Here is a 57,446-nt window from a genome sequence, read left to right as displayed (position 1 = left end):
TGCTTTCAGGTGGTGAGCGGCAGCGGGCGGCCGTGGCCCGGGCTCTGATTACGGAGCCCCGCGTCCTCCTCGCCGATGAGCCGACCGGGGCGCTGGATCCCAGAGCGCGTGAGGCCGTGGCTGATCTCCTGTTTGCGGTTTCCCAGCAGCGCGGCTGTGCTCTCCTCGTTGTCACACATGATCCCGCGGTGGCCGCTCGCGCCGGCTCCACCCAGCAGCTTGAGGCTGGCGTGCTGTCGAGTGCTTGGGACGGGGTTGGCCCGTGAGCACAGTCGCTGAAGCGGAGCAGCAGGCCAAGCCTCCCTCCCGTCAACTTGGCCAAGGCGGCCGCCTGTGGGCGCAACTGTTGCGTATCGGCTTCGCCGCCGGGCGTGGCCGTCCCACTGACAGATTGCGGTTCTGTGCTCTGGTCGCCGCTTCGGCGACGATCGCTCTGGTCACTTTGGCGATGGTTGTTGCCTCAGCTACCTACGACGGTCGAGCGACCCGAAACCAGGCGCGAGGCCCAGTGATCACCGACCGGCAACAGGACGCAGTGGCGCTGTGGCGGGAGACGTTCGACGCAGTCGGCGAATTCCAGCACACTGTGATCTACGTGGAACCGTTGAAGCCCGGTGCTGAACCGCCGCCTGGGCTTACTCGCTGGCCCGACCCCGGTGAGGTCATGCTCTCTCCGGAGTTGGTGCGCCAAGGGCAGCGTGAGCAGATCACCAGCCGGTACGGAAGCTATGCGGGCTCAATTGATAAGTCTGGCCTCGCATCTCCTTCGGAACGCATCGCGTATGTCAGGCCGTCGCGGACTCCCGCCGAGAGCGAGAGGGAATCTTGGTTCTCCATCACGGGATTCGGGCAGTCCTACCCGATGGGGGAGATTCTGTACGGCCGGCCCCTCTCACAGCTGTTGCTCGTTCTGGGGGCGATGACCGGTGTGCCGGCTGTAGCGCTTCTGGTCGTTGCTTCACGTATCGGTTCGAGCACTCGGGATCGACGCAGCAGTCTGCTTCAAGCGTTGGGCGGGGCCTGGTGGCATCGGGCGGTCGTCAATACGGGAGAGGCGGCCCTTCCCGTCGCGATCGGAACAGCCCTGTCAGTCCTGCCGCTGGCCACAGTGTTGTTCATCGACATCAGGGTCCCGTTTACCGGCCATCTGCTGGACAGCTCAGATGCTCGCTCCGCGATGCCGCTGATGGCCGTCGCGCTGGTGGTGTCCTTCACGGTCTCAGTGGCCGTCATGGTTCTTCTTCACAGAGTCGATCGTGGCGGGGCCACTACGAGGCCCCGATCATTTTCCTCGCGAGTACCACGTTGGCGGCTGGTCGGTTGTGCCTGGGGCATCGCCACTGTCGTCTTGAGCCAGTACCTCACAGGCCCGCCCGGTCTCGCCGTCTTCACCGTCGGCACGATCGCCATGTGGGCGCTGTTGCCCTCTGTCGCCGTTACGGCCTGCCGCGGGCTGGGCAGCGTGATCGCCGAACGCGGCTCACGAACCGGTCGTGCAGGGGCATTGATCGGCGGACGATGGACCGTCGCGCACCCCGGTGTCATTGTCCGGTTGGCCCTCGCCATGGTCATCGGTGTCGGCCTCGTCTGCCAGATGCAGGTGTGGAACAGCCGACTCGGAGAGAAGGCTGCCGTGGCACGTGCCGCTGATGCCCAACTCGGAGACAGGGTTTTCAGTATCCAAAGCAGTGCTATTACGCCTTCAATCATCGACGAACTCTCACGTTCGCTTCCGGAAGGCTCCCAAGTTCTTGCTTTGCAATCGTCTCCTGAGCAAGGGGCTGTGTTCCTTCAGGGCAGCTGCCCAGCGTTGCAGTCCCTGAGTCTGCCGTGTCCCGCAGAGCCAGAAGAAGTCTCGAGCAACGACATCCGGGGCAGAGCAATTGCCAATTGGTACGGTCCTAGCATGCGGGTTCAGGTCACCCTTGCTTCGTTGGCTCACGATCCGATCAACGGCTCACTGATCGTAGTCACCACGGAGCCTGGGCATCGGGCGCAGATCGAAAAGGCGGCCTATGCGCTAATCCCTGCCGTTAATGTGGAGCCTCCCGGCGAGACCTGGCTGGTCGGCGCAGCGAGCAAAGACCGCCTCAACAACTGGACCCTGCTATTCGGATCCCTTGGACTCACCATCCTGCTGTTGACCGCAGCCCTGAGTAGCGCTGCCGAGTTTGCCAGAATCCGTCATGTCCTGGCACCTCTGACTGTTCTGACCGGCAGTCACAATATTTACCGCACGGTAGTCTTTTGGCACCTTACCCTCCCACTACTCATCTCCACCGTCATTGCTGCCGTCGTCACCGCTTGGCATTCCCTCTTCTTCATCGCCATGGTGCAGGAGGGAAGGTTCTCCTGGGGGGTTCTCGGCACTGCCACTCTTGGATGCACACTACTTTCGGTATCGGTCGGAGTGCTAGGTGCCAGAACCGCAATCCGCGCCGCTCAACGGTGGCGGCCCACTGCTGACTGAGTTGTTGCCAACCTGAGGGAAAGTCGGACGGGGCGCCCTCGGTAGCAGGGCTGAATCGTTCTCAGCTGGTGGGCGTGATGAGGTCGAGTGCGTGGTCGGGATGTGACCGGTAGTGATCCACGGCTTGGGCGTGGTTGGTCCAGCCGACAAGGTGTGCCAGGGCTATCGCGAGGTTGCGGAAGGTGGCCAGGGCTCGTGGAGCGTCTCCGGTACGCACCCGGCAGGCGTCTTCGTGGAGGGTGGTGTCGCGGATGTGGTGCAGGGCCTCGATCTGCCAGTGCCCGCGGACGGCGGCGGCGAGTTGGGCGGGGGTGGCCTGCTCAGCTCGCAGGCTGGTGACCGCGTAGACGCGTTCGAGTGTCACCTTGCCGGTGCGGACATCACGGCGTCGGCGCACGATCTGCGGCGCCTGGACGGCGTGCGGGAACGCGAGTCCACTGACGGTGGCGGCCTTGAGCCAGCGGATCTCGTCCCGGCCGTGGCCGGCGTTGCGGTTCTTGTCCAGCAGGGGAACGTCCCGCCAGGGCAGCTTCTTCAGCGTGGCCTGCAGGGTGGGGTTGTTGCCCTTGACCACGGCGATGTAGTGGGCTCCCTTCTCTTGAACGAGGAAGCGGGCGTGACCGGTCTGGGTCAGCAGGGCGTCGAACGTGACGACGGTGCGGGTGAGTTCCAGCGGGGAGAGCCGGGGCTGGAATGCGGTGGTCTTGTTGCTTTTGGAGTCGACCTGTTGCTGGGCGATCACCGTCTTCTCGCCGTGCAGGACTGCGGCGAGCAGGTGGACAGTGGTGTGATCGTGGGTCCGCGAGCCGCGCAGGGACTTGCCGTCCAGGGCCAGGGCGCGCAGTCCGCCGGCGGGCTCCAGCTGACCGGCGAGCCAGTCGCCGACGGCCCGGTCCAGAGCGTCGGCGTCGATCCGGGCCAGCAGCCGGCCCGGTGCGCAAGCCCGAGGGACACTCGTTTCCAGACCGAGGCGGACCTTCAGCTCGGGCGGGGCACCGGCTGTGAACCGGGCGATGGACACCAAGGTGGCAGTATCGCCGAGGACAGCGGCGGTGCGCAGAGCCAACAGCGCGGCGAGACGGTAGCGATGCCCTTGCCGCCGACGTGGATCGGGAAGGGCCTCCAACACCTCGGCGAGATGGACCAGTGTCTCGGGCTCGGCGGTCGCCAAGTCCGCTCTGCGGGCACGGTGGCAGGACAGGACTTCGGCTGGACCAACCACGCCGAAGCCGTGATCCGACGCGCCGATGCTGTTCACTACCGCCATGGGGTCTGCAATAGGACCATGCACTCAGGGGTGGAGGAGTCTTGGCCACGTTGGTGGGGCAGCAGTCGCTTGACGCCGAGGTTTCGTTCAGGTCGTTCGGCTTCCAGGAGTCAGACGACAGCGTTGTGCCTGTTCCGTTTCCCGACTGTTTTGAGTGGGGGGTGTTCCTGCAACCCCACGTGCGTAGGTTTGATCTGTTCAGTGCGGGGCACACGCACACCGCCGCAGTGCTCGCGCGGGTGTGGGACGGCCAACCTGACGTTCAGGAAACGGACTGGGATGAACGGGGAGAGATCGACTACGAGTCGGTCACCGGCGAGGTGGCCCTATGGGGCGACGGGCGTTCGGATCAGCTGATCCGGCTCGGGCGCCCTGGACAGTGGCGGGTGCGTGTTACGTGCACGGGCCGGGCCGAGGTCGAGAGGTTGACGCAGGAAGAGGGAACGGCCCACGGGGTGGAGAAGTACACGATCGACTTCTGGCCGAAGTCGGCGTGAATGGAGGGCCTGCCGCCACGCTACTTTCGCGGCAGCAGGCCCAGAGACTCCGGGTGTCAGCTGATCTTCACGATGAAGCCGTCTTCCAGGCCGTCGATGATGCGGTTTGCGTTGTAGAAGCCCTTGAGGAGAATTCCGGCAGCGTTGTTCTGCGTTGCAGGTACCGGCATGGCGGAGTAGTTGTAGGGGGCCGCGTCGGGGTCGAACTCCGTTACTGCCGAACCTTCATGGGTCGAGGCGAAGGGGAACTCGTCGCACTCCTTGCCGCCGGCTGCGTAGTTGGGTCCCCAGCCGGCTTTGCACGCCGCAACGGCGACAGCCCGATTGCGCTGCTGCCGCTTCGTGTCAAGGGCCAAGCGGTGGAGAGGATCCTGAAGGGTGTCACCAGGTACGTTCTTCGCAGCGTTGCGGGGCTTGGTCGTACTCGGGCTGGTGAATGCCTTCTTGATGTGCTGCGCGACGGCCTGCTCCGGAGCTCCGGGCTGAGAGCTGTAGTTGAGGGTGGCAATCAGGCTGAAGGCGGCTCCGCCCCTGTTGGCCGGGACAGCGCCTCCGGTGGAGTTGCGCAGGTACTTGGCAGAGTCCCAGCGTGGGGCGAACATGAACGGCTTGCCAGTTTTGGACTTCTCGCCCACCCATCCCGCCGGAAGGGTTGAGGTCACCTCGGGCTGGTAGACGGCGAAGACGGCATCGGCCGCGCCGGTACCGCTGCCCTGGCCGGGGGCGTAGCGGACCGTATGGGTGTAGTGCGGCTGCGACCTCATCTCCAGCCATGTCTTCGTGACAGGCAGCGTCTTGCTGACCACGGGGGTAGCCGAGGCCGGCCAGTCCTGCGGGATCACTCCCTTGAGGCCGATCTTGAGCCCCGAGGCACCTGTACTGCCGACTGCTTTGAAGTCGGTGACGTCATAGTCGAAGTACATGGTGCGGTCGACTTCCCGCGGGACAGTGCCGCGGACGTAGACGGTAAACGTGCTGGTTCCGACCGCCCCGCTCTGCTTCTCCCACACAGTGGTGACCTTGAGTCCCGAGCACACGGCGAACCTGGACTTCATGTAGAAGCGCTCTGCGCCGACCAGCTTCGCCTTGCACTCGGCCAGCGTCAACGTACGGGCAGGCTCCGGGTAGGACACCGCCAGAGGTGAGGCGCCAGACCCTGATCCTGCGGGCCCACTGGCATCGAGAGCTGCCGGCGTACTCGACTTGATGCCGTACGCGGCTGCGGGGCCGACGACTTCGAGGGGCGTCGTGGCGGCATCGCCGTTTGCTTCGCCGCTCGCTATCGTCGAGGCCCCGTCGCCCCTCTTGAGGTCTGCCAGCGATGGGACGGGGGCGCCAGGGGCACTCATGAACGTACGGGCATGAAGCTGCGGAACCGTACCAGCGGCTGCCGCAGGTCCAGCCAGTGGCAGAACAAGAGCTGCCGCCAACACTGCTAGAAGATATGTACGGGATTTGAAGCGGCGTTCTTCGGTCATGAACGTTCCCCACCTGTAGGACCGTGGAGCGGATCTTGCTCCAACCCACAGGCTTTCGAATGAACGCTCGATTCAGTAGGTCGCGGTTCCTTCTTGTCTGAATGCAGGGGATCTCTGGCCGATGCCCACTCAGGGTTCGAGCGTTCTCAGGTGGTGGGCGCGATGAGGTCGAGTGCGTGGTCGGGGTGGGACCGGTGGTGATCTGCGGCTTCGGCGTGGTTGGTCCAGCCGAAGAGGTGGGCCAGGGCGCTCTAAGGGTTGCGGAAGGTGGCCAGAGCCCGGGGCGCGTTGCCGGTACGCACTCGGCAGGCGTCCTCGCGGAGGGTGGTGTCACGAATGTGGTGCAGGGCCTCGATCTGCCAGTGTCCGCGGACCGCGGCGGCGAGCTGGACGGCGTCAGCTTGCTCGGTGGCGACGCACGATCTGCAAAGCCTGGACGGCGTGCGGGAAGGAGAGTTGGGCGACGGTGGCGGCCTTGAGCCGGCGGATCTCATCGCGGCCGTGACCGGTCTGGGGCAGCAGCGCGTCGAACGTGGCGACGGTGCCGGTGAGTTCCAGCGGGGCGAGCAGGGGCTGGAACGCGGTGATCTCGTTGCTCTTGGAGTCGACCTGACCCTGGGCGATAACCGTCTTCTCGCCGTGCAGGACCGCGGCGAGCAGGTGGATCGCGGTGCGAGAGCGGGTGCGTGAGCCGCGCAGGGACTTGCCGTCCACGGCCAGGGCGCGCAGTCCGTCGGCGGGCTCCAGCTGACCGGCGCGCCAGCCGCCGACGGCAGCGACGGTGCACAGAGCCAACAGTGCGCCGAAACGGTAGCGACGCCATTGCCGCCGACGTGGACCGGGAAGGGCCTCCAACGTCGCGGCACGATGGACTAGTTCCTCGGTCACGACGGTCGGCAAGTACGCTATGCGGGCACGGGGGCAGGACAGGACTTCGATCGTGGAAACTGGCACACGGACGCGACCCCTGGACGAACAACGGCTTCGACACCTTGATCATCAGAGGCCATGGCCGCCGCCCTGACCTGCTGTCAAGAAGCGCGCGGAAATTGTAGAGGGTGCCGTGGCTGACCCCGGCACGGCGGGCGCTCTCTTTCAGGGGCACGGTGAGGCCGCGCTCCTGGAAGCAACCCACCAGACCGTTTGCGTTTCCATCGCGTTCGGCCAGGTCACACGCAGATTCCGTACTGCTGAGCGAAGTTCGCTCGCAACACTCCGAGCGGTCGCCTTCGACGGGTGCCTGTGATGCCTGAGCGTCCGGTGCAGCGGCTCTGACCTGCGAAAACCCGCGAGGCGGCCACCCCGGGTCCAGCGTCCGGCGCGCCAAGACGGCCAAAGGGAGCAACGGTCGAAAGACCGTTTACGTTTTGACATGAACAAGAAAGGCTCTGACCTGCGTTTCCGCTGGTCAGAGCCTTGTTCCGGAGTGCCCCCGGCAGGATTCGAACCTGCGCACACGGCTCCGGAGGCCGTTGCTCTATCCCCTGAGCTACGGGGGCGCTGTCGCTGGTGTTGCGGCGACGGGTTGAACACTACCAGCTTCCGGACGGTGATCAGGAACGGATTCCGGGGGAGGGAAGCGTGGGTCGCTCGGACGGGGTGGAAGTGGCAAAAAGCCGGACGCGGGGGCCGGGGTCGACCTACTCTCGAGTTGTGTCGGGCGCCTCGGGCCGGGTGCTTGTTGTCGACGACAACAAAGTCATCCGGCAGCTGATCAAGGTCAATCTCGAGCTGGAGGGCTTCGAGGTCGTGACCGCGAACGATGGTGCCGAGTGCCTGGATGTCGTCCATCGTGTGATGCCCGATGTGATCACTCTTGATGTGGTCATGCCCCGGCTGGACGGGTTCGGGGCAGCCGCGCAGTTGCGGGCCGACCCGCGGACGCGGCATCTGCCCGTCGCGATCGTGAGCGCCTGTACGCAGAACGAGGTCGAGGCCGGGATCGCCGCCGGCGTGGACGCCTTCCTCGCCAAGCCCTTCGAGCCCGCGGAGCTGGTGCGCGTCGTGCACCAGCTCATCGAGCGCCGCGACAGGAGAGAGAGGAAGGGTGCTCCCGCCGGGAGAGGGAGGGGATGAGTTCCGTCCCCCGGCTGAATGCCGCCGAGGGTGCCGAGCTTGCCAGGTATACCTACCGACTTCGTGTGCCGTCGACTGCGCGTACCGCCTTGGAAGCGGAGTGGGTGCGGTGCCGGTGGGTCTGGAACGAGTGCGTGGCCCGGTCGAGGAAGGCCCACGCCGAGGATGAGAAGTGTGGTCCGGCTCGGCTGGACAAGATGCTGACCGGGGCCCGTACCGTGAACGTTTGGCTGCGTGAGGGCAGCAGTGTTCCGCAGCAGCAGCTCATTCGGGATTTCGGGAGATCCCGTGCCAAGGCGCTCAAGGACGTCAAGGCCCGGCTGCCGATGCGGCAGCGGGCGGGGATGCCGAAGTACAAGAAGAAGCACCAAGCCGACCCGAGCCTGAACTACACCCAGCGCGGATTCCGGCTCAAGGACGGCCGACTGCATCTGGCGGGCGGGATCGTCCTCACTGTGGTGTGGTCGCGGGACCTCCCCAAGGCCCCGTCCAGTGTGCGGATCTACCGGGACAGTGTCGGGCATTGGTACGCCAGTTTCGTCGTCCCCGGCGTCGCGGAAGCCCTGCCCGCCACCGGTCGCGACATCGGCATCGACTGGGGTGTGCGTGAGACGGCGACCACCACCAGCGATGCCCACGACCTGCCGCACGCGCAGCACGGGAAGAACGCTGCCCAGCGCCTGGCCCGCTACCAGCGGATGATGGCCCGCCGGAAACCGAAGCGGGGGAAGGCCGGATCGAAGGGTTATTGGCAGGCGAAGCGACAGGCCGCGAAACTCCACAAAAAGGTTGCCAGGCAGCGTGAGGACACGGGCCGCAAATGGGCCAAGTCGGTGGTCCGGGATCATGACAGGCTCGCCGTCGAGGACTTCCGGCCGAAGTTCCTCGCCAAGTCCACCATGGCGAAGAAGGCCGCCGACGCGGCGATCGGCGCGACCAAGCACGCACTGATCCACATGGCTCGCAAGCACGGCCGTGAGCTGCACCTTGTCCACCCCGCGCACACCACCATGGAGTGCGCACAGTGCGGAGCGAGAACCAAGCACGCGCTGCCCCTCTCTATGTGCACGTATACGTGCACCGCGTGCGGAGCCGTCTCTCCAAGAGACAAGAACTCCGCCCGCGTGATGCTCGTCCGGGCTGGTCTCAACCCGGCTGGTGCCGATCGTGTAAGAGCTGATGGTCCGCCGGTCCACAGCCGACGTGAGCCAGGAATCCCCGCCCTCCAGGGAGGGGAGGTTTCAAATGGCGAAACCCTTCGCGTGACGTGGGGGCTTCTCCCCTAGGCTGGTCACGTGACCCCCGTCGACCTCTCCCGTTCCGTCGTGCGCGCCCTGCGCCGCGCCGTCGAGGACGGTGAGCTGCCCGGCGGTGTGGTCGTACCCGAGCGTGTCGTCGTCGAGCGGACCCGGCCCGGGGGAGTGGGGGACTACGCCTCGCCCGTCGCGTTCGGGGTGGCCAAGGGGGCCGGAGCCGGAGTCGCGCCCCGTGGGGTGGCCGAAGTGCTGGCCCGGCGGCTGGCGGGCCTGCCCGGGATCGAGCGCGTGGAGATCACCGGCGCCGGGTTCCTGAACTTCGTACTCTCCGAGAGTTCGGTGGGGGAGTACGTACGGAGCGTTCGAGCCGGTGGGGCGGCCCTCTACGGCCTGGCCCCCGGGGTGCGTGAGACCCCCGGTGCCACCGAGTTCGCCGGCGTGCCCGTCGCTGCCCTGCGTGAGCGTGTCGTCCACGCGGCCGTGCAGCGGATCGTGAGCAGCCAGGGGTTGGCGGGAGAAGAGGGAGAGTCGGGAGAAGCGGGAGAGGGCGCCCGCGTCGCCCCCGACGCCGGCATCGCCCCCGTCGCCCCCGTCGCCAAGCGCGACGGGGATGTCCGTGTCCGCTTCGGGGCCGACGCCGCCGTCTGGGCGATGCTGTCCGTTCCGGGGCCCGAGACCCCCGTGTTTCCCGCGTGGCTGCTCGTCCAGGACGAGTCGAGCGAGTTCTTCCGGGTGCGGTACGCCCGCTCCCGGGCGCGGGCGCTGACCCGTAACGCCGGGCAGTTGGGGTTCCGTGCGGAACCGGGCGAGGTGGATGGCGCCGGCGCCCTGCTCGCGGCCCTGCGCGACCAGACCCTCGTGCTCGAAGCCGCCGCGCACCACCGGGCGCCCGAGCGGCTCGTCCGGCAGCTCGTCGTGATCGCCGACGCCCTGCTCGACTTCCAGTACGGCGTCCTGCCCAAGGGCGACGAGAAACCCTCGGCCGCCCACCGCGCCCGGCTGGCCCTTGCCGAAGCCGCCGGGACGGTGCTGGCCGGCGGCCTGGCCCTGCTCGGTATCGATGCACCCGACGACCACCACCTGTGAAGCCGCGACACCGGACGTGATCCGATGTGATCCGCCCGCGTTCCGGATGATTTGCGAAGAGAGAATGACGAGATGAGCCGTTCCGCACACCCCGCCGGGCCCCGCCACGCCGACGTCATGCCCGAGGGCCACTACGCCCCGCCGGCCGCCGACCTCAACGTCCTCGACGAGAAGGTCTGGGCGCGGACGGTCGGCCGGAACGAGCACGGGGTCGCCACCGTCGGCGGGATCGAAGTGACCCGGCTCGCCGAGGAGTTCGGGACGCCCGCGTACTTCCTCGACGAGGAGGACTTCCGGGCGCGCTGCCGCGCCTGGGCGCACGCCTTCGGGCCGGACGCCGACGTGTTCTACGCAGGCAAGGCGTTCCTCTCCAAGGCCGTCGTGAAGTGGCTCAAGGAGGAGGGCCTCAACCTCGACGTGTGTTCGGGAGGGGAGCTCGCCACCGCGCTCGCCGCAGGGATGCCGGCCGCCCGGATCGCCTTCCACGGCAACAACAAGTCGACGAGCGAGATCACCCGCGCGATCGAGGCCGGTGTCGGCCGGATCGTGCTCGACTCCTTCCAGGAGATCGCCCGCGTCGCCCACATCGCCCGCGAGCTCGGCGTGCGCCAGCCCGTGCAGATCCGCGTCACCGTGGGCGTGGAGGCGCACACCCACGAGTTCATCGCCACCGCGCACGAGGACCAGAAGTTCGGGATCGCCGTCGCCGACGGGTCGGCCGCCGAGGCCGTGCGGCGCGCGCTGGGGCACGACAGCCTGGAGCTGCTCGGCGTCCACTCCCACATCGGCTCGCAGATCTTCGACATGGCCGGCTTCGAGGTCTCCGCCAAGCGCGTCGTGCACCTCCTCGCCGCCGTGCGCGACGAGCACGGGGTGGAACTGCCCGAGATCGACCTCGGCGGCGGGCTGGGCATCGCCTACACCTCCGCCGACGACCCGCGCGAGCCGCACGAGATCGCCAAGGCCCTGCACGAGATCGTCGCCCGCGAGTGCGAGGCGTCCGGCCTGCGCGCCCCGCGGATCTCCGTGGAACCCGGACGGGCGATCGTCGGCCCGACCGCCTTCACCCTGTACGAGGTGGGCACGGTCAAGCCGCTGGAGGGCCTGCGCACGTACGTCTCCGTCGACGGAGGGATGTCCGACAACATCCGGACGGCCCTCTACGACGCCGAGTACTCCGTCAGCCTCGTCTCCCGGACCTCCGACGCCGAGCCCATGCTCGTGCGCGTCGTGGGCAAGCACTGCGAGAGCGGCGACATCGTGGTCAAGGACGCGTTCCTGCCCGCCGACATCGCCCCCGGGGACCTCCTCGCGGTCCCCGCGACCGGTGCGTACTGCCGTTCGATGGCGAGCAACTACAACCACGTGCTCCGCCCGCCGGTCGTCGCCGTGCGGGACGGCGAGGCGCGCGTCATCGTCCGCCGGGAGACGGAGGAGGATCTCCTGCGCCTCGACGTCGGCTGATGCGCATTCTTCTGGGGGACGGCCCCCAGACCCCCGAATAGGTGTCTCACTCAATGGACCGAGGGTGGAAACTGTTGTCCATTGAGTGAGACTGGTTCACACCTGGGGTGCAAACCGCGCACCGGGTACTGCTGTGAAGATCGAAAGGCGTAGGTCGAATGATGCGTACGCGTCCGCTGAAGGTGGCGCTGCTGGGCTGTGGAGTGGTCGGCTCGGAAGTTGCCCGCATCATGACGACGCACGCCGACGACCTGACGGCCAGGATCGGCGCGCCCGTCGAGATCGCGGGCGTGGCCGTGCGCCGTCCCTCCAAGGTGCGCGAGGGCATCGACCCGGCGCTGGTCACCACCGATGCGACCGCGCTGCTCAAACGCGGCGACATCGACGTCGCGATCGAGGTCATCGGCGGCATCGAGCCGGCCCGCACCCTGATCACCACCGCCTTCGAGCACGGCATCTCCGTGGTCTCCGCGAACAAGGCGCTGCTCGCCCAGGACGGCGCCGCGCTGCACGCCGCCGCCGAGGCCGCCGGGCTGGACCTGTACTACGAGGCCGCCGTCGCCGGCGCCATCCCGCTGGTCCGTCCCATGCGCGAGTCCCTCGCGGGCGACAAGATCAACCGGGTGATGGGCATCGTCAACGGCACGACGAACTTCATCCTCGACAAGATGGACTCCACCGGCGCCGGGTACCAGGAGGCCCTCGACGAGGCCACCGCCCTCGGGTACGCCGAGGCCGACCCCACGGCCGACGTGGAGGGCTACGACGCCGCCGCCAAGGCCGCGATCCTGGCCGGCATCGCCTTCCACACCCGGGTCCGCCTCGACGACGTCTACCGCGAGGGCATGACCGAGGTCAGCGCCGCCGACTTCGCGTCCGCCAAGCGCATGGGCTGCACCATCAAGCTCCTCGCCATCCTGGAGCGCGCCGCCGACGGCGAGTCCGTCACCGCCCGCGTCCACCCGGCGATGATCCCGCTGACCCACCCGCTCGCCTCCGTGCGCGAGGCGTACAACGCCGTCTTCGTCGAGGCGGAGGCCGCCGGGCGGCTGATGTTCTACGGGCCCGGCGCGGGCGGTGCTCCGACCGCGTCGGCGGTCCTCGGCGACCTCGTCGCCGTCTGCCGCAACAAGCTCGCCGAGGCAAAGGGGCCGGGCGAGTCGGCTTACACCCAGCTGCCGGTCAGCCCCATGGGGGATGTCGTCACCCGCTACCACATCAGCCTCGATGTGGCGGACAAGCCGGGCGTACTCGCCCAGGTGGCGACCACCTTCGCGGAGCACGGTGTCTCCATCGACACCGTCCGCCAGCAGGGAAAGGACGGCGAGGCCTCCCTCGTCGTCGTCACTCACCGGGCACCCGACGCGGCCCTCTCCGGGACCGTCGAGGCGCTGCGGAAGCTGGACACCGTCCGCGGTGTGGCCAGCATCATGCGTGTTGAAGGGGAGTAAGGACCCATGAGCAGCAATCGCACCCACCAGTGGCGCGGCATCATCGAGGAGTACCGGGACCGTCTGCCGGTCACGGCCACGACTCCGGTGGTCACGCTCCGCGAGGGCGGCACTCCCCTCGTCCCCGCCCAGGTGCTCTCCGAGCGCACCGGCTGCGAGGTACACCTCAAGGTCGAGGGGGCCAACCCCACCGGGTCCTTCAAGGACCGCGGCATGACCATGGCGATCACCAAGGCCAAGGAGGACGGCGCCAAGGCCGTCATCTGCGCCTCCACGGGCAACACCTCGGCCTCCGCCGCCGCCTACGCGGTGCGCGCCGGGATGGTCTGCGCCGTCCTCGTGCCCCGCGGCAAGATCGCGCTGGGCAAGATGGGCCAGGCGCTCGTGCACGGCGCCAAGATCCTTCAGGTCGACGGCAACTTCGACGACTGCCTGGACCTGGCCCGCGCGCTGTCCGACAACTACCCGGTGGCGCTGGTCAATTCCGTCAACCCGGTACGCATCGAGGGCCAGAAGACGGCCGCGTTCGAGATCGTGGACGCGCTCGGCGACGCCCCCGACATCCACGTGCTGCCCGTCGGCAACGCCGGCAACATCACCGCGTACTGGAAGGGCTTCAAGGAGTACAAGGCCGATGGCCTGGCCTCCCGTACGCCCCGCGTGTGGGGTTTCCAGGCTTCCGGTTCCGCGCCGATCGTGCGCGGCGAGGTCGTCAAGGAGCCGCACACCATCGCCACCGCGATCCGCATCGGCAACCCGGCCTCGTGGGACTACGCCCTGCAGGCCCGGGACGAGTCGGGCGGCTTCATCGACGAGGTGACGGACCGCCAGATCCTGGCGGCCTACCGCCTGTTGGCCGCTCAGGAGGGTGTCTTCGTCGAGCCCGCCTCGGCCGCGTCGGTGGCCGGTCTGCTCAAGGCCGTCGAGCTCGGTCTGGTCGACCCTGGCCAGAAGATCGTGTGCACCGTCACCGGCAACGGCCTGAAGGACCCCGACTGGGCGGTCGCCGGAGCTCCGCAGCCGATCACCATTCCGGTCGATGCCGAGGCCGCCGCGATCCGTCTCGGTCTCGTCTGATCCGGAAAGTGCCGGGGGGAGCCGCAGTATCCGCGGCAACCGCAGTACCCGCAGTAACCGCAGTGTCCGCAGTAACCGCGTTGCCGGATTCCGAAAGCCTTCTCCAGGCTGAGGAATCCGGCAACTCGGGCCCGTACGGCACAAAAGGCCACGGAAGCCCGCAGAAGTCCCGGTGAGAACTCGAGGGATCCGGTGGGAGCCCACGACACGCATCGTGCGCCTGCTGTGCGCCCTATGTCGGAGAAGAACCTTCCTTCGATAGGCTGTACTTACATCCGCCGCCGCGCATATGACCGCGGTGCTGCCCACAGGGCCTTCGGGTGTCGTACGTTCTCCAGTACATTCACAGCGAGCCAGCAAAGATCCCGTCTCGCACAGTCACAAGGAGTGTCATCGGAAGATGGCCGGTCCCGCCTTCCGCGCCGCCGCCGTACGGGTGCGCGTTCCCGCCAGCAGTGCCAACCTCGGCCCGGGCTTCGACGCCTTCGGGCTGGCCTTGGGGCTCTACGACGACGTCGTCGTACGCGTGGCCGATTCCGGCCTGAACATCGACATCGCGGGCGAAGGTGCCGACACCCTCCCGCGGGACGAGAGCCACCTCCTCGTACGTTCCATGCGCACCGCCTTCGACCTGCTGGGCGGCCAGCCGCGCGGCCTCGAGGTCGTCTGCGCCAACCGCATCCCGCACGGCCGCGGCCTTGGGTCCTCCTCCGCCGCCATCTGCGCGGGCATCGTGGCCGCCCGCGCCGTGACGATAGGCGGAGAGGCCAAGCTCGACGACACGGCGCTGCTGGAGCTCGCCACCGAGATCGAGGGCCACCCCGACAACGTCGCCGCCTGTCTGCTCGGCGGCTTCACCCTCGCGTGGATGGACGGCGGCAGCGCCAAGGCGATCCGTATGGAGCCCGCCGATTCCATCGTTCCGGTGGTCTTCGTCCCCTCCAAGCCGGTCCTGACGGAGACCGCGCGCGGCCTGCTGCCGCGCACCGTCCCGCACGTGGACGCGGCCGTCAACGCGGGCCGCGCGGGTCTGCTCGTAGAGGCCCTGACCAGGCGTCCCGAGTTCCTGCTGCCGGCCACCGAGGACCGTCTCCACCAGGAGTACCGGTCCCCGGCGATGCCCGAGAGCGTGGCGCTCGTGGCCCGACTGCGGGCGGACGGCATCCCCGCGGTGATCTCCGGCGCGGGCCCCACGGTCCTCGCGCTGGTCGACAACGGTGCGGCCGACAAGGTCGCACGGCTCGCGGGCGAGGGGTGGGCGGCCAACCGGCTGGCACTCGACGCAGCGGGCGCGAGCGTACTTCCGCTGGGAACCCAGGGCGGCTGATCCGTTCAGTAGAGGACACAGCCGGCCAGGGGCGGGCGGCCGGGGCAGGCCGCCCGCGCGGAGCCCGCGCGGAACCAGCGCGGAACCAGCGCGGATGGGCTCTACAGCCGGTGATGGAGAGGGGGAATGTCTGTTGGATCCGGTAGTGTTAGTCTCAAGTGCGCATCCGAAGCCGCCATGGCTTGGTGCTCAGTGTCCCTATCAGGGACCACCTTTCTTCCGGGAGCCTCCCCGACTGCTTTGATCGCTGCCAGCAGTTTCGAGCACGCTCCGGAATCGGCGTGACATTCCCACGCTTTCAGCTCGGGGGCTTCTCGCCGGAACCACCCACGCACATGCACGTTTCTCTCCGCCGTATCTCTATCGGCGGACCACCGCCCCGGCTGCGGTCCACACCTCCTCAGGTCACGGACCGCCGTCGGACAGCACAACCGGTCGCCGAGCCAGACAGGCCGACGTCCGCTCCAGGGAAGGACCCTTCGTGAGCGACACCACCGATCTGATGGGCGCTGCCGACACCAACGTCGACACCAGTGCCCCCGCCGAGGGCGCCGCGCCGACCAAGCGCCGCCGCTCCGGCACCGGCCTTGACGGCATGGTCCTGGCCGAGCTCCAGCAGGTCGCGTCGGGCCTCGGTATCAGGGGCACCGCGCGGATGCGCAAGGGCCAGCTGATCGAGGTCATCAAGGAGGCGCAGGCGGGAAGCAGCGCCCCCAAGGCCGCGGCCGCCGCGCCGGCCGCCGCGTCCGCCGACGGCGGCGAGACCAAGCCGAAGCGCCGCGCCACCAGCAAGGCCCGTACGGGCGAGGCCGCCGCCGAGGCGCCCGCCGAGAAGACCGCCGCGCAGGCCCAGATCGACATCCCGGGTCAGCCCGCGGGGGGCCCCGCCCGCGCGAGCGAAGCCGAGCGCGGGGGAGAGGACGCCCCGGTCGGCGAGCGCCGTCGCCGGCGTGCCACCGCCCCCTCCGGCAGCCCCGAGGGTTCGGCCCCCGCCGCCGCCGTACAGGTGGAGCAGAAGCCCGAGACCGTCGCTCCGGCCGCACAGGCCGAGGCGAAGGCCGAGGCCGCCACCGCCCCCGCCGGCCAGGGCCAGGCCCAGGAGGGCGAGGGCCGCGGCCGTCGCGACCGCCGCGAGCGGGGCAACGACCGCGCCGACGGCCGCCGCGAGCGCCGTGACCGCGGTGCCAAGGCCGACGACCAGGGCCAGGGCGCCCAGGGTCAGGGCCAGGGCCAGGCCGGTCAGGGTGGCCAGGGTCAGGGTCAGAACCAGGGCCAGGGCCAGGGTCAGAACCAGGGCCAGCAGGGCGGCCGCCAGGACCGGACCGACCGTCAGGACCGCCAGCAGGGCGGCCGCGGCCAGGGTCAGGGTCAGGGCCAGCAGGGTGGCCGTCAGGACCGGGACCGTCAGGACAACGGCCCCCAGGACGACTTCGACGAGGACGGCCGTCGCGGCCGTCGCGGACGCTACCGCGACCGCCGTGGCCGTCGCGGACGCGACGAGTTCGCCCCGGTCGAGACCCCGGTCGCCGACGACGACGTCCTGATCCCCGTCGCGGGCATCCTGGACATCCTCGACAACTACGCGTTCATCCGGACCTCGGGCTACCTGCCCGGCCCGAACGACGTGTACGTCTCCCTCGCCCAGGTCCGCAAGGCGGGTCTGCGCAAGGGCGACCACACCACCGGCGCCGTCCGGCAGCCCAAGGACGGCGAGCGCCGCGAGAAGTTCAACGCGCTCGTGCGCCTGGACTCCGTCAACGGCATGGCGCCCGAATCCGGCCGCGGCCGCCCGGAGTTCCAGAAGCTGACCCCCCTGTACCCGCAGGACCGGCTCCGCCTGGAGACCGACCCGGGCGTGCTGACCACCCGCATCATCGACCTCGTGTCGCCGATCGGTAAGGGCCAGCGCGGTCTGATCGTGGCCCCGCCGAAGACCGGTAAGACCATGATCATGCAGGCGATCGCCAACGCGATCACGGTCAACAACCCCGAGTGCCACCTGATGGTCGTCCTGGTCGACGAGCGTCCGGAAGAGGTGACCGACATGCAGCGGTCGGTGAAGGGCGAGGTCATCTCCTCGACCTTCGACCGCCCGGCCGAGGACCACACCACCGTCGCCGAGCTGGCCATCGAGCGCGCCAAGCGTCTCGTCGAGCTCGGTCACGACGTGGTCGTCCTGCTGGACTCCATCACCCGTCTGGGACGCGCGTACAACCTCGCCGCCCCCGCCTCCGGCCGCATCCTGTCCGGTGGTGTCGACTCGACCGCGCTGTACCCGCCGAAGCGCTTCTTCGGTGCCGCGCGCAACATCGAGGACGGCGGCTCGCTGACCATCCTGGCCACCGCGCTGGTCGACACCGGCTCGCGCATGGACGAGGTGATCTTCGAGGAGTTCAAGGGCACCGGCAACATGGAGCTCAAGCTCGACCGGAAGCTCGCCGACAAGCGCATCTTCCCGGCCGTGGACGTGGACCCCTCGGGCACCCGCAAGGAGGAGATCCTCCTCAACAGCGAGGAGCTCGCCATCGTCTGGAAGCTGCGCCGGGTGCTGCACGCGCTCGACTCGCAGCAGGCCATCGAGCTGCTCCTCGACAAGATGAAGCAGACGAAGTCGAACGCCGAGTTCCTCATGCAGATCGCGAAGACGACCCCGTCGGGCAAGAACGACGACTGACGTCTCCCCGTGGCACCACCCGCATGACCACGACCGCCCCCGCCGCATCCGCGACGGGGGCGGTCGCGTCGTAGGGGGCCCGGTGGTCCGCGCACGGGGGTCCCGGCGGTCTACGGGACTTCGTGCACGGCTGCGACCTTTGCCACACTCCGTACCCCGCGCGGCCCCGGGCGCCGCCTCCGAGCCCGCGGGGGAAACCGCAGGTAGGTGCGGGATTACGGGGCGTACGCCCCGGGCGGGCCCGGGGCGTACGCGACAGCGCTCACACCGGGCGCACAGGGGGCCGTGGAACCCTGGAAGGCGGCCGACCGTCTCTGTCAGAGGGAAACGGGCAACCGGGCCGCACACAGACGGGCAGAGCAGAGCATGAGCCAGGACAACAGGGGCCACGGCCGCAGGGCCGGCGCGGGCCGACGCCGACGGAAGCCGGCCGCGCGCCGCAGGGCCGTCGTCATCGCCGCGTGGACCGCCGCGGGCGTGGTCCTCCTGGGCGGGGCGGGGCTCGGCTACTTCTACTTCAAGTTCAACGGCAACCTCAAGACGGTCGACATCGACGCCGTCCTCGGCGCGGACCGCCCGCAGGACGTGGACAACGGCTCGATGGACATCCTCGTCCTCGGCTCCGACTCCCGCGGCGGGGCCAACGGGGAGTACGGCCAGGACGACGGCGGCTCCGCGCGCTCCGACACGGCGATGATCGTCCACCTCAACGAGGGCCACACCAAGGCCACCGTCGTGTCGATACCCCGCGACACCCTGGTGACCCGGCCCTCCTGCAAGCTCCCCAACGGCAAGAGCGACCTGGGCGGCCCGCGCAAGATGTTCAACGAGTCGTTCACCGTCGGCGGGGCCGCCTGCGCGGTCGCGACCGTGGAGAAGATGTCGGGGATCCGCATGGATCACTACCTCGAAGTCGACTTCACGGGCTTCAAGGAGATCATCGACAAGCTCGGCGGCGTCGAGGTGACGACCACCAAGCCGATCAAGGACGACTACAGCCATCTGAACCTGCCCGCCGGGACGAACAGGCTCACCGGAGAGCAGGCCCTCGGCCTCGTCCGTACCCGCCACGGCGTCGGCGACGGCGGCGACCTGGGCCGAATACAGCTCCAGCAGGCCTTCATCAAGGCGCTGATCAAGCAGGTCAAGAGCATCGGCGTCTTCGACAACCCGAAGAAGCTGCTCGACCTGGCCGACACCGCCACCAAGGCCGTCACCACGGACAAGGCGCTCGGCGACGTGAAGTCCCTCATGGGCTTCGCCCAGGGCCTGGAGGGCATCAGCCCCGAGGACATGCAGATGATCACCCTGCCGGTGACCGGCGACACCCGTGACCCCAACCGGGTCGTCCCGCTCACCAAGGAGTCCAAGCTGGTCTGGGACGCCCTGCTGGCCGACCGGCAGGTCCCCGCCGAGGCCACCGCGAACTCGGCCGGCGACAAGAGCACCGCCGGTACGGTCGTCCGGTAGGCAGGATGGATAGGGTTGGCCATGACCGTCCGGCAAGCCCGAACCGCCTGGTCGGACGGGTTCCGCCCGGCCGTGGAATAGATGCCGGCCCCCTGCCGTTGAGGGAGGCGTCCTCAGAATTTTGACAGGCAGCCCGGTCCTGGCAGACTGGTCTGTCGGCCCCGGTTCACGCAGCGCGCAATTCGGCTCCTGCGACCCGGCGCCCTCCCGAATCTAGGAGACACCTTGAAGCGCGATGTTCACCCCCAGTACGTCGAGACCCAGGTCAGCTGCACCTGTGGCGCGTCGTTCACCACTCGTAGCACCCTGACCGAAGGCAACATTCGTGCCGAGGTCTGCTCCGAGTGCCACCCGTTCTACACGGGCAAGCAGAAGATCCTCGACACCGGTGGCCGTGTGGCCCGCTTCGAGGCCCGCTTCGGCAAGGCTGCACAGAAGTAGCGAGCCTCAGGCGCCGGGTTCCGGCTGCACCCTGTACGCACGGGGGCAGCCGGACCGGCGCCTTTCTCGTCCCGCAGCCCTTTTCTTCACATTCACCATCTTCAGGAGCCCCCGATGTTCGAGGCGGTCGAGGAACTGATCGGCGAGCACGCCGATCTTGAGAAGAAGCTCGCCGACCCTTCGGTCCACTCGGATCAGGCCAACGCGCGCAAGCTGAACAAGCGCTACGCGGAGCTGACCCCGATCGTCGCGACCTTCCGTGCCTGGAAGCAGTCCGCCGAGGACATCGAGACGGCGAAGGAGTTCGCGGCCGTCGACCCGGACTTCGTGGCCGAGGTCAAGGAACTGACCGCACAGCGCGAAGAGCTCACCGAGAAGCTCCGCCTGCTGCTCGTTCCGCGCGACCCCAGCGACGACAAGGACGTGCTCCTCGAGGTCAAGGCGGGCGCGGGCGGCGACGAGTCGGCCCTGTTCGCCGGCGACCTGCTGCGCATGTACCTGCGCTACGCCGAGCGCGTGGGCTGGAAGACCGAGATCATCGACGCCACCGAGTCCGAGCTCGGCGGCTACAAGGACGTCCAGGTCTCCGTCCGCACCAAGGGCGGCAACGGCGCCACCGAGCCCGGCCAGGGCGTCTGGGCCCGCCTGAAGTACGAGGGCGGCGTGCACCGCGTCCAGCGCGTGCCGGCCACCGAGTCCCAGGGCCGCATCCACACCTCCGCCGCCGGCGTGCTCGTCACCCCGGAAGCCGAGGAGGTGGAGGTCGAGGTCAACATGAACGACCTCCGCATCGACGTGTACCGCTCCTCGGGCCCCGGCGGCCAGTCCGTCAACACCACCGACTCGGCCGTGCGCATCACGCACATCCCGACCGGTGTGGTCGCGTCCTGCCAGAACGAGAAGAGCCAGCTCCAGAACAAGGAGCAGGCCATGCGCATCCTGCGCTCGCGCCTGCTGGCCGCCGCCCAGGAAGCCGCCGAGCAGGAGGCCTCCGACGTGCGCCGCAGCCAGGTGCGCTCCGTGGACCGCTCCGAGAAGATCCGTACGTACAACTACCCGGAAAACCGGATCTCGGACCACCGGACGGGCTTCAAGGCGTACAACTTGGACCAGGTGCTCGACGGAGACCTCGACCCGGTCATCCAGGCCTGTGTCGACACGGACTCCGCCGCCAAGCTCGCGTCCGCGCACTGAGGTCCTCCCGCAGGACCCCGCAGGACCCGCACCACCCCGCAGGACCCCGTACCACCCCCCGTACGACAGCAGCCCGGAGGACCAGCGTGAACTTGCTGCTTGCCGAGGTGGCCCAGGCCACCCAGCGGCTGGCCGCCGCCGGCGTGCCCTCACCGCGCTTCGACGCGGAGGAGCTCGCGGCCTTCGTGCACGGCGTCAAGCGGGGGGAACTCCACCACGTCAAGGACGCGGACTTCGACGCCCGGTACTGGGAGGCCGTCGCCCGCCGCGAGGCGCGCGAGCCGCTCCAGCACATCACCGGCCGCGCCTTCTTCCGCTACCTGGAGCTCCAGGTCGGGCCCGGGGTCTTCGTGCCCCGGCCCGAGACCGAGTCGGTCGTGGACTGGGCCATACAGGCCGTCCGGGCGATGGACGTCGTCGAACCGCTGATCGTGGACCTCTGCACCGGCTCCGGCGCCATCGCACTGGCCATGGCGCAGGAGGTGCCGCGCTCGCGCGTGCACGCCGTCGAGCTGTCCGAGGACGCCCTGCGGTGGACCCGTAAGAACGCCGAGGGCTCCCGGGTCACCGTCCACCAGGGCAACGCGCTCAGCGCGCTGCCCGAGCTGGACGGACAGGTCGACCTGGTCATCTCCAACCCGCCGTACATCCCGCTCACCGAGTGGGAGTACGTCGCGCCCGAGGCCCGCGACCACGACCCCGAGATGGCGCTGTTCTCCGGCGAGGACGGCCTGGACACCATCCGCGGCATCGAGCGCACCGCCCACCGGCTGCTGCGTCCCGGCGGCATCGTCGTGATCGAGCACGCCGACACCCAGGGCGGACAGGTCCCGTGGATCTTCGCCGAGGAGCGGGGCTGGGCCGACGCCGCCGACCACCCCGACCTCAACAACCGCCCGCGCTTCGCCACCGCCCGCAAGGCCATGCCGTGACCGGCCCCGCCGTCATCGGCCCCGCCTCGACCGGCACGGTCACCGCGCGCATTCCCGCCACCACCCTGCTGCACGAGGAGGCCCGCTGATGGCCCGGCGATACGACTGCAACGACGCGACGGACCGAAAGACGGGCCTGCGCGAAGCCGCCTCCGCCGTACGTCGCGGAGAGCTCGTCGTGCTGCCCACGGACACCCTGTACGGGATCGGCGCGGACGCCTTCAGCGTGGAGGCCGTCGGCGACCTGCTCGCCGCCAAGGGGCGCGGCCGCAACATGCCCACCCCCGTCCTCATCGGCTCCCCGAACACCCTGCACGGCCTGGTCACCGACTTCTCCGAGCAGGCGTGGGAGCTGGTCGACGCCTTCTGGCCCGGCGCGCTGACCCTCGTCGCCAAGCACCAGCCCTCGCTGGCGTGGGACCTGGGCGAGACCGGCGGCACGGTGGCCGTACGCATGCCCCTGCACCCCGTCGCGATCGAGCTGCTGACCGAGGTCGGCCCGATGGCGGTGTCCTCGGCGAACCTGACCGGACACCCGGCGCCGGAGGACTGCGACGCGGCCCGCGAGATGCTCGGCGACTCCGTGTCCGTGTACCTGGACGGCGGTCCGACCCCGGGCATGCAGCCCTCGTCGATCGTCGACGTCACCGGGAAGGTTCCCGTCCTGCTGCGCGCGGGGGCACTGACCGCCGAGCAGCTGCGGGAGGTCGTACCCGACCTCGAGGTGGCCCCGTGAGCCCTGAGGGGCGTGGCATAGCCGGGGACAGCACCTTCCGCATACTCCACGTCAGCACCGGCAACGTCTGCCGCTCGCCCATCACCGAGCGGCTGACGCGGCACGCGCTGTCCCACCGGCTCGGCGGCCCCGTCACCGGCGACCTGATCGTGGAGAGCGCGGGCACCTGGGGCCACGAGGGCGCGCCCATGGAGGCCAACGCGGCCGCCGTGCTGGCCGACTTCGGGGCGGACGCCTCCGGTTTCACCGGCCGGGAACTCCTGGACGAGCACGTCATACGCGCGGACCTGGTCCTGACCGCCACCCGCGACCACCGCGCCCAGGTGATCTCGATGGGGCACTCGGCGGGGCTGCGCACCTTCACGCTGAAGGAGTTCACCCGGCTGGTGCGGGCGATAGACCCGGCGACGCTGCCTCCGCTGGAGGACGGGATGGTGGAACGGGCCCGCGCGCTGGTCCGTGCCGCCGCCGCTCTGCGCGGGTGGCTGCTGGCCCCCTCGCCGGACGCGGACGAGGTGTACGACCCGTACGGGGCGCCGATCACCTTCTTCCGCTCGATCGGCGACGAGATCAACCAGGCGCTGGACCCCGTGGTCACCGCGCTGACCGGGGTCAAGACCTCCCGCTGACCTGCGGCGCCGTTGGCGGGGGCGCTGCCCCCGGAACCCCCGCGCCTCACATGCCGGCGAGGCTGAGTCCGCCGGAGGGCGGGATGCGCAGGGGCGGCCTACAGTGGCTGGTACCCGGTACGCGGTACCCCCTGGAGTCGCGCCATGAGCGTCATCACCCAGCCCCTGGACCTGCTGCGCCAGCAGGATCCGCAGATGGCCGACGTCCTCGACGGGGAGCGGCAGCGGCAGGCGACCGGGCTGCAGCTGATCGCCGCCGAGAACTTCACCTCGGCCGCCGTGCTCACCGCACTGGGATCGCCACTCGCCAACAAGTACGCCGAGGGGTACCCCGGCGCCCGCCACCACGGCGGCTGTGAGTACGCCGACCTCGCGGAGCGGATCGCCGTCGAGCGGGCCCGCGCCCTCTTCGGCGCCGAGCACGCGAACGTGCAGCCGCACTCCGGATCCGCCGCCGTGCTCGCCGCGTACGCCGCGCTGCTGCGGCCCGGGGACACCGTGCTGGCGATGGCGCTCACCTCCGGGGGACACCTCACCCACGGGTCGCCCGCCAACTTCTCCGGACGCTGGTTCGACTTCGTCGGGTACGGGGTGGACGCCGCGACCGGGCTCATCGACTACGCCCAGGTGCAGCGGCTCGCGCACGAACACCGGCCCAAGGCCATCGTGTGCGGGTCCATCTCCTATCCGCGGCACCTCGAGTACTCCGTCTTCCGGGAGATCGCCGACGAGGTCGGGGCCTTCCTGATCGCCGACGCCGCCCACCCCATCGGACTGGTGGCCGGCGGGGCGGCGCCCAGCCCCGTGCCCTACGCCGACATCGTCGTGGCCACCACCCACAAGGTGCTCCGGGGTCCGCGCGGAGGGATGATCCTGTGCGGGGCGGAGTTCGCGGAGCGGATCGACCGGGCGGTGTTCCCCTTCAGCCAGGGCGGCCCGCAGATGCACACCATCGCCGCCAAGGCAGTGGCCTTCGGCGAGGCCGCCGGGCCCGCCTTCACCTCCTACGCGCACCGGGTGGTCGCCAACGGCCGCGCCCTGGCCGACGCGCTCGCCGCCCGCGGGTTCGCGATCACCACCGGCGGGACCGACACCCACCTGATCACCGCCGACCCCGCACCGCTGGGCCTCGACGGCGCGGGCGCCCGGGGCCGGCTGGCCGCCGCCGGCATCGTGCTGGACACCTGCGCCCTTCCGTACGGTGATCAGCGCGGCATCCGCCTCGGCACCGCGGCGGTGACCACGCAGGGGATGGGGGAGCCGGAGATGGGCCGGATCGCCGAGCTGTTCACGGCCGCGCTGACGGGCGGGGAGCCGGCGAAGATCCGTAAGGACGTCAGTGAGCTGGTGGTCAGTTTTCCGCCGTATGGGGTTTAAGCGGGGCAAGTACGACGTACCGCAACCGGGGTACCGCCCCTGCGCGTCCCCGACAGTGAGTACATCGCAGCTAGTGTGTGGGGCTGAGATGGCCGGCGAAACATCTGGGGCAGCCCGTGCGTGAATATCTGCTGACGCTTTGCGTCACGGTCGCGGTGACTTATCTACTCACCGGGCCCGTGCGGAAGTTCGCGATCGCCGTGGGCGCGATGCCGGAGATCCGGGCCCGCGACGTACACCGGGAGCCCACTCCGCGGCTCGGCGGCATCGCGATGTTCGGCGGACTGTGCGCCGGCCTGCTCGTCGCGGACCACCTGCAGAACCTCAACGGGGTCTTCGAGCTGTCGAACGAGCCGCGGGCCCTGCTCTCCGGGGCGGCCCTGATCTGGCTGGTCGGCGTACTCGACGACAAGTTCGAGCTCGACGCCCTGATCAAGCTCGGCGCGCAGATGATCTCCGCCGGCGTGATGTGCATGCAGGGCCTGACCATCCTGTGGATTCCGGTCCCCGGGATCGGCTCGGTCTCCCTCACCCCCTGGCAGGGCAACCTGCTCACCGTGGCCCTCGTCGTGATCACCATCAACGCGGTGAACTTCGTGGACGGCCTCGACGGCCTCGCCGCCGGCATGGTCTGCATCGCGACCTGTGCGTTCTTCCTCTACGCGTACCGCATCTGGTTCGGCTACGGGATCGAGGCGGCCGCGCCCGCGACCCTCTTCGCCGCCATCCTGATGGGCATGTGCCTCGGCTTCCTGCCGCACAACATGCACCCCGCCCGGATCTTCATGGGCGACTCCGGCTCGATGCTCATCGGCCTGGTGCTGGCCGCCGCCGCCATCTCCGTCACCGGACAGGTGGACCCGGACGCGATGGCGCTGTTCGTGGGAGGTGAGCGCAACGCGACCCACGCGATGCTGCCGGTCTTCATCCCGCTGATCCTGCCGCTCACGATCATCGCGATCCCCATGACGGACCTGGTCCTGGCCATCGTGCGGCGCACCTGGAAGGGCCAGTCGCCCTTCGCCGCGGACCGCGGCCACCTCCACCACCGGCTGCTGGAGCTCGGGCATTCGCACAGCCGGGCCGTGCTCATCATGTACTTCTGGTCAGGATTGATCGCCTTCGGCACCGTGGCGTATTCGGTGCATTCCGCATCCATGTGGATCGTGCTCGCGATCTCCGCGCTGAGCGCCGTGGGCCTGCTGCTGCTCCTGCTGCCGCGCTTCACCCCGAGGGCCCCGCGCTGGGCGGAGCGGCTGGTCCCGCCGCGCTACCGGCACGCGGAACGGGCCGCCGAGGCGGCCCTGCACGAGGATTCCGCGGCGGAGCCGGAGCCGGCCCGGCCGATCGCGGCGGGAGTGTCCGGCGTCAACGGGGCGACCGCCATCGGCCCCCGTTCACGGCTCCCCGACCGGCGTAAGGCCGGCTCCTCGCGCTGACGTCCCGCACGCATGTCGGACATGAACCCCCTTTACCAGACAAGCCACTTGGTTGTCGCGCACACACGCGCAGGGTCACTCTCATGTGTGACAGTCCGCACACCCTCCGAGTAAAGCTCTCATCAAATACTTTGTGATACCGTTCACTAAACCCGGCGACAGAGCCGAAGGACCGTAGTGCGACGGTCCATTGGCCCGAGGTTCCCACTCGGACCGGGCTTACGCTCGTCCTGTACGAGTCCCAGTGCCCCCACCACCACGCGGAGCAAACCGCCATGCGGTCAGATGACGTCCGATCCCTTCTGCAATCCGCCGTTCCCACGGCTGTCGTCGGCGCTCTCGCCGCCGTCATCAGTGGGATCGTCGCCGGTGGCAAGGGGGCCGTGGGCGCCGTCGTCGCGACGGTCGTGGTGATGCTGTTCATGGGCATCGGATTCCTCGTACTGCAGCGCACGGCGAAATCAATGCCGCACCTGTTCCAGGCCATGGGGCTCATGCTCTACACGGCCCAGATCCTGCTGCTCTTCGTCTTTCTCGCCGTGTTCAAGAACACGACACTGTTCAACCCCAAGGCTTTCGCGATCACGCTCGTCGTCACCACCCTCGTGTGGATCGGCGCACAGGCGCGTGCTCATATGAAGGCCAAGATCCTCTACGTCGAACCGGATTCGATGAAGGGCGACAAGCCCGGAAATTCGGGCCAGAAGCCGTGAGGGGTAGGGGCGGAATAAGTGCGCGTTCGGGATGCTGCTATCGTCCGGTTTCAACTGCGGCATTGCGGGCGCGGGCATCTGAGCTGACGCCTGTTCCATCGCGAGGCTCGATGCCTGACTGTCGCCCCACCATCCGTAATACCTGTCCAGTGCCGAACCGCGGCTGCACGCCGCGCCGACACAACGAGGTTGCCGTACCTATGCGCCACGCTGAAGGAGCCCTGCGGTGAGTGCTGCTGACATGACGCTCGCCTTCGAATTGAACTGTCATTTCGAAGACGGCACTGGCTGCGGCTTCCCGGGCCCGACCCTGTACTCGTTCCTGTTCGAGCCGATCTTCGGTGACGGCGACAGCAACCTGTACTTCAACAAGACGATGCTGCTCGCCCTGCTGGGCTCGGTCATCATCGTCGGCTTCTTCTGGGCCGCGTTCCGGAAGCCGAAGGTCGTCCCGGGCAAGCTGCAGATGGTCGCCGAAGCGGGTTACGACTTCGTACGCCGCGGCATCGTCTACGAGACGCTCGGTAAGAAGGAAGGCGAGAAGTACGTCCCCTTCATGGTCGCGACGTTCTTCTTCGTCTGGATCATGAACCTGTGGTCGATCGTGCCGCTCGCCCAGTTCCCGGTGACCGCCGTCATCGCGTACCCGGCCGGCCTCGCCCTCATCATCTACGTGATGTGGATGTCGGTGACCTTCAAGCGCCACGGTTTCGTGGGCGGCTTCAAGAACCTGACCGGCTACGACAAGACGCTCGGCCCGGTTCTGCCGCTGGTCATGGTGATCGAGTTCTTCTCGAACGTCCTGGTCCGCCCGTTCACGCACGCGGTCCGACTCTTCGCGAACATGTTCGCGGGTCACACCCTGCTGCTGCTGTTCACCATCGCCAGCTGGTACCTGCTGAACGGGATCGGCATCGCTTACGCGGGCGTCTCGTTCGTCATGGTCATCGTGATGACCGCGTTCGAGCTCTTCATCCAGGCTGTCCAGGCGTACGTCTTCGTCCTCCTGGCTTGCAGCTTCCTGCAGGGCGCGCTCGCCGAGCACCACTGAGCCGGGCCCGCACCCAAACCCCCCTGTCGTCCGGTGGCCAACCCCCACCGGTCCGTGAAAGAGAAGGAAGAACTGGCATGTCCCAGACCCTTGCTGCCGTCGAAGGTTCCCTCAGCTCCGTCGGTTACGGTCTCGCGGCGATCGGCCCGGGCGTCGGCGTCGGCATCATCTTCGGTAACGGTACCCAGGCTCTTGCCCGTCAGCCCGAGGCTGCCGGTCTGATCCGCGCCAACCAGATCCTCGGCTTCGCCTTCTGTGAGGCGCTCGCCCTCATCGGCCTGGTCATGCCGTTCGTCTACTAAGACGAACCCAACGACTAGTCCGAATCGACGAAAGGCACTGATGTGAACCTCCTGGTTCTCGCGGCCGAGGAGCCGAACAGCCCCCTCGTTCCGCCGATCCCCGAGCTCGTCATCGGTCTGATCGCCTTCGTCATCGTCTTCGGTTTCCTCGCGAAGAAGCTCCTCCCGAACATCAACAAGGTTCTGGACGAGCGCCGCGAGGCCATCGAAGGCGGTATCGAAAAGGCAGAAGCCGCTCAGACCGAGGCTCAGAGCGTTCTGGAGCAGTACAAGGCCCAGCTCGCCGAAGCCCGGCACGAGGCCGCTCGCCTGCGCCAGGACGCTCTGGAGCAGGGCACCGCGCTGAAGGAAGAACTTCGCGCAGAGGGCCAGCGGCAGCGTGAGGAGATCATCGCTGCCGGTCACGCCCAGATCGCGGCTGACCGCAAGGCCGCCTCTTCCGCCCTCCGTCAGGACGTCGGCAAGCTGGCGACCGACCTGGCCGGAAAGCTTGTCGGCGAGTCCCTCGAGGACCACGCCCGGCAGAGCCGCACGATCGACCGTTTCCTCAGCGAGCTTGAGGAGAAGGCCGAGGCCGCCCGATGAACGGAGCGAGCCGCGACGCGCTGGCCACCGCCCGCGAGCGTCTCGACGCGCTGACGGACAACACGTCCGTCGACGCGGCGAAGCTCGCCGGCGAGCTGGCGGCCGTCACCGCGCTGCTCGACCGTGAGGTCTCGCTGCGTCGGGTCATCACGGACCCGGCGCAGTCCGGCGAGGCCAAGGCCGAGCTGGCCGGTCGTCTGCTCGGCGGCCAGGTGGGCGGGGAAACCCTCGACCTGGTGTCCGGCATGGTCCGGTCCCGCTGGTCGCAGTCCCGCGACCTGGTGGACTCGCTCGAGGTCCTGGCGGCCACCGCCGACCTCACGGCGGCCCAGAGCAGCGGAGGCCTCGACGACGTCGAGGACGAGCTGTTCCGGTTCGGCCGGATCGTCACCTCGAACACCGAGCTGCGCGCAGCACTGACCGACCGGTCGGCCACCGCCGCCGCCAAGAGCCAGCTGCTCCGCAGCCTGCTCGGCGGCAAGGCGAACGCCGTCACCGAGCGGCTGGTCACGCGTCTCGTCACGCACCCGCGTGGACGTAGCCTGGAAGCGGGCCTCGAGTCCCTTTCCAAGGTCGCCGCCGAGCGTCGTGGCCGCATGGTCGCCACCGTGACCACCGCGGTTCCGCTCAGCGACGTCCAGAAGCAGCGTCTCGGCGCGGTGCTGGCAAAGCTGTACGGCCGCCCGATGCACCTGAACCTCGACGTGGACCCCACGGTCCTCGGCGGGATCTCGGTGCGGGTCGGCGACGAGGTCATCGACGGCACCATCGCGGACCGCATCGCCGAGGCGTCGCGCCGCATGGCCGGCTGACCAGCCACACATTAGAAAAAAGCATTCCTAGCGGCCCGGTTGGGCCGTGCAGAACTTGCAGAAGATTCCTGGGGGTCGCCCCCAGACCCCTAAGAAGCTTCAGGCCCAACAAGGAGAGCAGGGAACCCAGATGGCGGAGCTCACGATCCGGCCGGAGGAGATCCGGGACGCACTGGAGAACTTTGTCCAGTCGTACCAGCCGGACGCGGCCTCGCGCGAGGAGGTCGGTACGGTCAGCGTTGCCGGCGACGGCATCGCGAAGGTGGAGGGCCTGCCCTCCGCCATGGCGAACGAGCTGCTGAAGTTCGAGGACGGAACCCTTGGTCTCGCCCTGAACCTCGACGAGCGCGAGATCGGCGCCGTCGTCCTCGGCGAGTTCAGCGGTATCGAGGAGGGCCAGCCGGTGCAGCGCACCGGTGAGGTGCTCTCCGTCGGCGTCGGCGAGGGTTACCTCGGCCGCGTCGTCGACCCGCTCGGCAACCCGATCGACGGCCTCGGCGAGATCGCGACCGAGGGCCGCCGCGCCCTCGAGCTGCAGGCCCCCGGCGTCATGGTCCGCAAGTCGGTCCACGAGCCGATGCAGACCGGCTACAAGGCGATCGACGCGATGGTGCCGGTCGGCCGTGGCCAGCGTCAGCTGATCATCGGTGACCGTCAGACCGGCAAGACCGCTCTGGCCGTCGACACGATCATCAACCAGCGCGACAACTGGCGCTCGGGCGACGTGAACAAGCAGGTTCGCTGCATCTACGTCGCCATCGGCCAGAAGGGCTCGACCATCGCGTCCGTTCGCGGCGCCCTGGAAGACGCCGGCGCGCTCGAGTACACGACGATCGTCGCCGCCCCGGCGTCCGACCCGGCCGGCTTCAAGTACCTGGCGCCGTACACCGGTTCGGCCATCGGCCAGCACTGGATGTACGCCGGCAAGCACGTCCTGATCATCTTCGACGACCTGTCGAAGCAGGCCGACGCCTACCGTGCCGTGTCGCTGCTGCTGCGCCGTCCGCCGGGCCGCGAGGCCTACCCGGGCGACGTCTTCTACTTGCACTCCCGTCTGCTGGAGCGCTGCGCCAAGCTCTCCGACGACATGGGTGCCGGTTCGATGACCGGTCTGCCGATCGTCGAGACCAAGGCGAACGACGTGTCGGCGTTCATCCCGACCAACGTCATCTCCATCACCGACGGCCAGTGCTTCCTTGAGTCCGACCTGTTCAACGCGGGCCAGCGCCCGGCGCTGAACGTCGGTATCTCGGTCTCCCGCGTCGGTGGCTCGGCCCAGCACAAGGCCATGAAGCAGGTTTCCGGCCGTCTGCGCCTGGACCTCGCCCAGTACCGCGAGCTGGAGGCGTTCGCCGCCTTCGGTTCCGACCTGGACGCCGCTTCGAAGTCCTCGCTGGAGCGCGGCAAGCGTCTGGTGGAGCTGCTGAAGCAGGGCCAGTACCAGCCGATGCCCGTCGAGGAGCAGGTCATCTCCGTCTGGGCCGGTACCACCGGCAAGATGGACGACGTACCGGTCAACGACATCCGTCGCTTCGAGTCGGAGCTGCTGGAGCACCTGCGCGTTTCGCGCAAGGACCTCCTCACCTCCATCGCGGACGGCGGCAAGATGTCGGACGACACGCTCACCTCCATCGGTGACGCCATTGCCGACTTCAAGCGCGGCTTCGAGACCTCGGACGGCAAGCTCCTGGGCGAGGACGCGCCGGCCGTCAACGTCTCCAAGTGACGACGGAAGGGACCTGACTCATGGGAGCGCAGCTCCGGGTCTACAAGCGTCGCATCCGTGCCGTCACGGCGACCAAGAAGATCACTAAGGCGATGGAAATGATCGCCGCCTCGCGCATCGTCAAGGCGCAGCGCAAGGTGGCGGCATCGATGCCCTACGCGACCGAGCTCACCCGTGCGGTGACCGCGGTGGCGACCGGCTCGAACACCAAGCACGCCCTGACCACCGAGGTCGAGGCACCGGCGCGTGCCGCGGTCCTGCTCATCACGAGCGACCGCGGTCTGGCCGGCGGCTACTCCTCGAACGCCCTCAAGCAGGCGGAGCGGCTCACCGAGCGGCTGCGCGGCGAGGGCAAGGAGGTCGACACGTACATCGTCGGCCGCAAGGGTGTCGCCTACTACGGCTTCCGTGAGCGCAAGGTCGCGGAGTCGTGGACCGGCTTCACCGACAGCCCGGCCTACGCCGACGCCAAGCGCGTCGCGGCGCCGCTGATCGAGGCCATCCAGACGGTTACGGCCGAGGGCGGCGTCGACGAGCTGCACATCGTCTACACGGAATTCGTGTCGATGATGACGCAGAACGCGGTGGACGGCCGGATGCTGCCGCTCAGCCTCGACAAGGTCGAAGAGGAGAGCGGCGCGAAGGGCGAGATCCTTCCGCTGTTCGACTTCGAGCCGTCGGCGGAGGACGTCCTCGACGCCCTTCTGCCGCGCTACGTCGAGAGCCGCATCTACAACGCACTGCTGCAGTCGGCCGCTTCCGAGCACGCCGCCCGCCGCCGCGCGATGAAGTCGGCTACCGACAACGCCGGGGATCTCATCAAGAGCCTCTCCCGGCTTGCCAACGCGGCCCGCCAGGCCGAAATCACCCAGGAAATCAGCGAGATCGTCGGTGGCGCCAGCGCCATGGCAGACGCGACCGCGGGGAGTGACAAGTAATGACGACCACTGTTGAGACGGCCGCCGCCACGGGCCGCGTCGCCCGGGTCATCGGCCCGGTCGTCGACGTGGAGTTCCCCGTCGACGCCATGCCCGAGATCTACAACGCGCTGAAGGTCCAGGTGGCCGACCCGGCCCAGGACGGCGAGCTGAAGACGCTGACCCTGGAAGTCGCCCAGCACCTGGGTGACGGCCTGGTCCGCACCATCTCCATGCAGCCCACCGACGGTCTGGTCCGCCAGGCCACGGTGGTCAACACGGGCGAGGGCATCACCGTCCCCGTCGGTGACTTCACCAAGGGCAAGGTGTTCAACACCCTCGGTGAGGTGCTGAACTACCCGGAGGAGAACGCCAACGTCACCGAGCGCTGGCCGATCCACCGCAAGGCCCCCCGCTTCGACGAGCTCGAGTCGAAGACCGAGATGTTCGAGACCGGCGTCAAGGTCATCGACCTTCTCACCCCGTACGTCAAGGGTGGAAAGATCGGTCTGTTCGGTGGTGCCGGTGTCGGCAAGACCGTTCTGATCCAGGAAATGATCTACCGCGTCGCCAACAACCACGACGGCGTGTCGGTCTTCGCGGGCGTCGGTGAGCGTACCCGTGAGGGCAACGACCTCATCGAGGAAATGGCCGAGTCCGGCGTCATCGACAAGACGGCGCTCGTCTTCGGTCAGATGGACGAGCCGCCGGGCACGCGTCTTCGCGTCGCGCTGGCCGGTCTGACCATGGCGGAGTACTTCCGCGATGTGCAGAAGCAGGACGTGCTCTTCTTCATCGACAACATCTTCCGTTACACCCAGGCCGGTTCGGAGGTGTCGACCCTTCTCGGTCGCATGCCGTCCGCCGTGGGTTACCAGCCGAACCTGGCTGACGAGATGGGTCTGCTGCAGGAGCGCATCACCTCGACCCGCGGTCACTCGATCACCTCGATGCAGGCGATCTACGTCCCCGCGGACGACCTGACCGACCCGGCGCCGGCCACCACCTTCGCCCACCTCGACGCGACGACGGTTCTTTCCCGTCCGATCTCCGAGAAGGGCATCTACCCGGCCGTGGACCCGCTGGACTCGACGTCCCGCATCCTCGACCCGCGGTACATCGCGGCGGACCACTACGCCACGGCGATGCGCGTCAAGGGGATCCTGCAGAAGTACAAGGACCTCCAGGACATCATCGCGATCCTCGGTATCGACGAGCTGGGCGAGGAGGACAAGCTCGTTGTCCACCGTGCCCGTCGTGTCGAGCGCTTCCTGTCGCAGAACACGCACGTCGCCAAGCAGTTCACCGGCGTCGACGGTTCGGACGTTCCGCTCGACGAGTCGATCGTGGCCTTCAACGCGATCTGCGACGGAGACTACGACCACTTCCCCGAGCAGGCGTTCTTCCTGTGCGGTGGCATCGAGGACCTCAAGGCGAACGCCAAGGAGCTGGGCGTCTCCTGAGGCCGCGCTCATCCGTGAGCACAGCTGAATGACGGAGAGGGGCGGGTGTGTCCCGTCCCTCTCCTCACGCCCATTAGAATTTGACCCAACACCCGGCCATTCCGCCGGGTGGTGACCCGAGGAGCCACCATGGCTGCTGAGCTGCACGTCGAGCTGGTCGCGGCGGACCGGAATGTCTGGTCCGGCGAGGCCACCCTGGTTGTCGCCCGCACCACGTCCGGCGACATCGGCGTCATGCCCGGTCACCAGCCGCTTCTCGGTGTGCTGGAATCGGGCCCGGTGACCATCCGTACCGTCGGGGGCAACACTGTTGTCGCCGCGGTGCACGGCGGATTCATCTCGTTCGCGGACAACAAGTTGTCGCTGCTGGCCGAGATCGCCGAGCTTGCCGACGAGATCGACGTCGAGCGGGCGGAGCGGGCACTGGAGCGCGCGAAGGCGGAGACCGACTCGGTCTCCGAGCGTCGCGCCGATGTCCGGCTGCGCGCGGTTTCGGGGCGCTAAGCCCCGGTACTGGTAAGAGTTTCAAACCTCAGCCGCGGCCTGTTCCGGAGTTTTCCGGACCGGGTCGCGGCTGAGGCGATGCGGGTCCGCGCCAGACTCCGTCTGGTAGGAACGCTGTCGTGCCGTATTCGATGAGCGAGGAGGTCGGTGAAAGATGCTCCTCGCTCTGCTTGTGAGCGGCCTGGTCGTAGCCCTGGTGGTGATCGGGCTCTTTGTGTTCGGGCTGCGCCGCAGGCTGATCCAGCGATCCGGCGGCACCTTCGACTGCAGCATGCGCTGGGGCGTGTCCGAGGAACCGGACGTCTCCGGCAAGGGCTGGGTGTACGGGGTCGCGCGCTACAGCGGTGACCGCATCGACTGGTTCCGCGTCTTCAGCTACTCCCCGCGGCCGCGCCGGCTGCTGGAGCGGTCCTCCATCGAGGTCGTCGCCCGCCGTGCGCCCGAGGGCGAGGAGGAGCTGGCCCTGCTCTCCGACGCCGTCGTACTCTGCTGCGCGCATCGCGGCACCCGCCTGGAGCTGGCGATGAGCGATGACGCGCTGACCGGTTTCCTGGCCTGGCTGGAGGCCGCGCCGCCCGGGCAACGGGTGAATGTCGCCTGATCACATTCGGGCATGAAGAAGCCGGGAGACGGGGGCGGACCCGTCTCCCGGCTTCGGTCTTTCTACTGCAGTCCGCTGTGGATCGCGGAGGCCAGCTCACCGTTCGTGGTGTCGCCGCTGAACTCCCAGAAGAAGGCGCCCTTGAGGCCCTGCTGCTTCGTCCAGTTCATCTTCGCGGCGATGGTGGCGGGGGTGTCGTAGCTCCACCAGTTGCTGCCGCACTTGGCGTAGGCGGTGCCGGCGATGGTTCCGGTGGCCGGGCAGCTGGCCTTGAGGACCTTGTAGTCCTCGATGCCCTGCTCGTAGGTGCCGGCCGCCGGGCCGGTGGCGGTGCCGCCGGGGGTCGCCTGGGTGACGCCGGTCCAGCCGCGGCCGTAGAAGCCGATGCCGAGGTTGAGCTTGGAGCCGGTGATGCCCTTGCCCTTGAGCTTGGTGATGGCGGCCTCGGAGTTGAATCCGGCGGTCGGGATGCCGCTGTACGAGGTGAGCGGGGAGTGCGGGGCCGTCGGGCCCTGCGCCGCCCACGCGCCGAAGAAGTCGTAGGTCATCACGTTGTAGAAGTCGACGTACTGCGCCGCTCCCGCGTAGTCCGCGGCGTCCAGCTTGCCGCCGTTTGAGCCGTCGGCGGAGATGGCGGCGGTGACCAGGTTGCTCGCGCCGAACTTGGTGCGCATGGCCTGCATCATGTTCTTGAGGGAGGCCGTGCCGCTGGTGTCGCAGGTCAGGCCGCAGGCGTTCGGGTACTCCCAGTCCAGGTCGATGCCGTCGAAGACGTCGGCCCAGCGCGGGTCCTCGACCAGGTCGTAGCAGGACTGGGCGAAGGCGGCCGGGTTCTGTACGGCCTGGCCGAAGCCGCCGGACCAGGTCCAGCCGCCGAAGGACCACAGCACCTTGATGTTCGGGTACTTCTTCTTCAGCTCGCGCAGCTGGTTGAAGTTGCCGCGCAGCGGCTGGTCCCAGGTGTCGGCGACGCCGTCGACGCTCTGGTCGGCGGTGTAGGCCTTCTCGTAGTCGGCGTAGGAGTCACCGATGGTGCACTTGCCGCCCTGGACGTTGCCGAAGGCGTAGTTGATGTGGGTGATCTTCGCCGCGGAGCCCGAGGTGACCAGGTTCTTCACGTGGTAGTTGCGACCGTAGACGCCCCAGTTCGTGAAGTAGCCGAGCTTGACCGGGCCGCCCGGCGGCGGGGGATCGACGACTCCGCCGGTGGTGGTCACCGAGAGGGCGCCGGAGGAGGGACCGGTCTGGTCGATGGTGTCGCGGGCGGTGACCGTGTAGGTGTAGGTCGTGCCCTTGGTCAGGCCCGAGTCGGTGTACGAGGGGCTGGTGACGGTGGCGATCTTGGCGCCGCCGCGGAAGACGTCGTAGTTCTTGACGCCCTTGTCGTCGGTGGCCGCGGCCCAGCCGAGGGTCAGCCCGGTGTCGGTGACGCCGCTGGCCGTGGGGGTGCCGGGAGCGCTGGGCGGGTTGTCGGTGGGATTGGTGCCGCCGTCGCAACTGCCGCCGTTGATCTTGCAGCCGCTGGGGGCGCCGGTGCCGGTGCCGTTGAAGCCGAAGCTGACGGTGGCGCCGGGGGCGAGGGTGCCGTTCCAGCCGACGTTCTTGCCGGTCCAGTGGGTGCCCGAGCTGGTGACGGTGGCGTCCCAGGCGGAGGTGACGGCGGTGCCGGCCGGGTAGTCCCACTCCACGTTCCAGCTGCTGAGGGTGGTCGTGCCGGTGTTCTTCACCGTCCACTTGCCCTCGAAGCCGGAGCCCCAGTCGGAGACCTTGGTGTACGTCGCGGTGGCCGAGGCGGCCGCCTCGGCGGGACCGGCGATGGCCACGAGTCCGGCGACGGGCAGGGTGAGGACGGCCAGTGCGGCCGCGACTCTTCGAAACAGCGGTGCGCGTCGTGGGGGTGCTGTGCTCAAGGGTGCTCCTCCGAGGTCCGCAGCGGCCGTGGGGACGGCCGCTGCATGGGGGTGGGACCTGCGCCGCCCGTGAGCGCGGCCGTGACGTCTTGTCATGGCACGCTCACCACAGTTGTGCGTGAGAGTAGAAAGGTCTGGACCAACCGTCAAGAGGTCCAGACCTTCCGTAGCAGCCTCGGATATATTTTCGGTCGGATTCGGTTAGAGGCCCAACTCCTGTGCCAGAACGGCGGCTTGGACCCGGCTGCGCAGCTCCAGTTTGGCCAGCACCCGGCTGACGTGGGTCTTCGCCGTGGCCTCCGCCATCTCCAGGCGCACCGCGATCTCCGCGTTCGACAGCCCCTTGCCCAGGCACCCCAACACCTCCCGCTCGCGCGGGGTCAGCGATTCCACCGTCGCCGGTACGGGCACCCGTACGGGCCGCGGGTCCGCGAACTCCGCGATCAGCCGCCGGGTCACCGCCGGGGCGATCAGGCCCTCCCCGCGCGCGACGGTCCGTACCGCCCCGATCAGCTCCGCCGCGTCCGCGTCCTTGAGCAGGAAGCCCGCCGCGCCCGCGCGCAGGGCGCCGAAGACGTACTCGTCGTGGTCGAAGGTGGTGAGCACGAGGACATCGGCCAGCCCCTCCGCGACCACCTGGCGGGTCGCCGACACCCCGTCCAGGCGAGGCATCTGCACGTCCATGAGCACCAGGTCCGGCCGCAGCTCACGGGCCAGGCGCACGGCCTCCTCCCCGTCCGCGGCCTCGCCCGCCACCTCGATGTCGCCGGCGCTGCGCAGGATCAGGACCAGCCCGGCCCGTACCGCGCTCTGGTCCTCCGCCACCACGACCCTGATCATCACGTCCGTACCGCCTCTTCTTCCACGGGCAGCGTCGCCCGGACCCGCCAGACCGCGTCCGCGCGGCCCGCTTCGAATGTTCCGCCCAGCAGTTCCGTCCGCTCGCGCATGCCGATCAGACCGGCGCCGGAGCCGGGGGCGCGGGGGCCGGGGCGTTCCCCGTAGGGGGAGTCGACCGCCACGCGCAGCGCGCCGGCCCCGCCCGCACCCTTGCCCCGGGCCCCGGCTCCGGGCCGCTCGCGGGCCAGGCGGACGGTGACCGTGCCGGGGGCGGCGTGCTTGAGGGCGTTGGTCACCGACTCCTGGACGATCCGGTACGCCGCCAGCTCCACCGGGGCGGGCAGGGGCTCCCCGGACGGCCGGTCGTCACGGAGCACGAAGTCCAGCCCGCTCGCGGCCCCGTTCGTACGGGCCTGTTCCAGCAGGGCGTCCAGCCCGTCCAGCGAGGGCGTGGCGACGGCCTCCTCTCCGGCGCCCGCGGCCCGCAGCAGTCCGATCAGCCGGCGCATCTCGGCCAGTCCCTGGACGCTGTTTTCGCGGATCACCCCGAGGGCCTCGCGGCTGGTGGCGGGGGAGTCGATGGAGAGCGCCGCGGTGGAGTGGATGGCGATGGCGGAGAGGTGGTTGGCCACCATGTCGTGCAGTTCGCGGGCCATCCGGGCCCGCTCGGCGACGACCGCCTGCGACCGGTCCATTTCGGCCAGCAGCGCGGTCTGCTCCGCGCGCAGCCGGGCCGCGATGGCGGCCTCGCGGTGGTTGCGCAGGGTGGCCCCGGTCAGCGCCGGACCGAAGCCGACGATGCCGGTGACCACGCCGATCAGCAGCGCCTGCGGGGTGCGCAGCCAGGCCACGGAGGCGATGGTGACGGCGATGGTGATCAGGCCGGTCTGCACCGGGAGGCGGCGGGCCAGGGCGGGTGTGCCGTAGACGACGGCCGCGTACATCAGGTCGGTGAAGATCAGGACGGTGGCCAGATTGCCCACGGTGAACTGGTCGGCGATCAGCCCCGCGGTGCCGACCGCCAGGGTCACCCGGGGCAGGCTGCGGCGCAGCAGCTCCATCGAGCCGAGGGCGAGGAGCGGCACCAGGGCGGCCCAGGCCGGGAGCAGGTCCCGGGTGGGGGAGCTGTACACCCCGAGCGACCACAGGAGCAGGCCGGCGGCCACGCTGGTCACGGCGAGCAGGACGTCGTGGCGGTGCGGCGGCGGGATCTGGAGGGTCACGGGCCCATCCAACAGGCTGCGGCGCGGGCGGGCGTCGCCATCGCGGCCGCATTTCGGACGGGCCCCGTACATCGAAGGATGCAGGGCGGCCGATCGGCATTCGTCACCGGCGACGAGGAATCTGCGCGGAACGGGCGGGAAGCTGGAGGCATCCCCCCACCACAGGAACGGAGACTCCCGTGCTCGTCACCCTGATCATCGCCTGTGAAGTCGGCTTCTGGGTCCTGCTGGCCGGCGGCCTGGCCCTGCGCTACCTCGCGAAGATGCCCAAGACCGGCGCGGCCGTCCTGCTGTGCGAGCCGCTCCTGGAGCTGGTGCTGCTGGTGGCCACCGCCGTGGACCTGCGCGGCGGCGCCGAGCCGGACTGGAAGCACGGGCTCGCCGCGCTCTACCTCGGCTACACCGTCGCCTACGGGCACTACACCGTGCGCTGGCTCGACGGCCACGCCGCGTACCGGCTGGCCGGCGGCCCGAAGCCGGCCGGCGCCGGGTACGGCGGGGCGCGGGCCGTCCACGAGTGGAAGCTGGTCGCGCGGACGGTCCTCGCGGCGGCCGTCGCGGCCGGCCTGCTGCAGGCCGCGATCTGGTACGTCGGCGCTTCGGGCGACACCGCGGTGCTGCGCGGGTGGCAGCTCACGGCCCTGCGGGTGGTCGGCATCCACACCCTGATCGCCGTCGCCTACACGGTGTGGCCGAAGCGGGCACCGGCGAAATCCGGCCTGCGCGACTCCGTGGACGCGCTCTAGCCTTCGGGCGGGCGACGGTCCCGGGACGGCCCGGCCTTCGGGCGGGCGACGGTCCCGGGACGGCTCAGCGGTCGCCGCCCGGGACCCACAGGACGTCGCCGACCTCTTTGTTGGCCGTGCGGGCCAGGATGAAGAGGAGGTCGGAGAGGCGGTTGAGGTAGGTGGCCGTGAGCGGGTTCATGACCTCGCCGTGCGCCTCCAGGGCCGCCCAGGTGGAGCGCTCGGCGCGCCGCACCACCGTGCAGGCCTGGTGCAGGAGGGCCGCGCCGGGAGCGCCGCCGGGCAGGATGAAGCTGCGGAGCTTCTCCAGCTCGCCGTTGAAGAGGTCGCAGTCGGCCTCCAACTTGTCCACGTAGAACTGCTCGACGCGCAGCGGCGGGTACTCGGGGTTCTCGGCGACCGGGGTGCAGAGGTCGGCGCCCACGTCGAACAGGTCGTTCTGCACACGGACCAGGACCTTCACGACATCGGCGGGCAGCGAGCCGAGCGCGATGGCCGTTCCGATGGCCGCGTTGGCCTCGTTGGCGTCGGCGTACGCCGAGATCCGCAGATCGGTCTTGGCCGTGCGGCTCATGTCGCCGAGCGCGGTCGTGCCCTTGTCACCTGTACGGGTGTAGATGCGCGTGAGGTTCACCATGCCGCCACCCTAGGGGGTGTCTTGCCGATCAGGCCGGGCTCGCGGCGTCTGGTGCCGCGCCTCGCCGCGTTGTCGTCACTCGCCGATGCTCCGCATCGACTCCCTCCTCCGCCTTGCGATGCACGGCACCAGACACCGCTCCCTGATCCGGCCCGATCGACAGGACACCCCCTGGTCCGGGCCAACTGCGGGCCCCCGCCGCACTGCTGGGCCGTCCCGGTGTGATGTCCGTCATCTGAGACGTGACGCGTGTTACTTCGCGGTCACTCGGCCCCTCGCGGACGCTAGTCTCCGCCGGAGAACGAACGAGGCTGTGCCGTATCTGAGGCCGTGTCCTAGAAGAACGTGGGGTGTGCAGTGGCTGGGAAGCTCGCCGTCATCGGTGCCGGACTGATGGGTTCCGGAATCGCGCAGGTCTCCGCTCAAGCGGGTTGGGACGTCGTGCTGCGCGATGTCACCGATGCCGCTCTGACGCGCGGTACCGACGGGATCAAGGCCTCGTACGACCGGTTCGTCTCCAAGGGCAAGCTGACGGCCGAGGACGCCGAGGCGGCGCTCGCCCGCATCACCACGACCACCGAGCTGGAAGCGGTCGCCGACGCCGACATCGTCGTCGAGGCCGTCTTCGAGAAGCTTGAGGTCAAGCACGAGATCTTCCGCGCGCTCGACAAGATCGTGCGCGAGGACGCGATCCTCGCCTCCAACACCTCCGCGATCCCGATCACCAAGATCGCGGCCGTGACGGAGCGTCCGGAGCGGGTCGTCGGCGCGCACTTCTTCTCGCCGGTCCCGATGATGCAGCTGTGCGAGCTCGTGCGCGGCTACAAGACGAGCGACGAAACCCTCGCCACCACCCGCGCGTTCGCCGAGTCCGTCGGCAAGACCTGCATCGTCGTCAACCGCGACGTCGCCGGCTTCGTGACGACCCGTCTCATCTCCGCGCTGGTCGTCGAAGCCGCGAAGCTGTACGAATCGGGCGTCGCCTCGGCCGAGGACATCGACATCGCCTGCAAGCTCGGCTTCGGGCACGCCATGGGCCCGCTGGCCACCGCGGACCTCACCGGCGTCGACATCCTGCTGCACGCCACCAGCAACATCTACACGGAGTCGCAGGACGAGAAGTTCGCGCCGCCGGAGCTGATGCGCCGCATGGTGGACGCGGGCGACATCGGCCGCAAGAGCGGCCAGGGCTTCTACAAGCACTGAGCACCCGTTCGAATACCTGCACCCCACAGGGTGAATTAGGTATCGGTTCGCTCACGGTCGGCAACTTCCCCGCCCCCGAGGCAGTCAGTTGCAGTGAGAGTTGCCGACCAACGAACCAGTCGGACCATACGCAATCAGTACCGCGCTGCCGGGAGTACACATGCACATCAGGGGCGACCACGCCGAACTCGCAGTCGGGGGTCGCCTCGACGTGCGCAGCGCGGCGGACGCCCGTACGGTCCTGCACACCGCCCTCGACGACGGTCACGGCGACCTCGTGCTGGACCTCACCGGGCTCGACTCCTGGGACGCGACGGGCCTCGGCGTGATCATGGGCGCCCACCGCAGGGCCGGCCGGACCGGCCGGCGGCTCGTCCTGCGCGGAGTCCCGCCCCAGATGCAGCGGCTGCTCGTGGCCACCCGGCTGCACCGGATCCTCGCGATCGAGGGCGGGCTGGAAGCGGAGTCGCTGCCGCGCGCGTGACCCCCGTACGCCGTCCGGAAGCGGGTCCGGACGGGGCCCGGATGCGGAGGACGTGTGCCCCGCTCCACAGGGCCCGCGCAAACGTAACGGTCCGGTGGTGAAGGCACCCCTGCGGTTCACGCCCCACCGGGCACGGTCTAGGGTTCGGGCGGAAACCGGACCACTAGCGACAGCGGCGTGAGCGAAGGCCGGGCGATACGACGGCGCACGGCGCGATCGGGGGACTTGGTCATGGACCGCAGCAGCACACGGGGGCAGGCCGATCCGGTGGAGCCGCCCGCGCGCGTGGTGACGCTGACCTCCGGGGACTTCACCCTCACCGTGAACCCCGTCGACGGCAGCGAGATCGTCCGGACGCACCGCCCCGGCGGCGAACCCGCCCCCACGCCCGTCAAGCGCACCCCCGCCGCCCGCGCCTCCGCGGCGGCCGCCGTGCGGCCGCCCGTACCGCCGGGCGCAGCGGCCGGTTCGCGGACCCTGCTGGGCCGGGAGGAGGAGCGCGAGCGCCTCGTACGCCTCCTCGCGCGCGGCCGCTCCGTACGACTGACCGGTCCGTCCGGATCCGGGCGCACGGCGCTGCTCGACGCGGTCGCCGACGCCTGCGCGGACCTCGCGCCCGACGGCGTCGTACGCCTCTGCGCACAGGGCCACCAGCAGCCCGGCGAACTGCTCCAGGCGCTCTACGCCACCGTGTACGAGGCTCCGGCCGAACGCCCCGACCGGGCCGGACTCCTCGCCCGGGTGGCGGAGATAGGGGCCGTCGTCGTGATCGACGACCTCGAGATGGGCGGCACCGCCCTCGACGACCTGTTGCGGGCCACGCCCGAGTGCGCGTACCTGCTGGCCGCCACCCCCGATACCAAGGCCCCCTCCGACGACTCGCACCTCGAAGAGGTCTTCCTCGGCGGGCTGTCCCGCGCCGACTGCGTGGCCCTGCTCGAAGCGGGCACCGGCCGGGCGCTGACCGACCAGGAAACAGCCTGGGCGGGGGACCTGAGCTTCGCCTCCGAGGGGCTGCCCCTGCGCTTCGTCCAGGCCGCCGCCCTGCTGCGACAGCGCGACGCACTCAACCGCACCGGCCACGCCGGCGGGGACGGCGGGGCCGGCGAGGACGACGAGCCCGGCGTCTTCGAGGAGAAGCCGCGCGCCACCGTCTTCGTGCCGCTGCCGACGCTGGCCGAGGGCGCCGCCCCGGCGGAACTGCTCGCCTCACGCGTCAGCGAGTCGGCGCGGGCCGCGCTGCGCATCGCCTGCGCGCTGGGCGGGGAACTGCCGCACCACACGCACCTGCCCGCGCTGGTCGGCGACACGCACGCCGACACGGCCGTCACCGAGCTGCTCGACTGCGGGCTGCTGACGCCCGTCGGGACCCGCTACCAGCTGGCCGCCGGGGTCGCGCGGCAGCTGGAGGAGATCGGATACGGGGACACCGCGGCCGAGGAGGCCCGTACGGCCGCCCGGCACTACGCATGGTGGACCGGGCACACCTCCGCCAGCCCCGAGCGGATCGCGGCGGAGGCCGACGCGGTGCTCGCGGCGCTGGCCGGTGCCGATGTCGTGGCCGCGGTACTGCTGGCGCGGACGGCGGCCCCGGCGTTCGCCGCCTCGCTGCACTGGGAGGCCTGGGAGCGGGTGCTGCGCGCGGGCGCGGAGGCCGCGAGGAAGGCCGGCGAGGTCGCGGAGCAGGCGTACTTCCACCACGAGCTGGGCGTACTGGCCCTGTGCGAGGGGCGGCTCGACCGGGCACGGGCCGAGCTGGAGGCCTCGACCGGGCTGCGCGGCGCGCTGGCCGACAAGCGGGGGACCGTGGCGGGCCGGCGGGCGCTGGCCCTGGTCACCGACCGGGAAGCGGCGGAGACCCAGGTCTCGCCGCCCCTGCGACTGGCTCCGCCGGCGGTGACCGCGGGGCCTGCTCAGGCTGGGCCGGGTCAGCCGGGCTCGGGGGCGCCGGGTGTCGCGGGCGTCCTCCCGGTTCCCGGTGCTCCGGGTGTGCCGGCGGCTCCTGGGCCTGCCGGAACTCCACTGGCTGCCGGACTTTCCGGCCTTCCCGGGATCCCTGGGCCTCCCGGGCTTCCCCAGACCGGCCCCAAGCCGCAGTTTCCCGCCCTTCTCGGAGCTCCGGGGTCTCCCTTCGGTCCCGGGTCCGCCGGGGGCGCCGCGGCGCCGCGGTCTCCTGGCGGTCCCGGTGCCGGTGGTGTTTCCGGTGTGGCGGGCAGCGCGTTGGCGGCTGGTGCGGCTGGTGCGGCTGGCCTCGCCGGTGGTTCTGGTGTCGCGGGCGGCCCGTTGGCTGCTGGCGCTGCTGCTGGCGCTGCCGGTGTTTCCGGCGCGGCCGGTGGTTCCGGTCTCACGGGGGGCTCGTTGGCTGCCGGTGCTGCCGGGACGCCGTCGGTTCCCGGGGCTCGTGGGGCTCGTAGTGCCGCCGGGGTGGCGTCCGCTCCGGTGGTGCCCTCGGCTCCCGTGACTCCGGCGACCCTGTCGAAGGCCCTCGCCGCCCTGCCCGCGGCGGGTTCCGAGGCCGTCCCCGGACCCGAGCGCGCGGCGGTGCGGGCTCCGGACGCCTTCACGACGGTCGTGCCCGCGGTGGCGCCGCCGGGTTCCGTCGCGCCCGCGACCCTGGCCGAGGTGTTCGAGGACGCCTTCCCCCTCACTCCCGAGTCGGCCCCGGCGCCCAGGGCGCTGCCCGAGCCGAAGCCGAAGCCCGGCCGCAAGCCGCTGCTGCTGGCCGCCGCCGGGGCGGTGACCGTCGTGGTGCTGGGCACGGTGGTCGCCCTGGCGATGACCACCGACGAGAAGGAGCCGCCCGCGCAGGCGCCGGCGGTCTCCACGGCGCCGAGCCCGGAGGAGGCGCAGCCGCAGCCGAGTACGGCGGATCCGAGCGGCAGCGATCCCTCGCCGGAGCCTGAGGCCTCGTCCCCGACGTCGCAGGCACCGGGTACGACCCCGCCGCCGAGCAAGTCCCCCTCGGCGACGCCGACCCCGACGCCGACTCCGTCGGCGTCGAGCTCGGTGGTACCGCCTTCGCCGCCGGTGTCGAGCTCGGCCCCGCCGGTGAGCAGCCCGCCGGCTTCCCCGAGCCCGTCCGGCTCCGCGTCCGCGTCCGTGACGCCGTCTCCCACGCACACGGAGCCGACGATCGTGCCGCCGAAGCCGAAGCCCCCCACGGACGCCGAGGGCGAAACGGAGACCGCGACCCCCTGACGGCCCGTCGGCCCGGCAAGATCCGAAAGAGACGACCTAGAACAGGCGGAGCTTGTCGTCCTCGATGCCGCGCATCGCGTTGTAGTCGAGGACGACGCAGTCCATGCCGCGGTCGTTCGCCAGGACGCGGGCCTGGGGCTTGATCTCCTGGGCGGCGAAGACGCCCTTGACCGGCGCCAGGTGCGGGTCGCGGTTCAGCAGCTCCAGGTAGCGCGTGAGCTGTTCCACGCCGTCGATCTCGCCGCGCCGCTTGATCTCCACGGCCACCGTCGCGCCGGAGGCGTCCCGGCACAGGATGTCGACGGGTCCGATCGCGGTCATGTACTCGCGGCGGATCAGCGTGTAGCCCTCGCCGAGGGTCTCGATCCGGTCGGCCAAGAGCTCCTGCAGGTGGGCCTCGACGCCGTCCTTGATCAGACCCGGGTCGATGCCCAGCTCGTGCGAGGAGTCGTGGAGGACTTCCTCCATGGTGATGATGAGCTTCTCGCCCGCCTTGTTGACGACGGTCCAGACGCCGGCGTCATCACCGCTCCCCTCCTTGAGGGTGCACGGCGGCGACATCCAGTTGAGCGGTTTGTACGCTCGGTCGTCCGCGTGGATCGAGACACTGCCGTCGGCCTTCACGAGGATCAGACGGGGTGCCGAGGGCAGATGGGCGGTGAGCCGGCCCGCGTAATCGACGGAGCAGCGGGCAATGACGAGACGCATGGTCGGCAACGCTACTCGACGAGAAGCCCTGCACGCGATTCGCCCCCGAAAGCCCCGTTCGCGGATGGCGCGTTGTATGCGCATTCTCCTGGTGCGGTACCCACCGGGCGCCTACCGTGGTGAGCGGGAGGTTGCGAAGCGTGCACACTGCGTCGCGATCTCCCTCCCTGCCCGTAAGGCTCCGGCAACCCAATCGGCCGGAGTCGCGAGAGGAGAACCCATGTCGCTCGACGTCTCACCGGCCCTACTCGAACAGGCCGAGCGAGGCGAGGTCGACGAAGCCGCTTTCGTCGACTGCGTCCGGACCTCCCTGCCCTACGCATGGGAGATGATCAGCTCGCTGGTGGCCCAGCTCAAGGTGGACGGCGGACAGTTCGCCGACAACCAGACGCCGCCGCCCGACGAGCAGGCGCGTGGCCAGCTGCTTCGCGCCCTCGCGAGTGACGCGATACGGGGTGCGCTGCAACGCCACTTCGGAGTGCGCCTGGCATTCCAGAACTGCCACCGGGTAGCGGTGTTCCCGCTGGATTCCTCGGTGGACGACCGGCTGGCCAAGTTCACTTCGATCCGTGGTCAGCTGCTCAACCAGTCGCCCGAAATGCGCGACTGTTAGCAGGAAGATCCGCACGACCGGTTCCGCCGGTTCCACCGGTACGACCCGCACGACCGCACCTCCGTACGACCGCACTCCGCACCGCCGTACCACCGTACGACCGGTACCTCGCTGCCGCTCCGGTGCCAACGGAGCGGCAGCCCTGGTCTCTCAGCCGAGCCGGGGCAGCACCTCGGCGCCGAGGCGCCGGACGTTCTCCTCGGTCGAGGCGAGATCACCCGATCCCTCCGTCAGCAGGGCGAACCGCGTGATGCCCGTACGCTCCGACGTGGCCGCCAGCCGGTCCGCCGCCAGCTCCGGTGTGCCCACGGGATGCAGATCGCACAGGAGCTCGGTGTACGCGACCGGGTCCCGCATCGCCCGCTCCCGTCCGTCCACCGTGACGTGCGCGTCCAGACCCTGCCTGAGCCAGCCCGGCATCGCCTTCAGCAGCGTTTCGCGGGCGTCCGCCGTCCGGTCCGCCAGCTGGCAGACCCCGGCCGATACGTGACCCGCCTCCGGCGAATGTCCCGCGGCCCGCGCCGTGCGCCGCCACAGTTCGACCATGGCGGCCTTGTCCTCGTCCCCGCAGTGCATGCCCAGCAGCATGGGCAGTCCGCGCTCCGCGGCCGTCCGTACGGAGCCGGGGGAGGTGCAGGCGACGATCAGTTCCGGCCCTGTCCCGTCCCCGTGCAGCGCCTCCGAAGCGCGCGGTACGACGGCCACTTCGCGGAAGCCGTACCGGCCGCCGGCCGCGGCCCCCGTCCCTGCCGGCGTCCCCACGCGCGGCTCGGCCAGCCAGCGCCGCAGCAGGTCCAGGTCCTCCGGGAAGCGGTTCTCGTACGCGTCGAGCCCGCCGCCGAAGACCTCCAGGTCCACCCAGGGACCACCCCGGCCCACCCCCAGGGTGAACCGCCCCTCCGAGGTCAGGTGCAGCAGGGCCGCCTGCTCGCCCAGGGCCACCGGGTGGGTGCTCGGCAGCACGCTCACCGCGGTGCCCACGCGCAGCCGCCGGGTGCGGCCCAGCATCAGGGCCGCCAGCGTCACCGCGGACGGACAGACCCCGTACGGGACGAAGTGGTGCTCGGCGAGCCAGACCGAGTCGAGTCCGGCCTCCTCGGCCACCTCGGCGGTCCGCACCGCCCGGTGCAGTGCTTCGCCCTGTCCCTGGCCCGGGAACTGGGCCGCCAGTACAAATGCTCCTACGCGCATCGCCTTTTGCCTCCTCGCGGCTGACGCGGCCTCCCCCAGGCGGACCGTTTTCCTCATCGGCAACAACGTCTGACACGTGCCAAAGGCACGGCCTGACCGGAAAGTTATTGGGATTGTCAGGCCAGTCGCGCCAACCGGCTTTCCCGCACCGTGGTCGGCCTTCGGCCACCCTGCGGGTACCCGGTCTCGCTGCGCGTAGTCTGGGAGAAAGTCACCGCCGTCCGCCCATCCGTGAGGTATACGTGTCACCGCGCCACAACCGCCCCAGGGGCGGCGAGAATCCAGCCGATCGTTCGGGCCAGGGCTCGGGCCCGGCAGCGGGCGGTCTGGACCGGTACGGTCTGGAGCGCACGGAGGAGTACCAGGGCGAGGACTGGAAGGTCCGGCACGTCGCGGGCGCGAGCGCCGCGGGCAAGCGCTACCGCTGCCCCGGCTGCGACCAGGAGATCCCCTCCGGCACCCCGCACCTGGTGGCCTGGCCCGAGTACGGCGGGGTCGACGACCGCCGGCACTGGCACAAGGCCTGCTGGAACGCGAAGGACCGCCGCACCTCCAAGGTGCAGCGGTCACGCAACGCTCCCAAGTACTAGCCGACGCCGGCGAAGGCTGCCGTACTAGACGTCCCGGCGGCCGACCACCACGTACGAGGCGGCGACCGCGGCGCCGGTCACCACGAGGATCAGCGCCATGTGGCTCAGGCTGCCCGGGATCGCGGTGCCGGCGGCCGCCGGGTCGGAGCCCTCGGTCGGCATGCCGAACAGCGACATCATCGCCACCGGCGCGTTGTACTGGATCAGGGTCCGGCCGACCGGGGCGACCGCCTCCCACATGCTGAGCACCGCCCCTATCACCGGCGGCAGCGTGACGACGCCGAGCATCACGGCGATCGCGCCCGCCGAGTGCCGCACCAGCGCTCCGACCGCCAGGGCCAGTACGCCGAGCAGGGTGACGTACAGGCTGCCCACGAGCCCGGAGGCCCACTCGGAGGGCGGGTGCGGCCCGGCGCCGGGGCCGTCGCGCAGGATCGACGCGGTCAGTCCCACCAGGCAGACCGACCCTGCCGTGGTGAGGAACGCGGTGAGGCCGAAGACGAGGTACTTCGCGGTGAGCACCCGGTACCGGTCGGGGGCCGCCGTGAAGGTGGTGCGGACCAGTCCGGTGCCGTACTCGGAGGTGATCGTCAGCACCCCGAGCACCATCACCGCGAGCTGGCCGACCAGCAGCCCGAACAGGGCGGGGGCGATGAACGGCATCTGCTCGTAGTCCAGGGAGCTGGTCTGCACGATGACCAGGCCGCCGATGCCGACGACGAGCAGCACCAGCGAGCCGAGCGTCCACATCGTGGAGCGCACCGAGGTCAGTTTCGTCCACTCCGAGGCCAGCGCGTGCCCCAGGTGCGGCCGGGGGGTCGGCAGCGGCGAGGCATTGCCCGCCGGGCCCCGCTCCCCGGCCGTCGCGGTCGTCGGGGCGTTCATCGGGAGTCCTCGGGCTTCTGCGCGGGGGTGCGCACGGGGTCGGGGGAGCGCGTGGCGCCGGGGTCGGCTCCGCTCCCGGGAGCGGTCGCGGGGCCGGCGAGCTCGCCGGGGCTGCCGGGCATCAGGAACGGCCGGCCGCCGGTCCCGGGCGGCGGGGGAGCGAAGAAGCCCGCCTGCGGGACCGGGAGGGTCTCGGAAGCCTCTTCCCCGTCCCAGTTCGGCACGCTCATCGGTTCGGGCTCCCAGAGCTCGTTGCGCGGGTCCTCGGTGGAGGTGTACTCGACGGAGGACTGGGTCATCCGCATGTACGCCTCCTCCAGCGAGGCCCGGTGCGGCGACAGCTCCCACAGCCGTACGCCGGCCGCGTGCGCGAGGTCGGAGATCCGCGGCAGCTCCAGCCCGGTCACCCGCAGCGCCCCGTCGGGCTCCCGCAGGACCCGGCCGCCCGCCCTGGTCAGGACGGAGCCGAGGGTGTCCCACCCGCCGGGTTCGGTGTCGGCCGTGCGGACCCGGGCGAATCCGGCCGAGTTGTGGGTGATGAAGTCCTGGGTGCCCATGTCGGCGAGCAGCCGGCCCCGGCCGATCACGATCAGGTGGTCGGCGGTCAGCGCCATCTCGCTCATGAGGTGCGAGGAGACGAAGACGGTGCGGCCCTCGGAGGCGAGCCGGCGCATCAGATTGCGGACCCAGAGGATGCCCTCGGGGTCGAGTCCGTTGACCGGCTCGTCGAAGAGGAGCACCTGGGGGTCGCCGAGCAGGGCGGTCGCGATGCCGAGCCGCTGGCCCATGCCGAGCGAGAAGCCCTTGGCGCGCTGCCGGGCCACGTCCTGGAGGCCGACGACGCCCAGCACCTCGTCCACCCGCTTCTCCGGGATCCCGGAGAGCTGGGCGATCGACAGCAGATGGGTGCGGGCCCGGCGGCCGCCGTGGACGGCCTGGGCGTCGAGCAGGGCCCCGACGTGCCGCTGGGCGTTCGGGAGCTCGCGGAAGGGCAGGCCGTTGATCGTGACCCGGCCGGCGGTGGGCCGGTCCAGGCCGACGATCATGCGCATGGTGGAGGACTTCCCGGAGCCGTTGGGCCCCAGGAATCCCGTCACGTGACCGGGCTTGACCTGGAAGGAAAGGTCGTCGACAGCGGTCTTCGCGCCGAAGCGCTTGGTCAGGCCGACTGCCTCGATCATCTTTGCTGCCCCTTGCCAGGCCGGGACGACTCTCCCCGCGTAAGGGTTAAGAGGATATCCAGTCCCTTGCGGTTCCACGTCGTCCCAGACCCTGAGCTACCCCTGAGAATCGACCCGGGGATCCCCCGTAGTACGTCAGGCGTCCCTCTTTTTGAGGACCAGGTAACCGCCGATGACCGAGGCGGCCACCCACAGGAGCATGATCCCGAGGCCGCCCCACGGGCCGTAGGGGGTTTCCGGGCTGCCCATGGCTTCCGGTACGACCTGCATGATCTTGGATCCGGCCTTGTCGGGCAGGTACTGGCCGAACTTGCGGGTCGTCTCGAAACCGCTCAGGACGTTCGAGACGATCAGGAAGAACGGGATCAGGATGCTGATCGAGGCGACCGAGCTGCGCAGCATGGTGGCCACGCCCATGGAGAACAGGGCGAGCAGGGCCATGTACACGCCGGCGCCGGTGACCGCCCGCAGGACGTTCTCCTCGCCGATGCCGATGCTGCGGTCGCCCAGGATCGCCTGGCCGAGGAAGAAGGACACGAAGCTGGTCAGCAGCCCGACCACCAGGGCCAGCGCCGTGGCCACGGCGAACTTGCCCGCCAGGAAACCGCCGCGCCGCGGCACGGCGGCCAGCGAGGTGCGGATCATGCCCGAGCTGTACTCGGTGCTGACGACCATCACGCCGAAGACGATCATGGCCAGCTGGCCGAACTGCATGCCGGTGAAGCTCAGCAGGGTGGGGTCGAAGGTGGCCTGTTCGGTCTCGCTCAGGTCGCCGAAGGTCGCGTTGACCAGGGCGGCGAATCCGGCGCCGAGACCGACGGTGACGAGGAAGGCGAGGGCGAGGGTCCAGCTGGTGGAGGCGACCGTGCGGATCTTGGTCCACTCGGACTGGAGGACGGCGGAGAAGGCCATGATCACTCGCCGCCCTTGCGCTTCGCCTCGAAGCCGGCGCCCCACGCGGGTACGTCGGCGGGCCGGGCCGGATTGTCCAGTGCCATGCCGGGTGCCGGCGGGAGCCCGCCCGCCCCCGGTGCGTGGGCGTGGTACTCGACGGAGTCCGCCGTCATGCGCATGAACGCTTCCTCCAGTGAAGCCCGCTGCGGGCTGAGTTCGTGCAGCACGATCTGGTGCTGGGCGGCCAGTTCGCCGAGCCGCTCCGACTCCACGCCGTCGATCTCCAGGGCGCCCGTGGCCGGGACGCTGATCGCGTCGATTCCGGCCTCGTGCAGGACGTCCTTCAGCCGTTCCTGCTGCGGAGTGCGGACGCGCACGTAACTGCGGGAGTTCTGCTGGATGAAATCGGCCATGGACAGGTCGGCGAGCAGCTTTCCCTGTCCGATGACGACCAAATGTTCTGCGGTCAGGGCCATTTCGCTCATCAGGTGGGAAGAAACGAAGATCGTCCTTCCCTCCGCCGCGAGCCCCTTCATCAGATTGCGGATCCAGAGAATTCCCTCCGGGTCCAGACCATTGACGGCTCGTCGAACATCAGGATCTCCGGGTCGCCGAGCAGCGCGGAGGCGATGCCGAGCCGCTGGCCCATGCCCAGGGAGAATCCCTTCGACTTCTTCTTCGCCACGGCCGTCAGGCCGACCAGGTCCAGCACCTCGGAGACCCGGCTGCGCGGGATCCGGTTCGACTGGGCGAGGCAGAGCAGGTTGTTGTACGCGCTGCGGCCGCCGTTCATCGCCTTCGCGTCCAGCAGTGCCCCGATGTACTTCAGCGGCTCCGGCAGGTCCCGGTAGTGCTTCCCGTCGATCCGGACCGTACCGCTGGTCGGATTGTCGAGGTCGAGCATCATGCGCATGGTCGTGGACTTCCCCGCCCCGTTGGGGCCGAGGAAGCCGGTGACCACCCCCGGTCTGACCTGGAAGCTGAGGTTGTTGACGGCGGTCTTCGCGCCGAATCGTTTCGTAAGGCCCTCAAGCTCGATCATTCCGCCACGCTAGAACGCCCGAGGGCCCTACGCCACCTCTCACGGGTGACGAAGGGCCCTCGGTGTCGAAGCGGATTGTCGCCTTCCGGCAACCTTCCTGCGACTGCGACTGCGACTGCGACTGCAACCGGCGACTGCAACCGGTGACTGCGCCCGGCGACGAGCGACTAGCGGCTCTGCTGCGCCGGAACGCCGCGGGTGACCGGCTCGTCGTCGATCGGCGCGGAGGCGGCGGCGACCGCGGCACCCGTCAGCGTCGCCAGCATCTCGCGGACGTTGGTGAGCTGCGCGTTGATCGAGTCGCGGCGGTTGGTGAGCGCCGCCAGCTCGCGCTCGGACTCGCTGCGGATCCGGTCGGCCTTGGCGTTGGCGTCGGCCACGATGTCCTCGGCCTGGCGCTGCGCGGTCTCCACGGTCTGGCGGGCGCGGCGCTCGGCGTCCGTACGGAGCTTCTCGGCCTCCAGGCGCAGCTGCTCCGCGCGGTGCTCGATCTCCGCGAGACGCTTCTCGGCCTTGGCCTGACGGCCCGCCAGGTCACGCTCGGACTGCTCGCGGCGCTTGGCCAGGTTGGTCTCGAAGTCCGCGGCGGCCTGGGCGGCCTTGGCGCGGGTCTCTTCGAAGAGCGCGTCGGCCTCCTCGCGCTTGGAGGCCGCGTCCTTCTGGGCCTCGGTGCGCAGCGAAGCGGCGTCGCCCTTGGCCTTCTCGACGATCCGGACGCCTTCGTCCTCGGCGGTCGACTTCCGGTCGGAGGCGAACGACTCGGCGTCGTTGCGCACCTGCTGGGCGGCCGACTCGGCGAGCTCGCGGTGCTGCTCGGCCGCGCGACGGGCCTCCTCACGGAGGTCCTTCGCCTCCTCCTCGGCCAGGCGCAGGATCTTCTCGACCCGGGCGCCGAGGCCGGCGTACGACGGCTCGGCGTCGTTCACCTGAGCCTGGGCGTTCTGCGTCTCGAGGTGCAACTCCTCGATCCGCTTTTCCAGAGAGTTGATACGTCCGAGGGCGCTGTCACGGTCGGAGACCAGCTTGGTGATGCGGTCGTCCACCTGACCGCGGTCGTAACCACGCCGCACGAGCTCGAAGCCGAAGGGGGAGGATGTGTCGCTCATGGGGTTCCTGTCGAATGAGACCGATGAGGTGCTACGCGGGGTGTTAGGTGTTAAGGGGAATCCTAGGCGCCAAGACGGCGAGTCATCGAGTCAATCCGCGTTTGATCTGGACAATGACACCCCTTTTGAGTGGCAAGGCGACAGAATGCTTGTCACTCGTTCGCCTGAACCTCCATCAGGAGCACAGAGTCCAGTGCGCTGACTAGCCCTCTGATGTCTTGCCACCCGATCGAGTGGAACCCGCTGTCGCACCGGCCTTCACGCCCCCCGCGCCCTGGCCGCCGACCCCGGGCTTTGCGCCACCCGAAGGCGCCTCGAATGATTCCAACGCCTCAAGAACGTCCTGGACACGGGAGATCTCCGCCTGAATGTCCTCGCGCCTGCGCACGAGGACCTCCAGCTCGCGCCGGCCCTCCTCGACGAGCCGCTCGGCCTCCGCCGTCGCCTCCGCGAGCTTGCCCTCGGCGACCCGCACCAGCTCGGCCTTCTTCTGCTCGGCCTCCTTGAGCAGCGCCTCCGCCTTGCGCACCGCGGCGATGCGGACCTTGCTCGCCTCGCTGCTCGCGTCCGACACCAGCTCCTTGGCCTTCGCGTCGGCCTCGACGCTCTGCTCGGTCGCCGCACGCACCAGTTTGTCCACGCGCTCGCCGGCCGACTTCATCTGCTCGGCCGACTCCCGGCGGGCCCGCTCGTGCAGCTCCTCGACCTCCGCCTCGACGCGGCCGCGCAGCTCCTCCGCCCGGTCCCTTATGGCCGCGGCGTCGCTGCGCGCTCCGACCAGCAGTTCATTGGCGTCCGTACGGGCCTTCTCCACCAGGGAGTTGCCCTCCACGGTCGCCTCCGAGGTGATCCGCGCGGCCTCCTTGCGCGCCGCGTCGACCATCGCGTCGGCCTGCTCCTCGGCCGCCGTCGTGGCGGCCAGTGCCTGCTTCTGCGCGTCCCCGGTGAGCTTCTCGGCCTCCGAGGAGGCCTCCGTGATGAGCCGGTCGACCTGGGTCGCGGCCTCGCTGCGGCGCTTGTTGGCCTCTTCGCGGGCCTCGTCCAGCACCCGCTCCGACGCGGTGCGCGCCTCGGTACGGATCCGCTCCGCCTCGGTGGCGGCCTCGGCCTTGACCCGCTCGGCCTCGGACCGGGTGCGGGTCGCGTGCTCCTGCGCCGAGGACAGCGCCTCGGACGCCTCGGCGCGCAGCCGCTCGGCCTCGTTCGCCGCTTCGCCGACCGTGCGCTCGGTGTCCTGGCGGGTCTGCTCGGTGAGCCGGTCCGCTTCCGCGACGGCCTCGCCGATCAGGTGGTCCGCCTGCTCGGCGGCCTCGGTACGGACCCGGCCCGCCTCGGCGCGCGCCTCGTCGAGGGTCCGCTCGGACTCCCGCTCGGCGCCGGCCAGGGTCTCGTTCGCCGCGACCGTGACCCGGTCCGCCTCCGCGGTGGCCTCGCCGATGATCCGGCCGCCCTCCGCGCGGGCGTCGTCCAGCGTGCGCGCCGCCTCGGCGCGCAGCCGGTCGGCCTCCGCCGTGGCCTCGCCGACGGTGGCCTCGTTGGCCGTGCGCGTCTCCTCGACGAGCCGGTCGCCCTCGGTGCGCGCGTCGATGAGGATCCCGGTCGCGTCCCGCTCGGCCCCGGCCAGCGTCTGCGCGGCCTGCTCCGTGAGCCGCTCGGCCTCCGCCTTCGCCGCGTCCAGGGTGGCGGCCGCCTCGGCCCGCAGCGCCTCGGCCGCGGCCTCGGCCTCCCCGACGGTCAGCGCGTTCGCCGCACGGGTCTCCTCGGTGAGCCGCTCGGCCTCCGCCGCCGCCTCGGTGATCAGGCGGTCCGCCTGCTCGGCCGCCTCCGTGCGCAGCCGGTTCGCCTCGGAGCGGGCCTCGTCCAGCGTGCCCGCGGCCTCGCCGCGGGCCGCCTCGGCGGCCGCCTCGGCCTCGGCCGTGAGCCGCGCCGCCTCCGCGGCGGCCGCGGCGACCGTGGCTTCGCCCGCCGCGCGGGTCTCCTCGGCGCGGCGCTCCGCCTCGGCCGTGGCCTCCGCCACGATCCGGCCGCCCTCGGCGCGGGCGGCCGCCAGGGACTCCGCGGCCTCGCCGCGGATCCGGTTGGCATCGTCCCGGGCGTCGGCCTTCGTACGGGCCGCGTCGCGCTCGGAGGCGGCCAGCGCGTCGGTGGCCTCCGTGCGCACCCGCTGCGCGTACTCCGCCGTGTCCGTGCGCAGCTGCTCGGCCTCGGCGATGGCGTCGCCGACCGTGCGCGCGGCCAGTTCCTTCGCCGCGTCCGTCTCCGTGCGCGCCTCGCTGCGGATCCGATTGGCGTCCTCGGTGGCCCGCTCCCGCTCCGCGTACGCGTCGGCACGGACCCGGCCGGACTCCTCCTCGGCCTCCGTCTTCGTACGCTCCGCCGCGTGTTCGGCCGCGCTGCGCAGCCCCGCGACCTCTTCCTCGGCCTGCTCGTGCAGCCCGGCCACGGCTTCGCGCACCTGCTGGGCGGTGGCCTCGGCCGCCGCGACCACCTCGGACGCGCGCCGCTCGGCCTCCTCGGTGAGCCAGACGGCCTCGGCCGTGGCCTCCTCGGACCGCTTGCGGGCCTGGGCGAGGAGCTCCTCGCTCTCCTCCCTGGCCTGCGCCCGCTCGCTCTCCGCATCCGTACGCGCCGAAGCCAGGGTCTCCTCGGACTCCCGGCGGCGCCGGGCGGCCTCCTCCTGGGCGGCGGCCAGCGCCTCGGCGGCCTCCTGCGCGACGCGCTCGGCGGCGGCCTTGGCCTCCGCACGCAGCCGGTCCGCGGTCTCCTGTGCCTCGGAGCGCAGCCGCTCCGCTTCCGCCTCGGCCTCGCCGGTCAGCCGTACCGCGGCCTGCTCGGCCTCCGCGCGGACCCGGCCGGCGTCCTCGGCGGCGTCGGTGCGCAGCGCCTCGGCCTCCGCCTCCGACTGCGCCCGCAGCGTGCGGATCCGCTCGGCCGACTCCGCGCGGAGCCGGTCGCTCTCCTCGGTGGTCTCCTTGCGGATGTTCTCGGCGGCCGCCCGGGCGTCGCGCAGCGTCTGCTCGGCGGCCGTCAGGCGTCCCTCGGCGTCGGTGTGCAGCCGGACGAGCTCCTCGTCGGCCTCCGCCCGCTTCGCCGCCAGCGCCCGCTCGGTCTCCTCGCGCCGCAGGGCCGCCGCGGCGTCCGCCTCGGCGCGTACCGACTCGGCTTCCTCCTCGGCCTCGGCGCGCAGCCGCTCGGCCTCGGCGCGGGTCCGCTCCAGGGTCTCCTCGGCCTGCCTCCGCAGGGTGGTGGCCCGCTCGACGGCCTCGCCGCGGACCCGCTCGCCCTCGGTGTTCGCCGCGGAACGCACCTCGTCGGCGTCGGCCCGGGACTTGCCCAGCAGCTCCTCGGCGGTGCGGGCCGCCTCCTCGATCTGCTGGACCGCCTCGCGGCGGGCCTCGCCGCGGATCCGCTCGCCCTCGGCGACGGCCTCCGCGCGCAGCTGCTCGGCCTCGCCGCGCAGCCGGCGGGCCTCCTCCTGGAGTTCGACCGTACGGGCCCGGTACTCCTCCGTGTCGTCCTTCGCGGCGCCCTTGAGCTCATCGGCCGTGGCCGCGGCCTGGGCGCGCAGCCGCTCGGCCTCCGCCTCGGCCTCGCCGCGGATCCGCTCGGCCTCCTCGGACGCCGCCCGGGTGGTGGCGCGGGCGTCCTCCGAGGCCTTGTTCAGGACCTCCTCGGCGGTGCGGGCCGCCTTCGCCAGCTGGGCCGCGGTGTCCTCGGCCGCCGCGGTACGGGCCTGCTCGCCGGCCTCCTTGCGCAGCCGCTCGGTCTGCGCACGGGCGTCGGCGAGCGCCTGCTCGGCCTCGGCCTTGAGGGCCTCGGACTCCTTGTTGGCCTCGCCGACCAGGCGGGCCACCTGCTCCTTGGCCGTACGGGTGCGCTGCTCGTTGACGGACTCCGCCGAGGCGAGCTGCCGCGCGGCGCTCTCCTTGGCCTCCGCGAGCAGCTTCTCCGCGGCCGCGCGGGCCTCGCGCAGGGCC

49 protein-coding genes, 1 tRNA gene and 1 pseudogene (2 of these 51 cut by a window edge) are annotated in these 57,446 nt (G+C 70.1%); 35 read left to right on the top strand and 16 right to left on the bottom strand.

From position 1 onward, the window contains the following. Window positions 1-266, top strand: partial view of an ABC transporter ATP-binding protein gene (locus ACIQV3_RS15395; protein WP_403712865.1) — the end only. 427 nt of this gene lie to the left of the window's left edge; the window shows 266 of its 693 coding nt (coding positions 428-693); its start codon lies beyond the left edge, outside the window; it ends in the stop codon at window positions 264-266. Beyond that, window positions 263-2,470: a permease gene (locus tag ACIQV3_RS15390; RefSeq protein ID WP_403712864.1), complete on the top strand. Its 2,208-nt coding sequence runs from the start codon at window positions 263-265 to the stop codon at window positions 2,468-2,470. The genes ACIQV3_RS15395 and ACIQV3_RS15390 overlap by 4 nt, the downstream gene beginning before the upstream one ends. Window positions 2,471-2,531: 61 nt before the next feature. Here the strand turns inward: ACIQV3_RS15390 and ACIQV3_RS15385 are convergent, their stop codons facing one another. Further along, window positions 2,532-3,692: an ISAs1 family transposase gene (locus ACIQV3_RS15385; protein ID WP_403712897.1), complete on the bottom strand. Its 1,161-nt coding sequence runs from the start codon at window positions 3,690-3,692 to the stop codon at window positions 2,532-2,534. Between the two features lie 86 nt (window positions 3,693-3,778). On the opposite strand from ACIQV3_RS15385, the gene ACIQV3_RS15380 reads away from it, so the two are divergent. Then, window positions 3,779-4,234, top strand: coding sequence for a hypothetical protein (locus ACIQV3_RS15380; RefSeq protein ID WP_403712863.1), 456 nt, complete (start codon window positions 3,779-3,781; stop codon window positions 4,232-4,234). Window positions 4,235-4,290: 56 nt separating this feature from the next. On the opposite strand, the gene ACIQV3_RS15375 is transcribed toward ACIQV3_RS15380, so the two are convergent. From ACIQV3_RS15375 to ACIQV3_RS15365, 3 genes are all read right to left on the bottom strand, one after another. Next, entirely contained in the window at window positions 4,291-5,712 is a 1,422-nt protein-coding gene (locus tag ACIQV3_RS15375; RefSeq protein WP_403712862.1) for a NucA/NucB deoxyribonuclease domain-containing protein, read from the bottom strand. A gap of 396 nt (window positions 5,713-6,108) precedes the next feature. Beyond that, complete coding sequence (locus ACIQV3_RS15370; RefSeq protein ID WP_403712861.1) at window positions 6,109-6,507, bottom strand: hypothetical protein; 399 nt, start codon at window positions 6,505-6,507, stop codon at window positions 6,109-6,111. Between the two features lie 632 nt (window positions 6,508-7,139). After that, window positions 7,140-7,211, bottom strand: a tRNA-Arg gene (locus tag ACIQV3_RS15365). A gap of 106 nt (window positions 7,212-7,317) precedes the next feature. Here ACIQV3_RS15365 and ACIQV3_RS15360 point away from each other — a divergent pair. From ACIQV3_RS15360 to ACIQV3_RS15235, 26 genes are all read left to right on the top strand, one after another. Next, entirely contained in the window at window positions 7,318-7,788 is a 471-nt protein-coding gene (locus ACIQV3_RS15360) for a response regulator (protein WP_403712896.1), read from the top strand. Next, a complete protein-coding gene (locus ACIQV3_RS15355) occupies window positions 7,785-9,074 on the top strand; it encodes an RNA-guided endonuclease InsQ/TnpB family protein (protein ID WP_403712860.1) in 1,290 nt (429 codons plus the stop codon). Before ACIQV3_RS15360 ends, ACIQV3_RS15355 begins: the two co-directional genes overlap by 4 nt. Before the next feature lie 9 nt (window positions 9,075-9,083). Further along, window positions 9,084-10,130, top strand: a complete 1,047-nt coding sequence (nrtL, locus tag ACIQV3_RS15350) for an ArgS-related anticodon-binding protein NrtL (protein WP_403712859.1) — start codon at window positions 9,084-9,086, stop codon at window positions 10,128-10,130. Between the two features lie 72 nt (window positions 10,131-10,202). Further along, window positions 10,203-11,594, top strand: coding sequence for a diaminopimelate decarboxylase (gene lysA / locus ACIQV3_RS15345; RefSeq protein ID WP_403712858.1), 1,392 nt, complete (start codon window positions 10,203-10,205; stop codon window positions 11,592-11,594). 161 nt (window positions 11,595-11,755) lie between these two features. Further along, entirely contained in the window at window positions 11,756-13,045 is a 1,290-nt protein-coding gene (locus ACIQV3_RS15340; RefSeq protein WP_403712895.1) for a homoserine dehydrogenase, read from the top strand. 6 nt (window positions 13,046-13,051) lie between these two features. Further along, window positions 13,052-14,122, top strand: coding sequence for a threonine synthase (gene thrC / locus ACIQV3_RS15335; protein ID WP_403712857.1), 1,071 nt, complete (start codon window positions 13,052-13,054; stop codon window positions 14,120-14,122). A 400-nt stretch (window positions 14,123-14,522) separates the two neighbouring features. Next, complete coding sequence (gene thrB, locus ACIQV3_RS15330; protein WP_243336217.1) at window positions 14,523-15,449, top strand: homoserine kinase; 927 nt, start codon at window positions 14,523-14,525, stop codon at window positions 15,447-15,449. A 481-nt stretch (window positions 15,450-15,930) separates the two neighbouring features. Next, the gene (rho, locus tag ACIQV3_RS15325) at window positions 15,931-18,123 is read left to right on the top strand and encodes a transcription termination factor Rho (RefSeq protein ID WP_403712856.1); all 2,193 of its coding nucleotides are present in this window, start codon (window positions 15,931-15,933) and stop codon (window positions 18,121-18,123) included. A gap of 366 nt (window positions 18,124-18,489) precedes the next feature. Further along, window positions 18,490-19,593 carry an LCP family protein gene (locus ACIQV3_RS15320; protein WP_403712854.1) on the top strand — a complete coding sequence of 368 codons (1,104 nt, stop codon included), beginning with the start codon at window positions 18,490-18,492 and terminating at the stop codon, window positions 19,591-19,593. Window positions 19,594-19,818: 225 nt separating this feature from the next. After that, window positions 19,819-20,034 (top strand): 50S ribosomal protein L31, encoded by a 216-nt coding sequence (gene rpmE / locus ACIQV3_RS15315; protein ID WP_383947082.1) that lies wholly within the window; start codon window positions 19,819-19,821, stop codon window positions 20,032-20,034. 114 nt (window positions 20,035-20,148) lie between these two features. Then, entirely contained in the window at window positions 20,149-21,228 is a 1,080-nt protein-coding gene (gene prfA, locus ACIQV3_RS15310; RefSeq protein WP_403712853.1) for a peptide chain release factor 1, read from the top strand. A gap of 86 nt (window positions 21,229-21,314) precedes the next feature. Then, entirely contained in the window at window positions 21,315-22,160 is an 846-nt protein-coding gene (gene prmC / locus ACIQV3_RS15305; RefSeq protein WP_384663405.1) for a peptide chain release factor N(5)-glutamine methyltransferase, read from the top strand. Between the two features lie 88 nt (window positions 22,161-22,248). Further along, window positions 22,249-22,896, top strand: a complete 648-nt coding sequence (locus ACIQV3_RS15300; protein ID WP_383947091.1) for an L-threonylcarbamoyladenylate synthase — start codon at window positions 22,249-22,251, stop codon at window positions 22,894-22,896. Continuing rightward, window positions 22,893-23,525, top strand: coding sequence for a protein-tyrosine-phosphatase (locus ACIQV3_RS15295; protein WP_403712852.1), 633 nt, complete (start codon window positions 22,893-22,895; stop codon window positions 23,523-23,525). The genes ACIQV3_RS15300 and ACIQV3_RS15295 overlap by 4 nt, the downstream gene beginning before the upstream one ends. A gap of 144 nt (window positions 23,526-23,669) precedes the next feature. Continuing rightward, the gene (gene glyA / locus ACIQV3_RS15290; RefSeq protein ID WP_403712850.1) at window positions 23,670-24,902 is read left to right on the top strand and encodes a serine hydroxymethyltransferase; all 1,233 of its coding nucleotides are present in this window, start codon (window positions 23,670-23,672) and stop codon (window positions 24,900-24,902) included. Window positions 24,903-25,006: 104 nt separating this feature from the next. Continuing rightward, window positions 25,007-26,341 (top strand): MraY family glycosyltransferase, encoded by a 1,335-nt coding sequence (locus tag ACIQV3_RS15285; RefSeq protein ID WP_403712894.1) that lies wholly within the window; start codon window positions 25,007-25,009, stop codon window positions 26,339-26,341. Window positions 26,342-26,616: 275 nt separating this feature from the next. Further along, the gene (locus ACIQV3_RS15280) at window positions 26,617-27,054 is read left to right on the top strand and encodes a hypothetical protein (RefSeq protein WP_403712848.1); all 438 of its coding nucleotides are present in this window, start codon (window positions 26,617-26,619) and stop codon (window positions 27,052-27,054) included. A 241-nt stretch (window positions 27,055-27,295) separates the two neighbouring features. Next, on the top strand, window positions 27,296-28,105 hold the full coding sequence (gene atpB, locus ACIQV3_RS15275) for a F0F1 ATP synthase subunit A (protein WP_403712893.1): 810 nt from the start codon (window positions 27,296-27,298) through the stop codon (window positions 28,103-28,105). 77 nt (window positions 28,106-28,182) lie between these two features. Next, window positions 28,183-28,407, top strand: coding sequence for an ATP synthase F0 subunit C (atpE, locus tag ACIQV3_RS15270; RefSeq protein ID WP_030545783.1), 225 nt, complete (start codon window positions 28,183-28,185; stop codon window positions 28,405-28,407). 42 nt (window positions 28,408-28,449) lie between these two features. Beyond that, window positions 28,450-28,992: a F0F1 ATP synthase subunit B gene (locus tag ACIQV3_RS15265; RefSeq protein ID WP_403712847.1), complete on the top strand. Its 543-nt coding sequence runs from the start codon at window positions 28,450-28,452 to the stop codon at window positions 28,990-28,992. Continuing rightward, on the top strand, window positions 28,989-29,804 hold the full coding sequence (locus ACIQV3_RS15260) for a F0F1 ATP synthase subunit delta (protein WP_403712846.1): 816 nt from the start codon (window positions 28,989-28,991) through the stop codon (window positions 29,802-29,804). The genes ACIQV3_RS15265 and ACIQV3_RS15260 overlap by 4 nt, the downstream gene beginning before the upstream one ends. Window positions 29,805-29,934: 130 nt before the next feature. Next, window positions 29,935-31,530, top strand: coding sequence for a F0F1 ATP synthase subunit alpha (gene atpA, locus ACIQV3_RS15255; protein ID WP_403712845.1), 1,596 nt, complete (start codon window positions 29,935-29,937; stop codon window positions 31,528-31,530). A gap of 20 nt (window positions 31,531-31,550) precedes the next feature. Beyond that, window positions 31,551-32,468, top strand: coding sequence for a F0F1 ATP synthase subunit gamma (locus tag ACIQV3_RS15250; RefSeq protein WP_403712844.1), 918 nt, complete (start codon window positions 31,551-31,553; stop codon window positions 32,466-32,468). Then, a complete protein-coding gene (atpD, locus tag ACIQV3_RS15245; RefSeq protein WP_383947109.1) occupies window positions 32,468-33,910 on the top strand; it encodes a F0F1 ATP synthase subunit beta in 1,443 nt (480 codons plus the stop codon). The genes ACIQV3_RS15250 and atpD overlap by 1 nt, the downstream gene beginning before the upstream one ends. Before the next feature lie 129 nt (window positions 33,911-34,039). Beyond that, the gene (locus tag ACIQV3_RS15240) at window positions 34,040-34,414 is read left to right on the top strand and encodes a F0F1 ATP synthase subunit epsilon (RefSeq protein WP_243336233.1); all 375 of its coding nucleotides are present in this window, start codon (window positions 34,040-34,042) and stop codon (window positions 34,412-34,414) included. A gap of 154 nt (window positions 34,415-34,568) precedes the next feature. Continuing rightward, window positions 34,569-35,015: a DUF2550 domain-containing protein gene (locus tag ACIQV3_RS15235; protein WP_403712843.1), complete on the top strand. Its 447-nt coding sequence runs from the start codon at window positions 34,569-34,571 to the stop codon at window positions 35,013-35,015. Window positions 35,016-35,077: 62 nt separating this feature from the next. Here ACIQV3_RS15235 and ACIQV3_RS15230 read toward each other — a convergent pair whose 3' ends face one another. From ACIQV3_RS15230 to ACIQV3_RS15220, 3 genes are all read right to left on the bottom strand, one after another. Further along, window positions 35,078-36,925 (bottom strand): glycosyl hydrolase family 18 protein, encoded by a 1,848-nt coding sequence (locus ACIQV3_RS15230; protein ID WP_403712842.1) that lies wholly within the window; start codon window positions 36,923-36,925, stop codon window positions 35,078-35,080. 201 nt (window positions 36,926-37,126) lie between these two features. Next, complete coding sequence (locus ACIQV3_RS15225; protein ID WP_403712841.1) at window positions 37,127-37,768, bottom strand: response regulator; 642 nt, start codon at window positions 37,766-37,768, stop codon at window positions 37,127-37,129. Further along, window positions 37,765-39,060 carry a sensor histidine kinase gene (locus ACIQV3_RS15220; RefSeq protein ID WP_403712840.1) on the bottom strand — a complete coding sequence of 432 codons (1,296 nt, stop codon included), beginning with the start codon at window positions 39,058-39,060 and terminating at the stop codon, window positions 37,765-37,767. Before ACIQV3_RS15220 ends, ACIQV3_RS15225 begins: the two co-directional genes overlap by 4 nt. 107 nt (window positions 39,061-39,167) lie before the next feature. Here ACIQV3_RS15220 and ACIQV3_RS15215 point away from each other — a divergent pair, with 107 nt between their 5' ends. Continuing rightward, window positions 39,168-39,734 carry a hypothetical protein gene (locus ACIQV3_RS15215; protein WP_403712839.1) on the top strand — a complete coding sequence of 189 codons (567 nt, stop codon included), beginning with the start codon at window positions 39,168-39,170 and terminating at the stop codon, window positions 39,732-39,734. Between the two features lie 64 nt (window positions 39,735-39,798). Here ACIQV3_RS15215 and ACIQV3_RS15210 read toward each other — a convergent pair whose 3' ends face one another. Further along, on the bottom strand, window positions 39,799-40,371 hold the full coding sequence (locus ACIQV3_RS15210; protein WP_327304510.1) for a cob(I)yrinic acid a,c-diamide adenosyltransferase: 573 nt from the start codon (window positions 40,369-40,371) through the stop codon (window positions 39,799-39,801). Window positions 40,372-40,728: 357 nt separating this feature from the next. Between ACIQV3_RS15210 and ACIQV3_RS15205 the strand changes: the two genes are divergently transcribed. The 3 genes from ACIQV3_RS15205 (at window position 40,729) to ACIQV3_RS15195 (ending at window position 45,259) form a co-directional block, all read left to right on the top strand. Next, complete coding sequence (locus tag ACIQV3_RS15205) at window positions 40,729-41,577, top strand: 3-hydroxyacyl-CoA dehydrogenase family protein (RefSeq protein WP_327304509.1); 849 nt, start codon at window positions 40,729-40,731, stop codon at window positions 41,575-41,577. Window positions 41,578-41,737: 160 nt separating this feature from the next. Beyond that, window positions 41,738-42,061 carry an STAS domain-containing protein gene (locus ACIQV3_RS15200; RefSeq protein WP_243336243.1) on the top strand — a complete coding sequence of 108 codons (324 nt, stop codon included), beginning with the start codon at window positions 41,738-41,740 and terminating at the stop codon, window positions 42,059-42,061. 231 nt (window positions 42,062-42,292) lie between these two features. Next, on the top strand, window positions 42,293-45,259 hold the full coding sequence (locus ACIQV3_RS15195) for an ATP-binding protein (RefSeq protein WP_403712838.1): 2,967 nt from the start codon (window positions 42,293-42,295) through the stop codon (window positions 45,257-45,259). Window positions 45,260-45,295: 36 nt separating this feature from the next. On the opposite strand, the gene nucS is transcribed toward ACIQV3_RS15195, so the two are convergent. Beyond that, on the bottom strand, window positions 45,296-45,967 hold the full coding sequence (gene nucS, locus ACIQV3_RS15190; protein ID WP_266881159.1) for an endonuclease NucS: 672 nt from the start codon (window positions 45,965-45,967) through the stop codon (window positions 45,296-45,298). Between the two features lie 220 nt (window positions 45,968-46,187). Between nucS and ACIQV3_RS15185 the strand changes: the two genes are divergently transcribed. Next, the gene (locus ACIQV3_RS15185) at window positions 46,188-46,580 is read left to right on the top strand and encodes an SCO5389 family protein (protein ID WP_243336246.1); all 393 of its coding nucleotides are present in this window, start codon (window positions 46,188-46,190) and stop codon (window positions 46,578-46,580) included. Window positions 46,581-46,730: 150 nt separating this feature from the next. On the opposite strand, the gene ACIQV3_RS15180 is transcribed toward ACIQV3_RS15185, so the two are convergent. Continuing rightward, window positions 46,731-47,771 carry an LLM class flavin-dependent oxidoreductase gene (locus ACIQV3_RS15180; protein ID WP_403712837.1) on the bottom strand — a complete coding sequence of 347 codons (1,041 nt, stop codon included), beginning with the start codon at window positions 47,769-47,771 and terminating at the stop codon, window positions 46,731-46,733. A gap of 242 nt (window positions 47,772-48,013) precedes the next feature. Here ACIQV3_RS15180 and ACIQV3_RS15175 point away from each other — a divergent pair, with 242 nt between their 5' ends. After that, window positions 48,014-48,361, top strand: a complete 348-nt coding sequence (locus tag ACIQV3_RS15175) for an ATP/GTP-binding protein (protein WP_403712836.1) — start codon at window positions 48,014-48,016, stop codon at window positions 48,359-48,361. A 24-nt stretch (window positions 48,362-48,385) separates the two neighbouring features. On the opposite strand, the gene ACIQV3_RS15170 is transcribed toward ACIQV3_RS15175, so the two are convergent. From ACIQV3_RS15170 to scy, 6 genes and pseudogenes are all read right to left on the bottom strand, one after another. Continuing rightward, window positions 48,386-49,246, bottom strand: coding sequence for an ABC transporter permease (locus ACIQV3_RS15170; protein WP_403712835.1), 861 nt, complete (start codon window positions 49,244-49,246; stop codon window positions 48,386-48,388). Further along, window positions 49,243-50,427, bottom strand: a complete 1,185-nt coding sequence (locus ACIQV3_RS15165; protein ID WP_403712834.1) for an ABC transporter ATP-binding protein — start codon at window positions 50,425-50,427, stop codon at window positions 49,243-49,245. The genes ACIQV3_RS15170 and ACIQV3_RS15165 overlap by 4 nt, the downstream gene beginning before the upstream one ends. Before the next feature lie 135 nt (window positions 50,428-50,562). Continuing rightward, complete coding sequence (locus tag ACIQV3_RS15160) at window positions 50,563-51,339, bottom strand: ABC transporter permease (protein ID WP_403712833.1); 777 nt, start codon at window positions 51,337-51,339, stop codon at window positions 50,563-50,565. Between the two features lie 2 nt (window positions 51,340-51,341). Next, window positions 51,342-52,363 (bottom strand): annotated as a pseudogene (locus ACIQV3_RS15155) (ATP-binding cassette domain-containing protein). A gap of 167 nt (window positions 52,364-52,530) precedes the next feature. Then, window positions 52,531-53,469, bottom strand: a complete 939-nt coding sequence (locus ACIQV3_RS15150) for a cellulose-binding protein (RefSeq protein ID WP_403712832.1) — start codon at window positions 53,467-53,469, stop codon at window positions 52,531-52,533. Window positions 53,470-53,671: 202 nt separating this feature from the next. Continuing rightward, on the bottom strand, window positions 53,672-57,446 hold the 3' portion of the coding sequence (gene scy, locus ACIQV3_RS15145) for a polarized growth protein Scy (RefSeq protein ID WP_403712831.1). It continues 815 nt past the right edge of the window; 3,775 of the gene's 4,590 nt are visible here — the last part of the coding sequence; its start codon lies off the right edge, out of view — the gene reads right to left on this strand; its stop codon occupies window positions 53,672-53,674.

Source organism: Streptomyces sp. NPDC099050 (genome assembly GCF_044759865.1).
In the GTDB taxonomy this organism is placed as follows: Bacteria; Actinomycetota; Actinomycetes; order Streptomycetales; family Streptomycetaceae; genus Streptomyces.
The sequence above is the reverse complement of the archived record's forward strand: the minus strand, read 5'-3'. Positions and strand labels throughout refer to the sequence as shown.

What these genes read in the sequence shown, in the direction of transcription:
- ACIQV3_RS15375 (WP_403712862.1), bottom strand. Translation starts at nt 5,712, where the DNA reads ATGACCGAAGAACGCCGCTTCAAATCCCGTACATATCTTCTAGCAGTG.
- ACIQV3_RS15355 (WP_403712860.1), top strand. Translation starts at nt 7,785, where the DNA reads ATGAGTTCCGTCCCCCGGCTGAATGCCGCCGAGGGTGCCGAGCTTGCC.
- lysA (WP_403712858.1), top strand. Translation starts at nt 10,203, where the DNA reads ATGAGCCGTTCCGCACACCCCGCCGGGCCCCGCCACGCCGACGTCATG.
- ACIQV3_RS15340 (WP_403712895.1), top strand. Translation starts at nt 11,756, where the DNA reads ATGCGTACGCGTCCGCTGAAGGTGGCGCTGCTGGGCTGTGGAGTGGTC.
- thrC (WP_403712857.1), top strand. Translation starts at nt 13,052, where the DNA reads ATGAGCAGCAATCGCACCCACCAGTGGCGCGGCATCATCGAGGAGTAC.
- thrB (WP_243336217.1), top strand. Translation starts at nt 14,523, where the DNA reads ATGGCCGGTCCCGCCTTCCGCGCCGCCGCCGTACGGGTGCGCGTTCCC.
- ACIQV3_RS15320 (WP_403712854.1), top strand. Translation starts at nt 18,490, where the DNA reads ATGAGCCAGGACAACAGGGGCCACGGCCGCAGGGCCGGCGCGGGCCGA.
- prfA (WP_403712853.1), top strand. Translation starts at nt 20,149, where the DNA reads ATGTTCGAGGCGGTCGAGGAACTGATCGGCGAGCACGCCGATCTTGAG.
- ACIQV3_RS15300 (WP_383947091.1), top strand. Translation starts at nt 22,249, where the DNA reads ATGGCCCGGCGATACGACTGCAACGACGCGACGGACCGAAAGACGGGC.
- glyA (WP_403712850.1), top strand. Translation starts at nt 23,670, where the DNA reads ATGAGCGTCATCACCCAGCCCCTGGACCTGCTGCGCCAGCAGGATCCG.
- ACIQV3_RS15280 (WP_403712848.1), top strand. Translation starts at nt 26,617, where the DNA reads ATGCGGTCAGATGACGTCCGATCCCTTCTGCAATCCGCCGTTCCCACG.
- atpB (WP_403712893.1), top strand. Translation starts at nt 27,296, where the DNA reads ATGACGCTCGCCTTCGAATTGAACTGTCATTTCGAAGACGGCACTGGC.
- atpE (WP_030545783.1), top strand. Translation starts at nt 28,183, where the DNA reads ATGTCCCAGACCCTTGCTGCCGTCGAAGGTTCCCTCAGCTCCGTCGGT.
- ACIQV3_RS15260 (WP_403712846.1), top strand. Translation starts at nt 28,989, where the DNA reads ATGAACGGAGCGAGCCGCGACGCGCTGGCCACCGCCCGCGAGCGTCTC.
- atpA (WP_403712845.1), top strand. Translation starts at nt 29,935, where the DNA reads ATGGCGGAGCTCACGATCCGGCCGGAGGAGATCCGGGACGCACTGGAG.
- ACIQV3_RS15250 (WP_403712844.1), top strand. Translation starts at nt 31,551, where the DNA reads ATGGGAGCGCAGCTCCGGGTCTACAAGCGTCGCATCCGTGCCGTCACG.
- atpD (WP_383947109.1), top strand. Translation starts at nt 32,468, where the DNA reads ATGACGACCACTGTTGAGACGGCCGCCGCCACGGGCCGCGTCGCCCGG.
- ACIQV3_RS15240 (WP_243336233.1), top strand. Translation starts at nt 34,040, where the DNA reads ATGGCTGCTGAGCTGCACGTCGAGCTGGTCGCGGCGGACCGGAATGTC.
- ACIQV3_RS15235 (WP_403712843.1), top strand. Translation starts at nt 34,569, where the DNA reads ATGCTCCTCGCTCTGCTTGTGAGCGGCCTGGTCGTAGCCCTGGTGGTG.
- ACIQV3_RS15220 (WP_403712840.1), bottom strand. Translation starts at nt 39,060, where the DNA reads ATGTACGGGGCCCGTCCGAAATGCGGCCGCGATGGCGACGCCCGCCCG.
- ACIQV3_RS15210 (WP_327304510.1), bottom strand. Translation starts at nt 40,371, where the DNA reads ATGGTGAACCTCACGCGCATCTACACCCGTACAGGTGACAAGGGCACG.
- ACIQV3_RS15200 (WP_243336243.1), top strand. Translation starts at nt 41,738, where the DNA reads ATGCACATCAGGGGCGACCACGCCGAACTCGCAGTCGGGGGTCGCCTC.
- ACIQV3_RS15195 (WP_403712838.1), top strand. Translation starts at nt 42,293, where the DNA reads ATGGACCGCAGCAGCACACGGGGGCAGGCCGATCCGGTGGAGCCGCCC.
- nucS (WP_266881159.1), bottom strand. Translation starts at nt 45,967, where the DNA reads ATGCGTCTCGTCATTGCCCGCTGCTCCGTCGATTACGCGGGCCGGCTC.
- ACIQV3_RS15185 (WP_243336246.1), top strand. Translation starts at nt 46,188, where the DNA reads ATGTCGCTCGACGTCTCACCGGCCCTACTCGAACAGGCCGAGCGAGGC.
- ACIQV3_RS15180 (WP_403712837.1), bottom strand. Translation starts at nt 47,771, where the DNA reads ATGCGCGTAGGAGCATTTGTACTGGCGGCCCAGTTCCCGGGCCAGGGA.
- ACIQV3_RS15170 (WP_403712835.1), bottom strand. Translation starts at nt 49,246, where the DNA reads ATGAACGCCCCGACGACCGCGACGGCCGGGGAGCGGGGCCCGGCGGGC.
- ACIQV3_RS15165 (WP_403712834.1), bottom strand. Translation starts at nt 50,427, where the DNA reads ATGATCGAGGCAGTCGGCCTGACCAAGCGCTTCGGCGCGAAGACCGCT.
- ACIQV3_RS15160 (WP_403712833.1), bottom strand. Translation starts at nt 51,339, where the DNA reads ATGGCCTTCTCCGCCGTCCTCCAGTCCGAGTGGACCAAGATCCGCACG.
- ACIQV3_RS15150 (WP_403712832.1), bottom strand. Translation starts at nt 53,469, where the DNA reads ATGAGCGACACATCCTCCCCCTTCGGCTTCGAGCTCGTGCGGCGTGGT.